Source organism: Rudaea sp., from assembly GCF_036560865.1.
Classification (GTDB): Bacteria; Pseudomonadota; Gammaproteobacteria; order Xanthomonadales; family Rhodanobacteraceae; genus Rudaea.
In genome coordinates, this window is record NZ_DATBQK010000088.1 from 1 (window position 1) to 57162 (window position 57162).

Genomic DNA, 57162 nt, shown 5'->3' on the forward strand with positions numbered 1-57162 from the left:
TTATAAGCAGTTGAAAGAAAAGGGCTTGGGCGTTACACTTGCCGCCCTTTTGCGCGAGATCGAGGCGCGCGACGTGCGCGACGCCGGACGTGCGGTGGCGCCGCTCAAGCCGGCGACGGATGCCGTATCGATCGATTCGACCGGGATGCCGATCGAGGTCGTCGTCGCCAAGGTATTGGATCTGGCACGCGAGCACGGGATGCGCTGAAGGAACTCGAGCTCGCTTTGCGCAATGTGCGGTTCGCTGCACTGGCGCAGGTTTTCTTGAAAAGTATTTGAGGGCGATCCTCGCGGATCGCGCTTCAACAGGTCCCGCCGCTCGCGCGGCGGGGAACAGCAACGGTGCTGCGGAATCTTCCCAGGCGCCATAACAGGTGGATCGCACTGCGTCGAAGCAGACGATCTTGGAATCAACTGGAACAATATGACTGAATCATTTGCCGAACTGTTTGAACAGAGCCAGACCCTGGCGAAATTGAAGCCCGGAACCATCGTCTCGGGCATCGTGGTGGAAATCCGCAACGACGTGGTCGTCGTCAACGCGGGGCTCAAGTCCGAAGGCATCGTGCCGATCGAGCAATTCTTCAACGAGCAGGGCGAACTGGAAGTTAAAGTCGGCGACGAGGTGAAGGTAGCCCTCGACGCCATCGAAGACGGCTTCGGCGAAACCCGCCTGTCGCGCGAAAAGGCCAAGCGTTCCATGGTATGGGACGAACTGGAAGAAGCGCAGAAGGCCAACGCCACCGTGACCGGCCGCGTATCGGGCAAGGTCAAGGGCGGCTTTACCGTGGACATCAAGGATGTGCGCGCGTTCCTGCCCGGATCACTTGTGGATGTGCGCCCGGTGCGCGATCCGGTGTTCATCGAAGGCAAGGATCTGGAATTCAAGATCATCAAGCTCGACCGCAAGCGCAACAACGTGGTGGTCTCGCGCCGCGCGGTGGTCGAGAGCGAGCACTCCGAGGAGCGCGAGCAGCTGCTCGATCGCCTGCAGGAAGGCGCAGTCATCAAGGGCGTGGTCAAGAACCTCACCGATTACGGCGCGTTCGTCGACCTCGGTGGTATCGACGGCCTGTTGCATATCACCGATATGGCGTGGAAGCGCGTGCGTCATCCGTCCGAAGTGGTCAACGTCGGCGATGAGCTCGAAGTGCGCGTGCTGCGCTTCGACCGCGAGCGCAACCGCGTCTCTCTGGGCCTGAAGCAGCTCGGCGAAGATCCCTGGGTCTCGATCGCGCGCCGCTACCCGACCGGTACGCGCCTGATCGGCAAGGTATCGAATGTGACCGACTACGGTTGCTTCGTCGAACTCGAACCCGGCGTCGAAGGTCTCGTGCACGTGTCGGAAATGGACTGGACCAACAAGAACGTCAACCCGGCGAAACTCGTCCAGGTCGGCGACGAAACCGAGGTCATGGTGCTCGACGTGGACGAAGAGCGTCGTCGTATCTCGCTCGGCATGAAGCAGACCCACGCCAATCCGTGGGAAGCGTTCGCGGCGATCCACAAGAAGAACGACAAGGTGTCCGGGCAGATCAAGTCGATCACCGATTTCGGCATCTTCATCGGTCTCGACGGCGGCATTGATGGTCTGGTGCATCTGTCCGACATCTCCTGGCAGGCGACCGGCGAAGATCTCGTGCGCCAGTTCAAGAAGGGCGACACGGTCGAAGCCGTGGTGCTTGCGGTCGATCCGGAGCGCGAGCGCATCTCGCTCGGCATCAAGCAGCTCGAGCAGGATCCGTTCGGCCAGTTCATGGCGGCGCATCCGCGTGGCAGCATCGTCAACGGCACCGTGAAGGAAGTCGACGCCAAGGGCGCGACGATCGATCTCGGCGAAGGCGTCGAGGGCTATCTGCGTGCGAACGACATCGCCAAGGAGCGCATCGAGGATGCTACCCAGCATCTCAAGGTCGGCGACAAGGTCGAGGCCAAGTACACCGGCATGGACCGCAAGGGCCGTCTGCTGCAATTGTCGATCCGCGCCAAGGACGACGAGGAATTGCAATCGGCGCTGGAGGAATACCAGTCCAATGCCGGCGGTACGACCAAGCTCGGTGCGTTGCTCAAGGAACAACTGAACAACAAGTCCGAGTAATCCAACTGCGTTTCGCTGCCCGGGCCGTTTCGGCCCGGGTCGCGACTCGTCGCGACTGGCCTTCTTTTACGGATTCACTACCCATGACCAAGTCGGAGTTGATCGAAGCCTTGGCCGGGCGTCAGAGCCATCTGGCGTTCAACGATGTGGAACTCGCCGTCAAGAACGCGCTCGAGCAGATGAGCCAGGCGCTGGCCCGCGGCGAGCGCATCGAAATTCGCGGCTTCGGCAGTTTTTCTCTGCATTTCCGCCCACCGCGCATGGGCCGCAACCCCAAGACCGGCACGCCTGTGGCGCTGCCCGGCAAATACGTGCCGCATTTCAAGCCCGGCAAGGAACTGCGTGAGCGCGTCAATGAGACTGTGCGCTAGTGTGTCGGTCCGCAAATAATCTTACGTGAAAGCTCAGTTCTATTCCCTTCTCCCGCTGGCGGGAGAAAGTGCCGAAGGCGGATGAGGGTGGCGCAGGCGAAGCACGCGCGCTCCATGTTGCGCCACCCTCACCCGGCCGCGCTACCGCGCCGACCTCTCCCTCCAGCCGGAGAGGTGAGCCGACAGGGCAAGTCACTACGCCTCGCCCTCTGCGCTCACCAATCTTTCGTCTGCGTCGTCTTGAGTATTCGGCGATAATCACAGACATCGGTTACCGGATTTCGGCATGCGCTTTGCAATGATCCTGCTGGTTTTCGTTTTCGCCGCGTTTGGCGCGCTGTTCGGCGCGCTCAACAGCGAAAACGTCGTCCTCGATTTCTATTACGCCGAAGTGCATTTGCCCAAGGGTGCGGCCTTGCTGGCCGCCTTGTTGCTGGGCTGGCTGCTCGGCGGCCTGCTGGTCTATATCGGCCTCGTTTTACGCCTGCGCCGGCGCGTGCAGGTGCAGACGCGCGAGCTGAAGCGTCTGCACGCCGCCGCCGATACCTCCAGCGCGACAGCACGCGGCGACGGCTGATGGCACTCTCGCAATGGCTGGTCACGATCGCGGCGATACTGCTGCCGATCGCCGCCGCGTCGGGCTGGTATCTGGGCCGGCGCGCCAGCGACCGCTCGCGTCGCGTGCGCGTGTCCGAGCTGTCGTCGAGCTATTTTCGCGGCCTGAATTATCTGCTCAACGAGCAGCCGGACAAGGCGATCGAAGTGTTCCTGCAACTCGCGGAGTTCAACCGCGACACGGTGGAAACGCATCTCGCGCTCGGCAACCTGTTCCGCCGCCGCGGCGAGGTCGATCGTGCGATCCGCGTGCACCAGCACCTGATCGCGCGGCCGAATCTCTCGGTCGAGGAAAAAACCGTCGCCATGCTCGAACTCGGCGAAGACTACATGCGCGCCGGTCTGCTTGACCGCGCCGAGACGCTGTTCAGCGATCTCGTCGCGATGCATGCGCAGGTGCCGTCCGCGCTGAAGCATCTGATCGGCATCTACCAGCACGAGAAGGACTGGAACGAGGCGATCGCGCACGCACGCCGCCTGGAGAAAATTAGCGACGAATCGCAGGGCGCGGTGATCGCGCAGTTCTATTGCGAACTCGCCGAGCAGTCGCGCAGCGCGAAGAATTTCACCGAGGCGCACTCGTATCTCGAGCAGGCGTTCGAGAGCCAGCCGGAAAGCGTGCGCGCGCATATCGTGCTTGGCCACCTGGAATTGCAGCAGGGCGACCTGAAAGCTGCGGCGATTGCATTCGAGCGCGTCGCCACGCTCGATGTCGACTACGTGCCGGAGATCCTGCCGCAGCTTCTCGATTGCTATGCGCGCATGGGCCAGATGCAGCGCGCGGAGAAATTCCTGCTCGACATCATGGACCGTTCGCGCGGTGTCGCGCCGGTGATTGCACTGGCGAAATTGTTCGCCAGCACGCGCGGCGAACCGATCGCGATCGAATTCCTCACGCGCCAGCTGCGCCAGCGGCCGTCCGTGCGCGGCCTGATGACCCTGATCGTGACCGACCTGCACAAGTCCAAGGGCGAGGCGCGCGAAAACCTGCTCGTGCTGCAGGACCTTGCGCGGCGCCTACTCGAAGGCCAGTCGGCGTATCGCTGCACGCGCTGCGGCTTCGGCGCCAAATCGCATCATTGGCAATGCCCGAGTTGCAAGACCTGGGGCTCGGTGCGGCCGATCCACGGCGTGCCGGGCGAGTAGGCGTGCAGCCGCTGGATTGGTGGTCGCACCCCTCCGATCCGCGCTGGTGGGGAAGCGTACTGGCCATATTTTTTCTGTCCGCATCGGTCACGTGGTCGAGCATTCGCTACGCGCATCGACATCACCTGATCGATCAGCCCGGTCGCCGGCGCTCGCATGAGCGGCCGACGCCGCGCGGCGGCGGCATTGGCATCGTGATTGCGGCGCTCGTGGCGATTTTTCTGTCGGCCTGGCTGTTACCTGACGCTGGGGTGTTTCATTTCCCGCTGACCTTTGGTGTGGCTCTCGCGCTGGTTGCGGCAGTGGGTTGGGTCGACGATCACCGCAGCCTGTCGGCGCGCAGTCGGTTGCTGGTACAGGTTGCAGCCGTGGTCATCCTGCTTTCTCCATTTGTGTCGTATTTCGCTTCGCCCGCGAGCGACTTGCTGATGCTGGAAATCGTGCTGCTCGCGGGCATCATCGCCGGCGGATTGCTTTGGTCGATCAATTTGCACAATTTCATGGATGGGATCGACGGCCTGCTTGCATGCCAGGCCATTTTCGTCTTTCTGTGCCTGGCGACGTTGTCGGCTGGCCGACCTCACGCTTGGCAACTGCTGCTGCTCGCCGCTGCAGTCGCAGGTTTCCTGCCGTTCAATTTTCCGCGCGCGCGGGTTTTCATGGGCGATGTCGGCAGCGGTGCGCTGGGTCTGCTGATCGGCGTGGTCGTGCTCGTATCGTGGCCCCCGCTTTTGCTGGCAGGTGCGATCGCCTGTTCGGGTTTCGTTACCGACGCGACCTGCACCTTGCTTTCGCGCATGCTGCGCGGGCGCCGCTGGTATAGTGCGCACCGCGAACACCTTTACCAGTGGCTGGCACGCAGCGGTTTTTCGCATGCGGGCGTCGTCGCGCTGTACATGGGCTGGAACTTGTTGATCGTAACGCCGGTCTTGATTCTTGCCGATCACGGCGACGGCATGATCGCTCCAGTGCACGCTGGAGGACTTGCCTGGGTTGTCGCCGTCTACGCGCTTGCGGTTGGGCTGTGGATATTCGGCAAACGCTGGTGCATCCAGAAAATGAAAAGTGCGGCAAAAGCAAAACTGCGGCAAAATTAAAAAATACAGAATGAAAATATTCCAGCCATGCGCCCGCGCAGCCTGATCGCCGCGATCCACCCGCGCCTCGCCGTCGTGCTGCACGATCTGGCGATGGTATGGCTCGCATGGATCGCGACCAACCTGATGCGTTACAGCTTCGCGCCAAACCTGCCGCCGCCTTTCTGGTTCTCGCCGGAAACCGGCATCGTCGTTCTTGTCCAGGGGCTCGTACTGTGGTGGACCGGTCTGTACAAGGGCTTGTGGCGCTTCGCGAGTCTGCCGGATCTGTGGAACATCCTGCGCGCTGGCGTGCTCGGTGCGCTTGGCATCGCCGTCGCGCTGTTTCTCTACAACCGCCTCGACACGGTTCCGCGCGGCGTGCTTGTCGTCTATCCCGCGCTGCTCGTGGTGTTTCTCGGCGTGCCGCGGCTGGTTTACCGCTATTGGAAGGACAGTCGTTTCGACCTCGCGCGAGGTATACCGGCCAAACGCGTACTCGTGCTCGGCGCGGGCCGTGCGGGGGAAACCCTGATCCGCGAGCTTGCCCATGAGAATCGCTATCGTCCGGTGGGCATGCTGGACGACAACACCGCATTGCGCGGGGCGAAAGTACATGGCGTGCCCGTACTCGGCACGCTCGAACAATTGCCCGACCGCGCGCGCGAAGTCGCCGCGGAAATGCTGCTGATCGCGATGCCCTCGGCGAGCAACGCGCAAATGCAGCGCGTGGTCGAGTTGTGCGAGGCGACGAATATCGCGTTCCGCACCGTGCCGCGGTTGCAGGATGTCGTCGCCGGCCGTATGGGCTTCAATCAATTGAAAGAGGTCGCGATCGAGGATCTGCTCGGCCGCGATCCGGTGCAGCTCGACTGGACGGCGATCCGCACCGGGCTTTCCGGCGCACGCGTGCTGGTCACCGGCGGCGGCGGCTCGATCGGCGCGGAACTTTGCCGTCAGGTTGCGCGGCTCGGGGTCGAGTCGCTGTCCGTGCTCGAATTGTCCGAGTATAATTTGTATAAAATTGAACAGGAGCTGACGCAGGAGTTCCCCGACCTCCTGTTCAACGCCGTGCTTGGTGACTGCGGCGACGCCGCCGTGTGCGAGCGCGTGTTCGGCCAGGCGCGCCCGCAAATCGTGTTTCATGCCGCCGCGTTCAAGCATGTACCGCTGTTGCAGACTCAGGTGCGCGAGGCGTTCCGCAACAATGTGCTCGGCACGCAGACCGCGGCACAGGCCGCCGATCGCTTCGGCGTCGGCAGCTTCGTGCTGATCTCGACCGACAAGGCGGTCAATCCGACCAGCGTGATGGGCGCGTGCAAGCGCGCTGCGGAAATTTTCTGCCAGAACTTCGCGGCGAAATCCTCGACGCGTTTCATCACGGTGCGTTTCGGCAACGTTCTCGATTCCGCCGGCAGCGTGGTGCCGCTGTTCCGCGAGCAGATCCGCAACGGCGGGCCGGTGACGGTGACGCATCCGCAGATCTCGCGCTACTTCATGACCATTCCCGAAGCCTGCCAATTGATTCTGCAGGCCAGCGTGCTCGGGCAGGGTGGCGAGATTTTCGCGCTCGACATGGGCGAGCCGGTCAGGATCGCCTACCTTGCCGAGCAGATGATCCGCCTCGCCAACAAAGTGCCGGGGCGCGATGTGCACATTGTATACACGGGCCTGCGTCCTGGAGAAAAACTGTTCGAGGAACTGTTCCATTCGCAGGAAAGCTATCGCAGCACGAGTCACGCGAAGATTTTCCTCGCCCAGCCGCGCGGCATGTCGTGGGAGCTGCTCAATGCGCAATTGACCAAGGCTGCGCAGGCGGTGCGCGAATACGACGAGGAAACCCTGCGTCGCTGCCTCACCAGTCTGCTGCCCGAATTCGCCGCGCGCGATGACGGTGACGCCGAAGTCGTGCCGATCGCGCGCAATCAGGCATAACATCAGAGCCTTCGCCGCAAAGGGCGCGAAGAACGCAAAATAAAGATTTTCTTTGCGTCTTTTGCGTGCTTTGCGGCGATAATCTCGCAGCTGGTGGTCATCCGATACTCAAGGAATAACAATGACGAAACCGCTGCGCAAGGTCGTGTTCCCCGTGGCCGGACTCGGCACGCGTTTTCTGCCGGCGACCAAGGTCGTGGCCAAGGAAATGCTGCCGGTGCTGGACAAGCCGCTGATCCAGTACGCGGTCGACGAAGCCGTCGATGCGGGCGCCGACACGCTGATTTTCGTCACCAATCGCTACAAGCACGCGATCGCGGATTACTTCGACAAAGCCTACGAACTCGAAAGCAAGCTGTCGAAGTCGGGCAAGGAGGATCTGCTTGCGCTCGTCCGCGGCACGTTGCCGAAAAATGTACGCTGCGTTTTCGTCACTCAACCCGAGGCGCTTGGTCTGGGCCACGCGGTGCTATGCGCCAAACCCGTGGTCGGCGACGAGCCGTTCGGCGTCATCCTCGCCGACGACCTGATCTGGAACAAGGGAGCCGGTGCGCTGCGCCAGATGGCCAAGTTGGCGGACAAGGAAAATGCCGGCGTCATCGCCGTGGAGGAAGTGCCGCACGACCAGACCGACAAGTACGGCATCGTCGACGCGAGCCCGATTTCGGATCGCGCGGCGAAGATCAAGCTCGTCGTCGAGAAGCCCAAACCGGCGGTCGCCCCGTCCAATCTCGCCATCGTCGGCCGCTATGTGCTGCCGGGGCGGATTTTTTCGCTGCTGGAAAATACCAAACCCGGCGCCGGCGGCGAGATTCAATTGACCGACGCGATCGAAGCCCTGCTGCACGAACATCCGGTGCTCGCCTACCGTTTCGAAGGTACACGCTTCGACTGCGGCAACAAGCTCGGCCTGGTCAAGGCGACCCTGCACATGGCGATGCAGGATCCAAAGCTGGCGCAGGCGACGCGGGAGTTTATTCGGGAATCGGGATTTGGGCGGGACTCGGGACTCGGGACTCGGGACTCGTAAGAGCAGGCAAACCGTCTGGTGGAATGGGCGGTCCAATTGCACGCTTTACGGTATATGCGCAGGATTAACTGATGAACGATAGAGCCGAAGGCGGCCGTGATGCCCGAGTCCCGAGTCCCGAACCTCGAGTCCCGCGGGACCTCAGCTACATCCTCAATCATCTCGGCGAAGATCGCGAAAGCTATCGCGGCGCGGTGTCGCCGCCGATTTTCCAGAGTTCGATCTTCGCCTTCCCCGATGTCGCCGCGATGCGCGAGAGTTTTCGCGACGAGTTCAGGCGCACGACCTACACGCGCGGCAACAACCCCACCGTAGAAATCCTGCGCAAGAAAGTCGCCGCGCTCGAAGGTGCCGAGGATTGCCTGATGTTCGGCAGCGGCGCCGCTGCGATCGCCGCCGCGGCGATGGCGAGCGTCGGCGCGGGCGATCATGTCATCTGCGTTGCGCGGCCGTATTCGTGGACACGCGCGGTACTGCGCGACCTGCTCGGCCGCTTCGGCGTGACCACCAGCTTCATCGATGGCACCGAAGTCGGCAACTTCGCGCAGGCGATCAAGGCGCAGACCAAACTCATCGTGCTCGAAAGTCCGAATTCGATGACCTACGAATTGCAGGATCTTGCCGCGGTCGCGCAGCTTGCCAAGGCGCACGGCATCCGCACGCTCTGCGACAACAGCTATGCCACGCCGCTGAACCAGTCGCCGCTCGGGCTCGGCATCGACATGGTGGCGCATTCGGCGACGAAGTACTTGAACGGCCACAGCGATGTCGTGGCCGGCGCACTGTGCGCGAGCGAGGCGATCATCCGCCAGGTTTTCAAAGGCCCGTACATGACCTGTGGCGCGATTCTTTCGCCGCACGATGCCTGGCTGATGATCCGCGGCCTGCGCACCCTGCAGATCCGCATGCAGCGCATCGCGCAGACCACGCGCGAGGTGATCGCGTTTCTGCACGATCAGGGAAAAGTAGAAAAGATATACTTTCCGCACGATGCCTCGCATCCGCAGTTCGGTCTGGCACAGGCGCAGATGCAGGGCGCGAGTGGTCTGTTGACGATCGCGCTGCGCGTGGATGATGTGGCCGGCGTCGAGCGCTTCTGCAACGCGCTCAAGCGCTTCCTGATGACAGTGTCGTGGGGTGGCTACGAATCGCTGATGTTTCCTGTCTGCGTCGTTTATCCGTCGAATGCGCCGCTGCATCCGCCGGCCGGTGGTGCATCGCTCAATCTCGTGCGCCTGTCGATCGGCCTGGAAGAACCCGATGTCCTGATCGCCGACCTGCAACAGGCATTGGCAACGATTTGAGCCGTGCTCGCTTGCGTGTGGTTTCGCGTCGGTGCCCGCGCAAGACTCGGCGAACAGCTGTTCTGGCAAGCCGCCGCTGCAGGCGAGTTATACTTTGCGCGTGGTCGGTGACCACGGCTCCTGCGGCAAGAGGCCGCTGCGTCTTGCCTCGTCGTACAGCCAGCGGAGATACTGCCGATGCGTTGGATTTGCCTGTTCGCCCTGTCGCTGCTGAGTGCGTGTGCGACGATGCAGAAACCGGTTGCGGAAAACTCTGCGCGAGTCGCGATGCAGACGCTGCCCGTATACACGGGCTGGGCCGCAATCAGCGGCGGTGGGCCGCAGGCGCGAGCAAACAATACCGACTGGCATATGCAGAACGATCTGCATTTGCAACTCGGCAACCGTGTTCCGCTGCATTGGCGGGATGGTGCGAACAGCGGCTATTCCCTGGAGCTGACGCGCCGAAACTACCCTGAGCGCGGCTTGATCGTGCTGCAATTGGACGTGATTGAAGACGCAACTGGCAAATCACTCGCCTACGCATGGGCGGATTCCAACGCCGGTGCAATTGGTCTCAATCTTGGCTGGCTGCAGGTGGGCCTGCAGGCGGAGACCCCGGTTCCGGGACCAAAAAAATAGCAAGCCCAATTCGCAGCAAGCAAACACAATCCGAACACTCGCAGTTTTCGTTTGCTCTATCCTCGGCAGTCGGGGCAATCGTTCACCAGGAGCAGCACATGACCACCAAACTCGAAAAAGTTGCTTACACCGCGCATGCCACAGCCACCGGCGGCCGCGATGGCCGCGCCAGGAGTTCCGACGGGCGCATCGATGTCGTGCTCAAGCCGCCGAAGGAAATGGGCGGCACGGGCGAGGGCGTCAATCCCGAGCAACTGTTCGCGGTGGGTTACGCGGCCTGTTTTATCGGTGCGGTGAAATACGCCGGCACGCTTGCCAAGGTGGCCGTACCCGCGGATACGTCGATCGAAAGCGCGGTCAGCATCGGGCCGATCCCGAACGGCTTCGGCATTGCGGTCGAACTCAAGGTTTCGATACCCGGCGTGGATCGTGCCGTGGCGCAGTCGCTGGTCGACAAGGCGCACAGCGAGATTTGCCCGTACTCGAACGCCACGCGCGGCAACGTCGAGGTCAACGTCGTACTGGTTTGATCGCGGTCGCGGCCGCACGCGCTGCGCTTTCGGGAGTTGGATCGTGGAACATCTTTACGACTATCTGATCATCGGTGCCGGCATGACCGGCGACGCGGCGGCCAAAGCAATCCGCGCAGGCGATCCGGCGGCGCGCATTGGCATGGTCGGTGACGAGGCGCAGGCCCCGTACGAACGCCCGCCGTTGTCCAAGGCGCTGTGGAAGGGCGACAAGACGCCGGAGGCGATCGATCTGGGCACGGCAAGGAGCGGCGCGGAATTGCATCTGGGCCGGCATGCCGAATCAATCGATCGCGACGACCGCAGCGTGCGTGACGACCACGGTGACATTTACCGCTATCGTCGCCTGCTTCTCGCCACGGGCGCCACGCCGCGGCGCTTGCCCTTCGCCGGCGAGCGCGTGATCCATTTCCGCACGCTCGACGATTACCTTGCGCTGCGCCGTTACGCGGTCGCCGGCGCGCATATCGCGGTGGTCGGCGGCGGCTTTATCGGCAGCGAACTCGCCGCGTCGCTGGCGAGCAACGGCTGCAAGGTCACGATGCTGTTTCCTGGCGAGGCGATCGGTGCCGGGCGTTATCCGCGTGCACTCGCGAATTTCATCAGCGACTACTTCCGCGAACGTGGCGTCGAGTTGCGGTCCGGTGCGAAAGTCGTCGGTGGCAAGGCGGACGATTCCAGCGTCGAGCTGACGCTGTCGGACAACACGACGCTACGTGTCGATGCGGTCGTTGCCGGCCTTGGTGTCACGCCAAACACTGCTCTCGCCGAGCAAGCCGGACTGAAAACGGACAACGGCATCGTCGTCGACGAGCGCTTGCGCAGCAGCGATTTCGATATCTGGGCGGCCGGCGATGTCGCCAATTTCCACAATGTCGCCCTGGATCAGCGCATGCGCGTGGAACACGAGAACGCGGCGATCAGCATGGGCCATCATGCCGGTCGCGTCATGACCGGCGCCGACGAGGCGTATACCACGCTGCCATTCTTCTACTCCGATCTGTTCGATCTCGGCTACGAAGCCGTCGGCCTGCTCGACGATCGCCTCGACGTGGTCGAGCAGTGGACGCAGCCGTTTCGCGAAGGCGTTGTCTATTACCTCGACGATGGCCGCGTGCGCGGCGTGCTGCTGTGGAACGTGTGGGGTCAGGTCGATGCCGCGCGCGAGCTGATCGCCGAACGCGGGCCGTTCGATATCGAGAATGTGCGCGGGCGATTGCCGAAGCTGGTTTAGTCCCGGGCAGATCCCGCTTCCGTCAATAAAGCGGATCGAAAAAACGATCGCTGCGCGGCAGATACCAGCGATCGGCATCGAGCGAGTAGGCAACGCTCCATGCGCGGCCGACGATGCTGTCGCGCGGCACGGAGCCGAAGTAGCGTGAGTCCCCGCTATTGTCGCGGCTGTCGCCGAGCATGAAGTATTTTCCCGACGGCACGGTCAGCGGACCGAACGAGCGCATCGCATAACGATCCGGCAGCACCATGATCGGATGCGATTTGCCGACGAGATTTTCGCTGAGATAATAGCGCTGCTGGCTGCGCGTCAGGCTGGGCAACTCAGCATCCGCGCGCTCGCTTGTTGGCACGTACTTCATCTCGGCGCCGTTGACGAGCAGATGTTCGTCGATCATTTGGATGGTGTCGCCCGGCACGCCGATCACGCGCTTGACCAGGGTCATGTCGTCCTTGGGCGATGGAAAGATCACGATATCGCCGCGCTGCGGATCGCTGCCTTGGGTCAAACGATGTGTCGTGAAGGGCACGCGCAGCCCGTACGCCGATTTGTCGACGAGGATGCGATCGCCTTCGACGATGGTCGGGTTCATCGAACCACTCGGTACGTACATCCAGTCCGCCACGGCCGAGCGGAACACCGCCATCAAGGCGAAGAACAGCAGCAGGGATTTGTATTCGGCCAGGAGACGAGCGAGACGCGAGTGCAGGGTCATTGGCAGTAGTCCGGTTCGTGCAGACGAGACACAGACTGCCGCAGGCGGCGGTTGGTTCCGGTGGCGCTCAGCCCATGCAGAACGCGCTCAATTTGTTGCCGTCCAGATCACGGAAATAGCCGGCGTAGAAGCCTTCGCCGCGCGGCCCTGCGGGGCCTTCGTCGGTACCGCCCAGTTCCAGCGCTTTCTTGTAGAACGCGTCGACCCTTTCCTTGCTGTCCATGGCCAGCGCGACCATCACGCCATTGCCGACCGTTGCCGGCTTGCCGTCGTGCGGCAGGGTGACGCTGAGCGAAGGCTGGCCAGGCGAAACGCTCCAAGCGACAAACTTGTCGTTGCCCATCCAGCGTTTTGCGCCGATCGTGCCAAGCAGTGCGTCGTAGAATGCCGAGGAGCGTGGTAAATCCTTGGTACCGAGGGTGACGTAGCCGATCATGGAACTCTCCTGTGTGATTGAGGTTTTGTAGGTTGGGTTAGCCGAGTAGCGGCGTAACCCAACGAGACCGCGAATGACGGGTTACGCGCCTGCGGCGCTAACCCATCCTACTCATCATGCGGCGCGTGGCTCCACCCGGCGTAGGATTTCCTTGCGCGTCGGCAGAGTCTTGAGATCGCAAGTCGCCTGCAAGTTCAGCCACGACACGGCATCGCCGCCGAAGTAGCGTGCAAGACGCTCCGCCGTGTCGGCGCTGATCCCGCGCCGCTCGTTGACGATTTCATGGATGCGAGTAGCCGGCACGCTCAACGCGACAGCCAAGGCATTGGCGCTCATATCCAGCGGAGCCAGGAAATCCTCGCGCAGGATTTCGCCAGGGTGCACAGGGCGCATGCGGTTGACGGGAAGGTTCATGTCACGACTCTCTCAATGGTAATTCACGATTTCGACGTTTGTCGGCCCGGCTGTTGTCCATACAAAGCACAAGCGCCATTGCCGGTTGATGCGGATATTGTGCTGGCCAACGCGATCGTGCTTCAACGCTTCGAGCTGGTTGCCCGGCGGTGAGCGCAGAAACTCCAGCGTATTTGCCGCATCGAGTTCCGTCAGCTTGCGCATTGCAGCTTCCTTGATCGCACGGAATCGTCGTGGATCGCCACCCTCGAACAGCGCTTGCGTGTCCTTGCAGCGGAAGCCGAGTATCATTTGACGATAAAATTACGTTTGGCGTAATACGTCAAACGAAACATCCTACAAAATGTAGGCTGGGCTGAGAGCAGCGATGCCCAGCATGACAGCGTCTCGAATTGCTGGGTTTCACTGCGTTCAACCCAGCCTACGCACTAATCCATCTGAAAAATTCAGAGTGCCTCAAACACCCCCGCCGCGCCCATCCCGGTGCCGATGCACATCGTCACCATGCCGTATTTTTGTTTGCGCCGGCGCAGGCCGTTGACCAAGGTCGCGATGCGCACGGCGCCGGTCGCGCCAAGCGGGTGGCCGAGGGCGATTGCGCCGCCGAGCGGGTTGACCTTGTCGGGGTTGAGGCCGAGATCCCTGATCACCGCAAGCGCTTGCGCTGCGAACGCTTCGTTGAGTTCGATCCAGTCCAGATCGTCCTGCTTGATGCCAGTCTGCTTGAGTGCTTTCGGAATCGCGGCCTTGGGGCCGATGCCCATGATTTCGGGCGGCACGCCAGCGACGGCGAAGCCGACAAAGCGGGCCAGCGGTGTGAGGTTGTAATCCTTGATCGCCTGTTCGCTGGCGAGCAGCACGGCGCCGGCGCCGTCGGACATCTGCGAGGAATTGCCGGCGGTGACGCTGCCGCCCGCGCGGAACACGGTTTTCAATTTCGCCAGCGCGTCGAGCGTGGTGCCGGCGCGCGGACCTTCGTCGTTCTTGACGATGCGCATGTCGTCCACAGTCCCACGCGTGGCCAGATTCGGATAGTGATCGGCCAGTGTGTATGGCGCGATCTCGTCGGCGAATTCACCTGCGGCGATCGCAGCCAGCGCCTTGGCGTGGCTGGCGACAGCGAATGCATCCTGCTGCTCGCGCGTGACCTGCCATTGCTCGGCGACCTTCTCGGCGGTGATGCCCATGCCGTAGGCGATGCCGATATGTTCGTTGTCGTAGATGGCCGGATTGAACACCGGGTGATAACCCATCATCGGCACCATGCTCATGCTCTCGGTGCCGCCGCCGATCATGAGATCGGCCTCGCCGAGACGAATGCGGTCGGCAGCCATTGCCACGGCCTGCAGGCCCGACGAACAGAAGCGGTTGACGGTCACAGCGGCGACGACGTTGGGCAGACCTGCCAGCAACACGGCGATGCGCGCCACGTTCATGCCTTGCTCGGCCTCGGGCATCGCGCAGCCGATCACAGCGTCGTCTATGCGCGCTTTGTCGATTTGTGGAAATTTGGACAATGCGGCATCGATGGCGAAAGCCAGCATATCGTCCGGGCGCGTGTTGCGGAACACCCCACGCGGGGCCTTGCCGACTGGAGTGCGCACGGCGGCGACGATGTAGGCGTCCTGGATTTGTTTGGTCATGGTGTGTGTCCGGTAGTGTGCTTATTTGGGAGACGGTGCGGATAGACGATGAGACGGGAGACGGGAGACGGGAGACGGGAGACGGGAAAAACGAGGTTACTACTGCTTGCGCGCTCTTCCGTCTGTTTGTCTGTTCGTCTGTTCGTCTCTCCGTCTCTCCGTCTACCCGTTTCGTCAATTCCGAAGCGGTTTGCCCGTCTTCAACGTAAACGCAATGCGCTCCTGCGTCTTCGGCATTTGCGCGAGCGCAACGAAGTGTTTGCGTTCAAGGTCGAGCAGCCATGGTTCGTCGACGGTCGAGCCGCGTTCGATCTGGCCGCCGCAAAGTGTGTCGGCGATGCGGCTGGCGATTTCCATGTCGTGCGGCGAGATAAAGCGGCCTTCGAGCATGTTGACGAGGCTGGCTTTCAGCGTCGCCGTGCCGACATCGCCGGCGACGATGATCTGGCGGTTTGGCAGTGGCGGCCGGTAACCGGACTCGGCCAGCGCGTTCGCTTCGTTCTTGGCGACGTAGAGCAATTCGTCGGCGTGGAATACGACCACGTCGTTGGGACGCAGCAGGCCCAGCTCCTTGGCTTCGAGCGCGCTCGCGGAGACTTTCGCCATCGCCACGGTTTCAAAACAGCTCTTCAACTGGGTGAACACATCGCCGCCGACAGCATTCTGTGCCGCTCGGATCGCGATTTCCTTCAGTCCGCCGCCCGCTGGCAGCAGGCCGACGCCTGCTTCGACCAAGCCGATATAGCTTTCCAGCGCCGCGACCGTGCGCGCGCAGTGCATCTGCATTTCACAGCCGCCGCCAAGCGCCAGGCCGCGCACTGCGGCGACCACCGGCACCAGCGAGAACTTGACGCGCATGCTGGTCTGCTGGAAACGATTGACGAAGGCTTCGAACTCGTCGATCTTGCCGGCCTGCAGCACGGCCATCGCGCCGGCCAGATCGGCGCCCGCGCTGAACGGCTCGGAATCCTGCCAGATAACCATGCCCTTGAAACCGCGTTCGGCCTCGTCGATCGCGCGATGCACCGCATCGATAATGCCGGAGCCGATCGTGTGCATCTTGGTCTTGAACGACAGCACTGCGATGCCATCGCCGCCGTGCCAGAGGCGTGCGTCGTCGGTTTCGAACACGGTCGTACCCTTGTCGACCTTGCTACCGAGCACGGTTTGCGGGAACACCTGACGCTGGTAAACCGGCTGCGTCGAGCGCGGCAGATATTTGTTCTCGCTAGGCGAATACGAACCGTCCGCGTTGTGTACACCGGTACGTGCAAGATCGACGGCCCACGCGGGCAATGGCGCGGTGCTCATGGTCTTGCCGGCGGCGATATCCTCGTTGATCCACTGCGCCACCTGCGCCCAACCAGCGGCCTGCCAGGTCTCGAACGGACCGAGTTGCCAGCCGTAGCCCCAGCGCATGGCGAAATCGACGTCGCGCGCACTCGTGGCGATGTCGGCGAGGTGAAACGCGGCATAGTGGAAAAGGTCGCGATGTATACTCCAGAGGAACTGCGCCTGCGGATCGGCGCTCGCGCGCAGCTTGGCGAATTTCTCGGCCGGCGATTTGAGTTTCAGGATCGCGCCGACCTCGTCGCTTACCTTGCCAGTGGGCAGTACGTAGTCGGCCTTGGCCGGATCGAGCACCAAGATGTCCTTGCCGACCTTGCGGAAGAAACCCGCGCCGGTTTTCTGGCCGAGCGCACCCTTGGCAATCAGCGCCTGGATCACGTCCGGGGCTTTGAAGTAGCTGTGCCACGGGTCGTCGGCCAGCGTATCGTCCATGGTCTTGATCACGTGGCCCATCGTGTCGAGGCCGACCACGTCGGCAGTACGGTAGGTGGCGCTCTTCGGATGGCCGATGGCCGGACCGGTCAGCGCATCGACGACATCGAAACCGAGCTTGAACTGATCGGTATGGTGCATCGTCGCCAGCATCGAGAACACGCCGACGCGATTGCCGATAAAGTTCGGTGTATCGCGAGCGATGACCACACCCTTGCCGAGCGTGGTCGTGAGGAAGGCTTCCAAGCCGGCGAGCACGTCGGGCGAGGTCTTAGCGCACGGGATCAGTTCGACCAGATGCATGTAGCGCGGCGGGTTGAAGAAGTGCACACCGCAGAACCGCTCATGCAAATCCACTGAAAGAACATCTGCTAACACATTGATACTCAAACCAGAAGTGTTGCTCGCCAACACCGCATTCTGGTTCACGAACGGGGCGACTTTGGCATAGAGATCGCGTTTCCAGTCGAGCCGCTCGGCGATCGCCTCGATGATCAGGTCGCAGCCCTTGAGCAGATCCAGATTCTGATCGTAGTTCGCGGGCACGATTGCACCGGCGCGCGACTTGTCCGCGAACGGCGCGGGCGAGAGTTTTTTCAGGTTGTCGATCGCCTTGAGCACGATGCCGTTTGGATCGCCATCTTTCGCGGCAAGATCGAACAACACGGTGTCGACATCGGCATTGACCAGATGCGCCGCGATCTGCGCGCCCATGACACCGGCGCCGAGCACGGCGGCTTTGCGGATACGGAGGGGAGAACTGCTCATACAAGACCTCGTGGTAAACAATTTTGAAAGGGCCGCCTTGATCCGGCGACCGTGAAGGATTGCAAGAACTACTCCGCGCGCAAACCGGCGGCGGCGAATTTGATCAGGTGGTCGACGGCGATGTCGCGATGCTGCTCGGGCGTGACTCCGCGGCGTTTGATCACACCGAAGTCGGCCATCGCATAGGTGAGCGCGCCGCTGACGATATCCAGGCGCCAGTAGAGTTCCTGCTTGTCCAGATGCGGCAGCAGTTCGCCGAATGCGGATGCGAATTGTCTGAGCACGTGGCCGTAGTGATCGTGCAGGAACTGGCGCAGGCGCTCGTTGTGTTCGGCATACGCCCTCGCGAGCACGCGCACGAAAGCCGCACCGCCATGATCGTCGCCGCTCAGCGCCAGCGCCGGACGCACGAACGCGGCGAGAACCGATTCAAGGGTGAGGCTGGAGCGCGTGCGCGCGGCACTGAGTGCCTGCAAGCGTTGTGCGTTCAATTCGTCGAGACGGCGACGGAACACCTCGTTGATGAGGTTTTCCTTCGAGCCGAAGTGATAGTTCACCGCAGCCAGGTTCACATGCGCGGCCGACGTCACCTGGCGCAGCGATGCGCCGGCGAAACCGTGCCGCGCGAACAGCACTTCGGCCGCGCCGAGAATGCGCTGCTTGGTGGAAAACAATTCCGGGCTCAAGATGCCGACCCCCGATTCGTGCTCTTGCGCGTGCAGGCCACCTGTCGGCATGGAGCCGATTCGTGGCGGTGAGCGAGTGTCAAACGATTGTTTGAATCTTAGTCTCTTTGCTGCGCGCCGGTCAATCGTAGCGCATCGAATCGGCGCAATGCGGCGAGAGTTCGTCGTTTGACCGGAACACCGGCCGACTTGGGGCTGCCGGTGAGGCTGCGGGTGCGCGCAATAATCGCCACAAAGCACTTAAATTATCCGCTGGAATCCTTTAGAATCATGACGGTTTTGTCCGCCGACTTGCGGACAGCCGTATTCGGCAATTCCCGGCATGGAGCCGGGGCGCCGTTTACCCCCGACCGCCCTGACAACAATATCCGGAGTAATCAGCAATGGCGCTGGAGCGCACCCTTTCCATTATCAAACCCGATGCGGTCGCCAAGAACGTCATCGGCGAAATTTATTCCCGTTTCGAGAAGGCCGGCCTCAAGGTCGTCGCCGCAAAACTGAAACAGTTGTCGCGCGCGGAAGCCGAAGGTTTTTACGCGGTGCACAGGGAACGTCCGTTCTTCAAACCGCTGGTCGATTTCATGATCTCCGGCCCGGTGATGATCCAGGCTCTCGAAGGCGAGGGCGCGATCCTCAAGAATCGCGATCTGATGGGCGCCACCGATCCGAAGAAAGCCGCGCCCGGAACGATCCGCGGCGACTTTGCACAATCGATCGACGCCAATGCCGTGCATGGATCGGATGCGGTGGAAACTGCACAAGTGGAAATTGCGTACTTTTTTGCCGGTAGCGAAATTCATTCGCGTTGAGCGAGTGGACGCGAGCGATAACGACGTGACCAGCGCAAAAGCAAATCTGCTCGACTACGACCGCCAAGGTCTGCGCGACCTGTTCGCACAGCTCGGTGAGAAACCGTATCGCGCGGAACAGGTGATGAAGTGGATCTATCACCGTCACGTCACCGACTTCGCGCAGATGACCGATGTCGGCGCTGCGTTGCGTGACAAGCTCGAAGCGGCGGTCGAAATCGTGCCGCCGAAAACCCTGTTCGAGAAACAGGCCGCCGACGCCACCTACAAATGGCTGCTCGGCATGGATGGCAGCAACGCGATCGAGGCGGTGTTCATTCCGGAAGCGACGCGCGGCACCTTGTGCGTGTCCTCGCAGATCGGCTGCGGCCTGAACTGCCAGTTCTGCTCGACCGGCACGCAGGGTTTCAACCGCAACCTGTCGACCGCGGAAATCATTGGCCAGGTCTGGGTTGCGGCGAAGCATCTGGGCAATGTGCCGCATCACCAGCGCAAGCTCACCAACGTGGTCATGATGGGCATGGGCGAACCCCTGCTCAACTTCGACAACGTGGTACGCGCGATGAGCCTGATGCGCGACGATCTGGGTTTCGGCCTGGCCAACAAGCGCGTCACCCTGTCGACCGCGGGCCTCGTGCCGATGATCGACAAGCTTTCCGAATCGAGCGATGTTTCGCTCGCGGTGTCGCTGCATGCGCCGAATGACGAATTGCGCACGGAACTCGTTCCGCTAAACAGGAAATATCCGATCGCGGAACTGCTGGCGGCGTGCCAGCGCTACGCCGCGCGTCGGCCGCGCACGACGATCACATTCGAGTATACGATGCTCAAAGGTATAAACGATCTGCCGCAGCACGCGCGCGAGTTGATCAAGCTCATGCGCAAGCTGCCGAGCAAGGTCAACCTGATTCCGTTCAATACCTTCACCGGTACGCGCTTCGAGCGCTCCGACGAAACGACGATCCGCAGCTTCCAGAAAACCCTGCTCGACGCCGGCGTGCTGACGATGGTGCGGCGTACGCGCGGCGACGATATCGATGCGGCCTGCGGTCAATTGAAGGGGCAGGTGGTAGATCGCACGCGGCGCAACGCGGAATTCCAGCGCCGCATCGAGCTTGGAGCGCGCAATGCAGCGTAGGTTTGCATTACGCAACTCGTTTGCGCCGTTGGCTGGCGCACTGCTTTGCGCGGTCCTCTCGGCATGTACGACGCAGAGCGGACCGGCGCTGAAGGAGAATCACACCAAGCAAGACACGGCGCGGCCGTTTATCCAGCTCGGCCAGAAGTACATGGAGATGGGCAAGCTGGAAATCGCCAAGGAAAATCTGCTCAAGGCGTTGACTTACGATCCGCAGAGCGTTGACGCGCACACCGTGCTGGCCACGCTTTACGACCGCGTGGGCGATCACCAGGCGGCGGAGGAAAATTTCCGCATTGCCGCCGAACTGGCGCCCAAGGCCGGCGGCGCGAACAGCAACTACGGTCTGTACCTGTGCAAGCTTGGCAAGTTCGCCGAGTCGCGCAAGTACTTCGATATCGCGCTGGCCGACGGTTTCTACAATGACCGGGGTACCGTCTACACCAATGCCGGCACCTGCCAGTTGCTCGGCAAGGGCCCGCTTGATCAGGCCGAGTCGGACTTCCGCCACGCGCTCGAAATCAATCCGGGCAATTCGCAGGCGCTGTTTCAACTCGCCAGTGTGCTCTATCAAAAGAACGATTTCTTCAAGGCCCGCGCGTTCATTCAGCGCTTCGATGCGCTGGGCCAGCCCAACCCGGATGCGCTGCTTCTGGCCCGCAATATCGAAACCAAGCTCGGCCATGCCGATGCCGCCCATGACTATGCGCAGCGCCTGCGCAATCAATTTCCCGACTCGGAACAGGCGCACACGCTGGATTCCGCAACGCCGTCTTCGTGAATGAAATGAAACACAACGACAAACCCGCAAGTCTGAAAACCGGCAAAGACGCTCCCGCAGATCGGCAGCAAGCCGAGCGCGACGAGGTTGGACAATTGACGTTCTTCACCGAAGTGGCGTCTGCGCGCGCCGCCACGGTGGCGCATGCCGAGTTGAACGCGGCAGCCAAATCCGCTGCCGTCGAAGAGACCTCGGCGCCCGCAGTGATGGAGTGGCGTCTGCCCACGGTGCAGGGTGCAGCAGCTGACGCCGCCGTCGTCGAATCGACCAGCACCACCGATTCGCCGTCGGCGCCGGTAAAGCGCGTGCGCGTGGGCGAATCGCTCGGCCAACGTCTGACCGCGGCACGCGAAGTGCGCGGCTGGAGTTGCGAAGACGTCGCCGGCAAGCTGCATCTACCGTCGCAGGTCGTGCGCCTCATGGAATCCGAACAATACGAGCGCATCGGCCACGGTGTTTATCTGCGCGGCTATCTGACGAGCTACGCGCGTCTGGTCGAGGTGCCCGTGGCGGTGGTCGACAGCGTACTGCGCCAGCACGCGAGCACGCCGGAACTCGTCGCCTCGGGTCGTATTTCGCATTCACGTTATCTGATCGACCGTTATTCCGGATCGGCTCTTTACGTGGTCTTGACCGGCCTGATCGTCGTGCCCTTCGTCATGTTCGCGATGAACATGGGCAGCGATGTCGGCGCGCGCCTCACGCCGCTCGACGTATCGACTCCGGCCCCGGCGCAGACGAATGCGGCTACGGCCGATGCGGGCAAGAGCGCGGCGGCGGGCGAAGTCGCGTCGGCGTCGACTGCGAAGCCCGACCTGCAATCGCCGCTGCCCGCAGCGGCAGACGCGGCAAGAAGCGACTCGCCGTTGATGGCCTCGTTGACGCCGTTTTCGAATCCGCCTGCAGCGCAAGCCGAAGCGCCGCAATCGTTGCCGATGGCGGTCGGCCAGGTGCGTTTGAGTTTGAATGAACCGAGCTGGGTGGAAATCGTCGACGCCGACGGCAGACGTCTGGAGTACGCGACGCTGCCGGCCGGCACGGTGAAGACCTACGCCTCGGACAAGCCGCTCGACGTGCGCCTGGGCAATACCAGCGGTGCCACGCTGGAGGTCGACGGCGCGGTGCAGGACATTGCGCCGTACAACCACGGCAACGTCGCCCATTTCAAGTTGCTTGCCGCCGGCAAAACGATTTCCCATGTCGATTAGGGGCGTACCGGCAATCGTCTCCTCGACACAGCGCGGCCAGCAGCAACGGGTGGCAACCCATACCGAGGCCTGAACGGCAGGGCGGGCCGGCACGCACGGTCGCAGGCGTTCCTGCTAACCTACGCGACCCGACCGCGGCGGTTTGCGGCGCCCGCGCCATTGCCGCATGCGCTGGCTCGCGTGCAACCCCACAGTAACGAATTCTTGAGGTAGTTTCGACGATGGCATTCGAGGTATTGGACGAACACGAACAGGGCGAACAGGTACAGAAGTGGCTGCGTGAAAACGCCGCCTCGATCCTGATCGGCATTGGCCTGGGTCTGTTGCTGTTGTTCGGCTGGCAGCAGTGGCGCACGCATCGTGCGCAGCGCCACATGGATGCCGCCGTGCAGTACGACGCGCTCAGCGCCGATGTGACGAAGAAGGATTACGATGCGGCCAAGGCGATCGCGGCCAGGCTCAAATCCGATTTCGCCGACACGCCCTACGCCGTGCTCGCGGCGATGCGCGAAGCCGACATCGCCACCGAACGCGGCGATACGGAAGCGGCCCACAACGCGCTCGACTGGGCCTGGCAGCATGCAGGTATTGATGCGTTGAAAGCGGTCGCCGGACTGAATCTGGTGCGCGTTGAGATCGCGCAGACCAAGGCGCAGGACGCGCTCGACCTGCTCGACAAGCTGCCCAAGGGCGGCTTCGACGCAACCGCAGCCGAGTTGCGCGGCGACGCGCTGGTCGCGCTCGGGCACAAGGACGACGCGCGCGCCGCCTACACCGATGCACTGACCCATCTCGATCAGAACGCGCCGAACCGCAGTTTTGTGGAAATGAAGCTCAACGACCTGCCCGCGACTGCGGTGGCCAGCGTGGAGAAGAAAGGCTCATGAGCAAGCTCGACACGACACGCCGCACGCGCGCCGCGCAGGCACTGCGCGCACTGGCCCTGGTCGCGCTGGTTGCCGCGATGACCGGTTGTGCCACGATCAAGGGCTGGTTCAACGATACCAAGAAGGAAAACATCGAGCCGCCAACCAAGCTCGCCGAGAACTTCGCGCCCAGCATCAATGTGCAGAAAGTCTGGAGCGAACGCATCGGCAAGGGCGCTGAGAAAACCGGCGCGCGCCTGCGTCCAGCCTACGCCGACGGCAAGCTTTACGCCGCCAGCACGACGGGCGTGGTCGAGGCCTTCGACGCAACCAATGGCCATAGCTTGTGGAGCAAGAGTCTCGGCAAGCGCGGCGGCTTCATCTGGCATCACGGCGGCAATTCCGTGCGCTGGGCCGGCGGTCCGAGCGTCGATGGCGATCTGCTCGTGGTCGGCTCGCTCGAAGGCGGCGTGCAGGCATTCGCGGCGGCCGATGGCGCCGAGCGCTGGACCGCGCAGCTGTCCTCGGAAATTATCGCCGCACCCGCGATCGGCAGCAGCATGGTGATCGTGCGCACGCACGACGGCCATATCGTCGGTCTCGACCGCGCCAACGGCGCGCGCAAATGGACCTACGACCGCGCGACCGTGCCGCTGCTGAGCCTGCGCGGCGACAGCGCACCGCTGCTGATCAACGACATCGTCTACTCGGGTCAGGACAACGGCAAGGTCGTGGCGTTGCGTGCCAGCGATGGCGCGATACTCTGGGAACAGACGCTTTCGCCCGGCGAAGGCCGCACCGAAATCGATCGCCTGCAGGACGTCGACGGCCAGATCGTGTTCGACGACAACGTCGTCTACGCATCGGGCTATCGCGGTCAGACCGTCGCCCTGATCGCGCAAACCGGTCGCCCGATCTGGACGCGCGAGTTGTCCAGTTTCGGCGGCGTGGCGGTTTCGGCCAGCCAGATCTATCTGGCGGACAACGATTCCAACGTCGTCGCGCTGGATCTGCACAGCGGCAGTTCGGAATGGAAGCAGGACGGACTCAAGTACCGCTGGCTCAGCGAGCCTGCCGTGCAGGGCGACACGGTCGTCTTCGGCGACCTCGAAGGCTGGGTGCATTGGCTGTCGATCGGCGACGGCAAACTCGTCGGTCGCGAACGCCTGTCGAAGGACCCGATCCAGTCCGCGCCGGTCGTGGTCGGCGACATGGTCTACGTCGAGGATATCTACGGCACGATCGGCGCCTATCGCGTCGGCAAGTAACGCCGGCGTTCGCCGGTGGCATTGAAGGGGACGAGTACGCATGTTGCCGGTCGTCGCACTGGTCGGTCGCCCGAATGTGGGCAAATCGACCCTGTTCAACGTGCTCACGCGCACGCGCGACGCGCTGGTTGCGGACCTGCCGGGGCTCACGCGCGACCGCCATTACGGCATCTGCCATCTCGGCGAGCGTGAATTCGTCGTCGTCGATACCGGCGGACTGACCGGCGACAAGGAAGGCATCGGCGCGCTCACCGCACGCCAGGCCGAAATGGCAATCAGCGAAGCCGATATCGTCGCGCTCGTGGTCGACGCGCGCGAAGGTGCGCTGCCGCAGGATCGCAATGTGCTCGCCGCGCTGCGCCGCCGGGACAAGCCGCTGCTGCTCATCGTCAACAAGGTCGACGGCGTCGATGAGAACCACGCGCAGGCGGAGTTCGCCGCGTTCGGTTTCGCCGATCCGATTCTGACCTCGTCCGCGCACTCGCGCGGCGTGCCGGCGCTGCTCGAAGCGATCGCCGCGCGTCTGCCGCCGGTCGATCCGGATGCGATCGCCGCTGCCGACGCCGCCGACGAGGGCATCCGCGTGGCGATTGTCGGCCGGCCGAATGTGGGCAAGTCGACTCTGGTCAATCGTCTGCTCGGCGAGGAGCGCGTGGTCGTCTCCGAGATCGCCGGTACCACGCGCGATTCGATCCGCGTGCTGCTCGAACGCGACGGCAAGCGCTATACGCTGATCGATACAGCCGGCATTCGTCGGCGTGCGCGCGTCGAGGAGGCGGTCGAGAAATTCAGCGTGATCAAGACCCTGCAATCTATCGCCGCGGCGCATGTCGCCGTGCTGCTGCTGGATGCGAAAGAGGGCGTCTCCGAACAGGACGCAACCCTGATCGGTCATGTGCTGGATGCCGGCCGTGCGCTGGTGATCGCGGTCAACAAATGGGATGGCCTGAGCACCTACGAGCGCGAACAGTGCAGAAGTTCACTTTCGCGCAAACTGGATTTTGTCTCCTTTTCCACACCGCTGTTCATCTCGGCTCTGCATGGTTCCGGCATCGCCGAACTCATGCGTGCGATCGGGCGCGCGCACAAGTCGGCGACGCGCGAATTCGGGTCGTCCGAGTTGACCAAGGCGCTGGAAAAGGCCTACGAGAGTTACCAGCCGCCGCTGGTGCGCGGTCACGCGCCGAAATTGCGCTTTGCCCATCCGGGCGGCAGCAACCCGCCCACCATCGTGATTCACGGCAGCCGCACCCGGCATATCGCCGACGGCTATCGCCGCTATCTGGAAAATTTCTTCCGCAAACGCTTCAAGCTCGAAGGCACGCCGATCCGCATCGCGTTCAAGGAGAGCGAAAATCCGTTCGCTGGGCGCAAGAACGAGTTGACCGAGAAGCAGGTCAAGAAACGCAAGCGGCTTGTGCGCAACGCGAAGAAGCGATAGACGCAGCGCGCGTCCTTATCTGCAAGCACATTCAATCGATACATTGAAATGGCTGCTGTCGACCAATTCAATCACGCCGGAGTTACTGCCGCGATTCTCGCCGGTGGCGAGGGCAGGCGCGTCGATGGCCACGACAAGGGCCTGTTGCCCCTGGCGGGCAAACCACTGATCGCACACGTGGCTGCTGCACTACATGGGCAGGTCGGCACGATTGTGATCTGCACCAGTCGACACGAGGGTGACTACGCAGTATTTGGTCAGGTTGTGCCCGATGCAACAACCGGTTTTCGCGGCCCGCTCGCCGGCATCGCGAATGCGCTCGCCCATTGCGCGACGCCGTGGCTGCTCACGGTACCTGTCGATGGGCCGAACCTTCTTGCCGAACTCGTACGGCGGTTGCACGCGGCGGCGCTGACGGCAAAAACCGACGCAGCCGTCGCATACGACGGAGCGCGCCGCCAGCCATTGTTTGCGCTGTATCGCCGCGCGTTGGCAGCAAGCGCAGCCGAGGCACTGGCGCAAGACTTGCCGGTCTGGCGCTGGCACGAAGCAATCGGTGCCGCGCAGGCGGATTTCTCCGACGTACCGCAGGCCTTTGCAAATCTGAATACACTGGGCGAATTCCGCGACTGGGAACGACGGCATGCAAGTTGACGCGCCCGCATTTCCGACTGGGTTGGGACTCACCGAAGCGCAATCCCGCATTGTGGAAATTGCGGCAAAGTATAAATTAGGTACGGAATCGATCCTGCTGCAATCGGCGCTCGGACGCGTGCTCGCGCGCGATGTGATCGCGCCCTTCGACGTGCCCGGCTTCGTCAATTCGGCGATGGACGGCTATGCGGTGCGCGGCGCCGATTTGCCGGCGCAAGGGGATACGCGCCTGCGCCTGATCGGCAGTGTGCTTGCCGGTGGCGCGGCGGCGCCGGAGGTGTTGCCCGGAACCTGCGTGCGCATCACGACCGGTGCGCCGCTGCCAAACGGCGCGGACACCGTGGTGATGAAGGAAAATACGCAGATCTTGGCGCAAACCGATGGCGACACGGTGGTAATCGCGGCAGGTACGCTAAACGGTGCGAATGTACGTCCGGCCGGAGAGGACTACGCCGCAGGCGATTTCGCGTTGGCGCGCGGCAACGTGCTCACGCCCGCGCGACTTGGCGCGCTCGCGTCGTTCGGCCAGACGCAGGTCGAGGTCGTGCGTCGAACACGCGCCGTGCTGCTGACGACCGGCGACGAACTCGTCGCGCCCGGATCGCCGCTCGGTTTCGGCGGCATTTACGATTCCAACCGCTACAGCCTCGGCGCGCTGATCGAACAGCATGGCGCGCAGCTGTTGCGCCACGAGCGTCTACGCGACGATCCCGCGCTGCTGCGCGAGGCCTTGCTGCGCGCGGGCGAGGATGCGGATGTCGTGATCAGCAGTGGCGGCGTCTCGGCGGGCGAGGCGGACTACCTGCCGCGCCTGCTGGCTGAGGTGGGGAAAGTATATTTCTGGAAAGTGCGCATCAAACCCGGCCTGCCGTTTCTCTGCGGCAGTGCCGGATCGGCGCTGGTATTCGCACTGCCGGGCAATCCCGTCTCCGGCATTGCCACGTTTCTGACCCTGGTCAGGCCTGCACTCGACGCGCTAAGCGATCGGCATGTACAGGCGCCGCAGTTGCGCGCACGCCTTGCGCTCGCGCTACAGAAGCGCCATGCACGCACTGAATTCATGCGCGCGAACCTGCACTGCGACGAGTCCGGCACGCTGCACGCGACGCCGTTGCGGAAACAGGGCTCGGGCATGCTGCGCGGCGTTGCCGAGGCGGACGCGCTGATCGTGTTGCCCGAACTGGCGGGGGAATATGCGGTGGGGGCGATCGTCGATGTGCTGCCGCTGCCCGGCTGGCCTTGAACGGGAATGCTACAGTTCGCATATGAGTGCCGTGCAGCAGCAAAATATATCGCCTGTGCTGGAATTCACGCCGCTTGACGCGCAGCGTGCGCAGGCGCACGGCGCCTTGCTGCTCGACGTGCGCGAAGACGATGAACGCGCGGCCGGCATGCCTGCGGGCGCGCTCGGCCTGCCGCTCGGCGAGATCGAAGCGCGCATCGCGGCGATCGAACCCGATCGTCAGCGCGAAATCCTCGCGCTCTGCGGTAGTGGCCGGCGTTCGTTGCGCGCTGCGGAAACGCTGCGCGCGCTCGGCTATGCGCATGCCGTTTCCGTCGCCGGCGGATTCAAGCGCTGGAACGAGGAAGGTCTGCCACTCGCTGAGGGTGGCTTCGATGCCGATGCGCTGGATCGCTACTCGCGACACCTGCTGCTGCCCGAAGTCGGCGCCGCGGGGCAGGGCAAGCTCGCGCGCGCGCGCGTTGCGCTGATCGGCGTCGGCGGACTCGGCTCGCCGGCAGGGTTCTATCTCACCGCGGCCGGTGTCGGGTCGATCACCCTGATCGACGACGATGTCGTGGAAAAGTCCAATCTGCAGCGGCAGATACTGCACACGGATGCGCGCATCGGCATGGCGAAAACCGAATCCGCGCGCGTCGCGCTGGCGGCCCTGAACCCGCAGGTCCATGTGCGCACGCAGAAGACGCGGTTGCTTGCCGCGAACGTCGAACAACTGATCCGCGATCACGACGTGGTGATCGACGGTGCGGACAATTTCCCTACCCGATATCTGCTCAGCGCTGCGTGTCTGCGCCTCAAGATTCCGCTGGTATATGGCGCGGTGCATCGCTTCACCGGCCAGGTGAGCGTGTTCGATGCGCGTCGCGACGATTCGCCATGCTATCGCTGCCTGTTTCCCGAACCACCTGCCGCCGAAGACGCCCCCAATTGTGCCGAAGCCGGCGTGCTCGGCGTATTGCCGGGGATTATCGGGCTGCTGCAGGCCAGCGAGGCGATCAAACTGATTCTTGGCATCGGCGCGCCGCTGGTCGGGCGCCTGCTGTGCTTCGATGCCTTGGCTGCGACATTCCGCGAGCTACGTCTGTCGCGCGACCCGCACTGCCCGGGCTGCGGCGCGGACGTGCAATTCAGGGGTTACGAGGATATCGCGAGGATTTGCGCCTCCGCATAGTCGGCAGGCACCATTGCGTATACCGCCGCGGTCAACAGCGTGCCGTTGAGCACAAGGCGATTGCGCGCGATGCCTTCAAGAGGTGCGCCGACCTTTTCCGCGACACGCCGGCTTGCCCGGTTGTCGACGGCAGCGATTATTTCGATGCGCGTAAGTCCGAGCACGCCGAAGGCAAAACCGATTGCGAGTCGCGTTGCTTGTGTCGCCACGCCGCGCGCCTGGCAGGATTCACGCACCCAGTAGCCGACGTTGGCGAAGTTGTGTTCGAGGTTGCGTTGATTGACGCCGATGCCGCCGAGGTAGTCGCCACTTACCGTATCGACGATCGCAAAGTCGTAGCGCTGGCCCGCGTCCCAGGCGCCGATGCAGTTATCGATCCAGGCCGTGCCATCGTTTTCGCCGTACGCGGAAATGCACCAGCCCTGCCAGCGCCCAACCGTGCGCACCGACTCGCGCACGGCTTCGACGAGGTACCGCATGTCGTCGCTGCGGAATTTGCGAATGCGAATGCCGCCCGCTTCGCGTTCCGTTGGAACGGCCGTAACGACTGACTCAGTCATGCTTGCCGTCACGATCTTCGAACGCGAAGCTCAGCCATGCTGCTTCTGCGCCGCCTCGAATGCGGCGAGCTGCGCGGGCGTGGCTTCCTGCTGATGCTTGGCCTTCCACTGCGCGAACGGCTCGCCGTAGACATGCTCGCGCGCGGCATCCTTGCTCAGATTCAAGCCTTTCGCCGCAGCGGCATCGCGATACCAGTCGGCCAGACAGTTGCGGCAGAAGCCGGCGAGGATCATCAGGTCGATGTTCTGCACATCGGCGCGCTTTTCGTTGAGATGCTGCAACAGCCGCCGGAATGCGGCGGCTTCGAGTTCGGTGGTTTGGTCGCTCATGCGGGATCCTGATCGTTCGACAACATGATAAATCCACGGCCGCGCGCGCGTCAGAGCGACGCATTGAGCCGCGCCGCTGCAACAGTGATAATGCGCGACCTCACCGGGCGGGCGAATGAGCGCGAAAATACTGGATGGCAAGCGAATCGCGGAGCGGCTGCTCGACGATCTGCGCGCGCAAGTCAAGCTGCGCCAGCTGCAGGGATTGAGCGTGCCCGGGCTCGCGGTCGTGCTGGTCGGCAACGATGCGGCTTCGGCGGTGTATGTGCGCAACAAGCGCCGCGCGTGCACGCATGCCGGTTTTCATTCGCGCGACTACGATCTGCCGATGTCGACGACGCAGGCCGAACTTGTCGCCCTGATCGATACGCTCAATACCGACGCGCAGATCCACGGCATCCTCGTTCAGCTGCCGCTGCCCGCGCATATCGATGCCGATGTCATCGTCAATCGCATCGATCCGCACAAGGACGTCGACGGCTTTCATCCGGAAAACATTGGCCGCCTCGCGCTGCGCCAGCGCGGCCTGCGGCCGTGCACCTCCAAAGGCGTGATGAACCTGCTGGCGCATACCGACCGGCCAGTACGTGGGCAGACCGCCGTCGTGGTCGGGGTTTCCAACCATGTCGGCCGGCCGCTGGCCTTCGAGCTGTTGCTGGCCGGCTGCACGACGATCTGCTGCCACCGATTCACCCGCGATTTGCCGCAAGTCGTCGCGTCGGGCGATATCGTCGCGGTCGCCGTCGGCCAGCCGGGCATGGTGAAAGGGGCGTGGATCAAACCCGGCGCGGTGGTGATCGATGTCGGCATCAATCGCCTCACCGACGGCCGCCTGACCGGCGATGTGGAATTCGCCGCCGCGGCCGAGCGCGCGTCCTGGATCACCCCGGTACCGGGCGGGGTCGGGCCGATGACGGTGGCGACCCTGATGCAGAACACGCTGGAGGCAGCACAATCGTTCTCCGCCAATGCCCGTTGAGCGCATCCACCAAGTTCAACTGAATCGGCGATAACGCGCGTTGCTGCAGCGCTCGGGGCATCGCGGTGCTTGCGCTAAAATGAATAGTTGCCCTTCGCCCACTGCGATGAAAATGCCGATTTCCCTTTCCCGCCTGCGTTTTGCCCTGTTGCTGTGCGTCTGCCTGACGGCGGCATGCGGCAGCGTGATGCGCAAGGCCACGCGACAGTTCAGCGACAATCTCACCACGGCAATCCTCAACGAGGACGATACCGGGCTTGTGCGCGACGGCGTGCCTTCCTATCTGCTGCTGATCGACGGCTTGATCGAGGGCGATCCGCAGAATCCGGACATCCTGCTGGCCGGCGCGAAACTCTACGGGGCCTATGCGGGCGGTTTCGTCGACGACAACGAGCGCGCGCAGCGCCTCGCCGGGCGCGCATACAGCTACGCGCGGCGCGCGTTGTGCCTGCGCGAGAAGCCATTGTGCGATGCGCTCGATGGGTCATTCGATGCGTTTGCCAGCGCGCTCAAGCAGGCCGACGCGAAGGACATCGCGACGATCTACGGTTTTGCCTCGGCATGGGCCGGAAAAATCCAGGTCAACAGCGGCGACTGGAATGCGATCGCAGACTTGCCCAAGTTGCAGGCGCTGCTACAGCGCGCCAACGAAATCGACGAGCACTACGACAACGGCGGTGCGGCGCTGTATCTGGGCGTTATCAACTCGATCCGACCCGCATCGCTCGGCGGCAAACCTGAGGAAGGGAAGGCGTATTTCGACAAGGCGCTTGAACTTTCCGGCGGCCGCAACCAGATGGTGCGTGTGCTGTACGCGCAGTTTTACGCGCGCCTGGTGTTCGATCAGACCCTGCACGACAAGCTGCTCAACGAAGTACTCGCCGCCGATCCGGTGGCGCCGAAGCTGACCTTGATCAATACGCTGGCCAAGCGCAAGGCGAAGGCGCTGCTCGAATCGGGCAAGGATTATTTTTGAGGCGTGCCATGAATTTCAGAATGCTTGTGCCGACGATTGCGCTATTTGCTTTCTCCGCAAGCGCGAACGCTACGGTTGAAATTTGGAACTGGGCTGTCGTCACGAAAGACGCGGATAACCTCATCGCCGGGTATGGGGCATCGATTTTCCAAATCGAAGGCGCGAAACGCTCGGGACCATTGCATCTGCAAGGAAATATTTCGGGCAAGTTGAATTTCACAATTGATGGTGTGCATGTCCGCGGAACACTCACACCGGAAAACTATCACAGTAAATCCATTGAAATGGAAGGCGAGATTACGCGCGAGAAAACCAGCGGCGAATTCCAATGTTTGGAGACCGTACGCATGACCAATGGCATTCACTATGTCGTTCTCGATCGGGCTCCCAAGACCTGTGAATCCTAGAAGCTTTTTTTTGGAAAATTAGAAAATGAAAAAAACAATATTCCTGGTACTCGCGCTTAGCGCGATGTTCGGACAAGCTGACGCGGCATCGGTCTTCAAGATCGCTACGGTCGCGCCTGACGGTACGGCATGGATGCGCGAGATGCGCGCCGCCGCCGAGACGATCAAGCAGCGCAGCGCCGATCGCGTCGAAATCAAGTACTACCCGGGCGGCGTCATGGGCGACGACGCGACCGTGCTGCGCAAGATCAAGATCGGCCAGCTGCAGGGCGCCGTGTTCACCGGCGGCCAAGCCGCGTCGATCACCCAGGATGCAAACGTGTACGGCCAGCCGTTCCAGTTCCGCACTCTGGATGAAGTCGACAAGGTGCGCGCCAAGATCGACCCGTTGCTCAAGGCCAGTTTCGAGAAGGCCGGTTTCGTCGCGCCGGGCATTTCCGGCGGCGGCTTCGCCTACCTCATGAGCGTGAAGGAAATCCACGGCAAGGACGATCTGAAATCCGCAAAAGTCTGGATCCCGCAGGGCGACCGCATCGCCGAAGCCGCGTTCAAGGCGGCCGGTGTCACACCGATTCCGCTTTCGCTCGCCGATGTGTATACAAGTTTACAGACGGGTTTGATCGATACGGTGGAAAACACCACCTCGGGCGCGATCGCGTTCCAGTGGCATACCAAGGTCAAGCACATGGTCGATCTGCCGCTGATGTATGTGGTCGGCGTGCTCGCGATCGACAAGAAGGCGTTCGATGCGCTCAGCGCGGATGATCAGAAAGCGGTCAACGAGGAAATCGGTGCGGCCTTCGCGCGGCTGGAGAAAATCAACCGCGACGACAATGCGCAGGCGCGCGACGTGTTGCAGAAGCAGGGCATCAAGATCGACGTGCCGACTGCCGACGAGCGCAAAGCCTGGGAAGAAATCGGCGCCGCCGCGCGCAGGGATTTGGCCGGTGCGGGCGGCGTTTCAGTGGAACTCTCAACCGCGGCGAACAAGGCGCTCGACGCAGCGCGGGGGAAATGACAGCCTACAGGCTGTCATTCCGGCAGGGATTGCCGGGATCCAGAAGCCATGGATGGCAGTCGTTCCCGTGATTCGCGTCCGTGCAATCTGGATGACCAGCTGCGCTGTTGAGAGCCCGGCATTCCCTGCTGGAATGACGATCTACCTCTCGTGAGTCCCGTTAGGTCATGAGCGAACCCTTATCGTCGATGCGACCGGTTGCGAAGATCGCCGCATGGCTGCAGCGCTTCGAAGAATGGCTGCTGGCCTTTCTGGTCCTTATCCTGGTGATCCTCGCCGGCGCGCAGATTTTCCTGCGCAACATATTCGGCGGCGGCATTTCCTGGGCCGATCCGTTCTTGCGCACGCTCGTGGTGTGGACGGCGATGCTCGGCGCGCTCGCTGCGGTGCGCGACGACAAACATATTGCCGTCGATGTGCTGCAGCGCTTTCTTCCCGCGGGCGCGCAACGCATCGCGCGCATCGTGACCTTGTTGTTTACCGCGGCGATCTGTGCGGCGATGGCCTGGTACAGCATTGGTCTGGTCAGCATCGACTTTGCCGAGTCATCGAGTGCGGCGGCGGCCGGCGCCATCAAGGCGATTCCGAGCTGGGTGCTCGAAAGTATACTGCCCATCGGCTTCGCGCTGATGGCGCTGCGTTTTGTCCTGCGCGCGTTCGCCGCACCCGCACATCCGCCCGAATTGCTGCACGATCCGGGCGCGCCGTCGGCCAAGGATGAGCAGCCGTGATCTGGCTGATTTCGGGCGCCTTGCTCCTGCTCGCGGCGCTCGGTGCGCCGCTGTTCGCGTTGATCGCAGCGATCGCCTTGTTCGGCTTCAACGCCTCGGGTCAACCCGGGACGGCGGTGGCGATCGAATTTTATCGACTCTCCGACATGCCTGCGCTGATCGCGATTCCGCTGTTCACGCTCGCCGGTTATCTATTGGCGGAAAGCCAGGCGCCGCGTCGGCTCGTGCGTCTGACCAATGCGCTGTTCGGCTGGTTGCCGGGCGGATTGGCCATCGTCTCGATCTGCGCCTGCGCATTCTTTACCGCCTTCACCGGCGCGACCGGAGTGACTCTCGTCGCGCTCGGCGCCGTGCTTTATCCGGCGCTGCGCCACGCGCATTACGACGAGCGCTTCTCGCTTGGCCTGCTCACCGCATCGGGCAGTCTGGGTCTGTTGCTCGCGCCGTCGATGCCGCTGATCCTGTACGGCGTAGTCGCGCAGCAATTCCACACCACACCACCGGTCGCGATCGATGCCCTGTTCAAGGCGGGTCTGCTGCCGAGTTTGCTGATGATCGTGCTGCTCTCGCTGTACAGCGCATGGCAGGCACGCGATGTGCCACGTCCGCCGCCGATCGCAGCCGGCGAGGTCTGGGCCGCGATCAAGGATGCCGCCTGGGAGCTGCCGCTGCCGTTCGTGATCCTGATCGGCATCTACGCGCATTTTCTCGCACCGTCCGAAGCGGCCGCGGCGACCACGTTGTACGTGCTGATCGTCACCGTGCTGATCCGGCGCGAAATCAAGTTCGTCGAACTGCCGCGCGTGATCCGCGAGGCGATGCTGCTGGTCGGCGCAATCCTGATCGTGCTCGGATTTTCGCTCGCGCTGACCAACTGGCTGATCGACGCCGACGTGCCGGAAGCGCTATTCGCCTGGCTGCAGGCCGGCATCGCGAGCAAGCTTGGATTTCTGCTCGTGCTCAACGCGTTCCTGCTCGTGTTCGGCATGCTGCTCGAGGGTTTTCCCGCGATCATTATCCTGGTACCGCTGGTGCTGCCGATCGCAATCCACTACGGCGTCGACCCCATCCATCTGGGCATCATCTTCCTCGCCAATCTGCAAATCGGCATCTTCCTGCCGCCCGCCGGCATGAACCTGTTTATCGCCAGCGCACGCTTCGGCCGGCCCGCAACGACCATCATCCGCGCCTGTCTGCCGTTCTACGCGATCCTGCTCGTGTGCGTGCTGATCATCACCTACTGGCCGGAGTTGTCGCTGGTGCTGGTTCGCTAAGGACGGGCCGGAGCTGGTGCTGGCGCACGCACCGGTGCCAGTTTCGGTGGACTGCGCAATCGCACGATGTAGTCGATCAGGTTTTCATCGACCGCGCCGCGACTCATGCGATCGATGAGAATTCCATCCATGATCTGTTGCCAGTCGGCGGGCCTGGGACCACTCCAGCGCGTGTCGTCGCCGTCGAGCACGATCTCGGCTTGCTGTTTGCCGAAGTAGATATCAATCTCGTCGCGTTTATCGCCACGTGCATGCACGACGTATTCGGCCGCCTGCGGTTGCACGCGCAAAAATACACCTTGATTCGGCGTGCGACACGATTCCGCTAAAGTCAGATCCGCGAGCGAGGGCAGGATATCGGTCTGCTGGAACTTGCCGGGTATGGCGCCGCGTGCGATCGGCAAATCTGTCGCGACGACAAACGGCGTGCGCGCCAGGGCGCTGTCGCCGAAACGCGCTACCTCGCTCGCTAGCAGCGGCGTCATGCTGCGATGATCGCCAGTGACCATCAGAATCCCGTTGCGGAAAAAGCCGCGCTTTGCCAGTTCGTCGTAAAACATGCCGATCTGCTTGTCGGCGTAGCGGAACACGCCGGCCTCGTCTGGTTGATCGGTTTCCGGATTGATGAAGGGTGGATGGGTGCTGACTGTCATCAGCAGCGAAAAAAAAGGTCCGCTGTCGCTGCGGTGATCGAGCCATTGCAAGAAACGCAGGTACAGCGCCTTGTCCTCGGCCGCGTTGAAGTGGCGCCGTTTCCAACCGTTGTAGAACGGCGCTTCGGCACCTTCCCATGAGTCGAATTTCAGGCTCTTCATCCACACCAGCTGGCCGAGAAACCCAAGCTCGCCGGTCGTGAAAAAGTGTACTTTGTAACCAGCGCCGTGCAGCGTATCAGGCAGCGCGCCTCGCGGCTTATCGAAACCGGCGAACGCATCAGCGCTCCGATAGCGGCCTATGGCAGGTATGGGCGCGCGGCCGGTGACGATCGATATCAGCCCGCCGTCGGTAGTGAATCCGTTCGCGATGAAGTCGGGGAAATAGGTGTGTTCACGCGCGATCGCGTCCAGATGCGGAGTGAGGTCGCGAAAGCCGCCGAACAACTGGCTGTGATGCATCGACAGCGACTCGACCGCGATCACGATAAAGTTCGGATGCTGTCCGGCACCGGGAGTGCAGACCGGCGCGGGTGGCGCGTACTCATGCGCGATCTTTTCCGCGAATTCTTTGCTGTAGGGCGTGTCGACGCCAAGATCGAGATTCGCTGCAGCGAGGTTTTGAAGCAGCTCATAGTGGATATATTTCATCGTCGCCGGTTGCCAGCGGCCGAGCAGGGCGAACAGCGCAGCGGCGACGAGGCAGAACGCGGCGAGACGAGGCCGCCGCGGGCGCGGCAGCAGGGCGAGTATCAGCACGACGCTGCCGATCAGCGCGACCAGCAAGGCCAGCTTGCCCGCCGTGGTCTCAAGAAACACGCCGCCGAATTGCACGATCGCGCTCAGTTCCTTGCCGAACTTGATCAGGTCGAACAGATACAGGCGCTGGGTCAGCGTCTTGGTGACCGTCACGTCGACGGCGTAGAGGCAAACCAGGATCGCGCTGAGCAGCAGCCATGGCAGTTGCAGCCAATAACGCCGCGTGAAAAACGTCAGGCTGACGAATGCCAGCAGCAACGCCAGCAGAGTCGCGTCCTGCTGCATCGCCGTGGCGCCCATGCACAGCGGACACTCGGCCAGGCCATTGGTAATTTCGAACAGCACCGTGCCGCGCAGCAGCATCAGGGCGAGGAAAAGAGCGACGATCGTGGCGGCGCCGATAACACCCGCGCGGCGCCGCGCGTTGCGGCCGGAACGTGGTTGCGTCGGCATCAACGGGTGCGGCGGTTGCGGCTTGCGGTTGCGAACATGCAAAAAACTCATGCGCGAATTAATCCGAACTTTTCGTTGCTGGCGCCTTCTGGCGCGCGATGCGATCCAGCAGAACACCGTCCATGATTTGTTGCCAGTTGGCCGGCTTCGGTCCGAGCCAATGGCTGCTATCGCCATCGAGGACCACTTCGCCCTGTTGATCGTCGAAAAACACGTCGATCTCATCGCGCTTGTCGCCACGGGCATGCAGGGAATAGGTTGGTGGCACTGGGTCCTCGCGCAGGAACACTCCCTGGCTGGGCAAGCGACACGCGGACGTCTGGATCAAGTCGGCCAACGACGGCAGGATATCCGTCTGTTGAAATGCTCCGTGCACCTCACCGCGAGCGAGCGCTAGATCGGTTGCGACGACCAGCGGCGTACGCGCGAGTGCCGTGTCGCCGAAACGCTTCATCTCGGCCGCCATGATCGGGGTCATGCTGCGATGGTCGCCGGTAATCAGCAGAATGCCGTTGCGGAAAAAGTCGCGCTTTTCCAATTCGGAATAAAACATTCCAATTTGTTCATCGGCATATTGAAAGGCTCCTTCTTCGCTTGGCGTGTCGGAGCGGGGGTCGATGAACGGCGGATGCGTGCTCACGGTCAACAGGAACGACATGAAGGGTTGCGTCTGATCGCGCTGCTCCAACCACTGCAGGAAACGCAGATACAAAGCCTTGTCTTCTGCGGCGTTGAAGTGACGCCGCTTCCAGCCGTTGTAGAACGGCGCTTCAGCGCCTTCCCATGAGTCGAATTGCAGATTCTTCAGCCACCGATCCTTGTTGAGAAATCCGAGGTCGCCCGTCGTGAAAAAATGCGTGGTGTAACCCGATGCGCGCAGCAAGTCCGGCATTGAGCCATGCGGTTCGGAGTACTCCAAAAACGTGTCGGCGCTTTGATAGCGTCCCATTACCGGGACGTGGCCGGTCAGTATCGCTATCAGCCCGCCTTCGGTGGTGAAACCGTTTGCGATAAAGTCCGGGAAGTAAGTGTGGCTTCGCGCGATTGCGTCCAGGCGCGGGGTGAGATTGCGAAACCCGCCAAACAGCAGACTATGGTGCAGGGAGAGCGATTCGACCGCGAGAATGATGATGTTCGGATGCTGCGCTTGTCCGGCAGTGCAGACAGGCGCAGGCGGCGAATATTCCCGCGCTATCTTTGCAGTGAACTCCTTGCTGTAAGGCGCGTAGACACCGAGATCGAGATTCGCCGCGGCCAGGTTCTGCAGCAATTCGTAGTGGATGTACTTCATCGTCGCCGGTTGCCAGCGGCCGAGCAGGGCAAACATAGCGGCGGCAACGAGCCCGAACGCTGCGAGGCGAGGCCGCCGCGGACGCGGCAGCAGGGCAAGTATCAGAATGACGCTGCCGATCAGCGCGACCAGCAGCGCCAGCTTGCCCGCCGTGGTCGCGAGAAATACGCCGCCGAATTGCACAATCGCGCTCAGTTCCTTGCCGAACTTGATCAGGTCGAACAGATACAGGCGCTGGGTCAGCGTCTTGGTGACCGTCACATCGACGGCGTACAGGCAAACCAGGATTGCGCTGAGCAGCAGCCACGGCAGTTGGAGCCAGTAGCGCTGCGTGAAAAACGTCAGGCTGACGAATGCCAGCAGCAACGCCAGCAGGGTCGTGTCCTGCTGCATCGCCGTGGCGCCCATGCACAGCGGGCACTCGGCCAGGCCATTGGTGATTTCGAACAGCACCGCGCCGCGCAGCAGCATCAGGACGATGAAAAGAGCGACGATTGTGGTGGCGCCGATCACGCCCGCGCGGCGCCGCACGTTGCGACCGGAACGAAGTTGCGTCGGCATCAGCGGGGGCGGCTGTTGCGGCTTGCGTCTGCGAACATGCAAAAACTCATGCGGGAATGAATCCGAATCCGTATAATAACGGGTTTATTCGCTCAGGCTTTCCCCCAAAGCATGCGTATTCTGACCGAAGCTCTGACCTTCGACGACGTCTCGCTCGTTCCCGCCTACTCGAACGTGTTGCCGCGCGACGTGAATCTTGCCACGCGTCTGACGCGCGATATCCGCCTGAACATTCCGATCCTGTCCGCCGCGATGGACACGGTCACCGAAGCGCGCCTGGCAATCACGATGGCGCAATGTGGCGGCATCGGCATCATCCACAAGAACATGTCGATCGAGCAGCAGGCGGCCGAAGTGCGCCTGGTGAAGAAGTTCGAAGCCGGCGTGATCCGCGATCCGATCACGGTGCGGCCGGATCTGTCGATCCGCGAAGTCATGCAGATCGTGCGCGCGCACAATATTTCCGGCGTACCCGTGGTCGACGGCAGCAAGCTCGTCGGCATCGTCACCAGCCGAGATTTGCGCTTCGAGAAGAAACTGGACGATCCGGTGGCGAACATCATGACGCGCCAGGACAAGCTCGTCACCGTGAAGGAAGGCGCCAGCGAAGACGAAGTCGTGCAACTGCTGCATCGTCACCGCATCGAGAAGGTGCTGGTCGTCAACGAGGCCTTCCAGCTGCGCGGCCTGATCACGGTCAAGGATATCCAGAAGGCACACGACAATCCGAACGCGGCCAAGGACCAACATGAGCGCCTGCGTGTCGGCGCGGCGGTCGTCACCGGCGGCGACACCGAGGAACGCGTCGGCGCGCTCGTCGAAGCCGGCGTCGATGTCATCATCATCGACACCGCGCACGGCCACTCGCAAGGGGTGCTCGATCGCGTGCGCTGGGTGAAAAAGTCCTTTCCGCAGATGCAGGTGATCGGCGGCAATATCGTCACCGGCGATGCGGCCAAGGCGTTGATCGACGCGGGTGCGGACGCGGTCAAGGTCGGCGTCGGGCCGGGATCGATCTGCACCACACGCGTGGTCGCCGGAGTCGGCGTGCCGCAGATTTCGGCGGTGGCGATGGTCGCGGAGGCAATCAAGGATTCGGGCGCTTGCTTGATCGCCGACGGCGGCATCCGCTATTCGGGCGATATCGCCAAGGCGCTGACCGCGGGCGCGGACTGCGTGATGATCGGCGGCATGTTCGCCGGCACCGAGGAAGCGCCCGGAGAAGTCGAGCTGTATCAGGGGCGCAGCTACAAGAGTTACCGTGGAATGGGCTCGCTCGGCGCGATGCAGAAAGGCTCGAAAGACCGCTATTTCCAGGACGATGCCGATCCGGACAAACTCGTGCCCGAAGGCATCGAAGGCCGCGTGCCATATCGCGGACCGCTGCGCAGCATCATCCATCAGCTCAGCGGTGGTCTGCGTTCGGCGATGGGCTACGTCGGCTGCGCCACGATCGACGAGATGCACAGCAAACCGCATTTCGTGCGCATCACCAGCGCCGGCATCCGTGAATCGCATGTGCACGATGTGGCGATTACCAAGGAAGCACCGAATTATCGGATGGATTAGACGGGTAGACGAAGAGTCGGGCAGACGCAGCGGCGAATGCACGGGGTCGATCCGTGACGACCAATTCCTTGGCGTTCCATCTCCTCGATTTCCCGTCTCCTCGTCTGCCCGATTTATGACCAACATCCACACCGACAAAATTCTGATCCTCGATTTCGGCGCGCAGTACACGCAGCTGATCGCGCGGCGTATTCGCGAGATCGGCGTCTACTGCGAGATCTGGGCCTGGGATCACGATCCCGCCGAGATTGCGAAGTTTGCGCCCAAGGGCATCATTCTTTCCGGTGGCCCGGAATCGACCACGCTCGACGACGCGCCGGACGCGCCGCAGCAGGTGTTCGACGGCGGCTTGCCGCTGCTGGGCATCTGCTACGGCATGCACACCATGGCCAAGCAGCTCGGCGGCAAAACCGAGGCTGAGTACACACGCGAATTCGGACATGCCACGCTGATGGTCACAGGGCGTTCTGCGCTGTTTGACGGATTGTCAGCAAGGGCTGAGGGCCGAGGGCTGAGGGCCGAAGATCAGGAGCAAGGTGACTCAGGTGGGTTGGCGTCCGACTCTCAGCCCTCAGCCCTTGGTCCTGCTTTCTCAGTGTGGATGTCGCACGGCGATCGCGTCACCGCGATCCCACCGGGTTTCGTCGTCACGGCATCGACATCCGACCTGCCGATCGCGGCGATGGTCGACGAAGCGCGCCGCTGGTATGGCGTGCAGTTCCATCCCGAAGTCACGCATACACAGCACGGCGGGGAAATCCTGCGCCGCTTTGTCGTCGACGTCTGTGGCTGCAAGACACTGTGGACGTCGGCCAATATCGTCGAAGACGCGGTGGCGCGCATCCGCGAGCAGGTGGGCTCCGGCCGGGTGCTGCTCGGCCTTTCGGGCGGCGTCGATTCTTCGGTGGTCGCCGCGTTGCTCAAGCGCGCGATCGGCGATCAGTTGACCTGCGTCTTCGTCGATACCGGCCTGTTGCGCTGGCACGAAGGCGATCAGGTGATGGCGACCGTGGCCGAGCACATGGGTGTGCATGTGATCCGCGTGAATGCGGCCGAGCGCTATTTTGCCGCACTCGCCGGAGTCGACGATCCCGAAGCGAAGCGCAAGATCATTGGTCGCTTGTTTATCGAGATCTTCGACGAGGAATCGACCAAGCTCGAAGGCGTCCGCTGGCTCGCTCAGGGCACCATCTATCCCGATGTGATCGAATCCGCCGGCAGCAAGACCGGCAAGGCGCATGTGATCAAGTCGCATCACAATGTCGGCGGTCTGCCCGAGGGCATGCGCTTTGAATTGATCGAGCCGCTGCGCGAACTGTTCAAGGACGAAGTGCGCCGCATCGGTGTCGAACTTGGCTTGCCGCGCGCGATGGTCTACCGCCATCCGTTCCCCGGCCCGGGACTCGGTGTGCGCGTGCTCGGCGAGGTGAAGCCGGAATACGTGGAACTGCTGCAGCGCGCCGACGATATCTTCATCGGCGAGCTGCGCGCGGCCGGTTTGTACGACAAGGTCAGCCAGGCGTTCGCCGTGTTTCTGCCAGTCAAGTCAGTCGGCGTGGTCGGCGACGCGCGTGCCTACGAATGGGTCGTCGCGCTTCGTGCGGTGGAGACGATCGACTTCATGACCGCGCATTGGGCGCATCTGCCGTACGAATTTTTGGCGAAAGTTTCAAATAGAATAATCAATGAATTACGCGGTATTTCTCGTGTAGTTTACGATATCAGTGGCAAGCCCCCGGCGACGATCGAATGGGAATGAACGCGCACGAAAACGGAGTCCGAGCATGAAAGCTGTCGGCTATTTCAAATCCTTGCCTATCGATCAGTCCGATGCGCTGGTCGATATCGAATTGCCCGAGCCCGCGCCGGGCGACTTCGACCTCTTGGTCGAGGTCAAGGCCGTATCGGTCAATCCCGTCGACACCAAGGTGCGCATGCGTGCCGCGTCGGTCGATGGCCAGGCGCGCGTACTCGGCTGGGACGCGACCGGTGTCGTGCGTGCGGTCGGCAACAAAGTCAGCCTGTTCGGGCCGGGCGATCGCGTCTGGTACGCAGGCGATGTCAATCGCGCAGGCAGCAACAGCGAGTTGCAACTGGTCGACGAGCGTCTCGTTGGGCGCATGCCGGTAAGCCTCGACTTTGCCGCGGCTGCTGCCTTGCCGCTGACCGCGATCACGGCTTGGGAACTGCTGTTCGACCGGCTCAAGGTGCAGACGGCCGATCCGACTCGTGACAACAAATTGCTGGTCATCGGCGCCGCGGGTGGCGTCGGTTCGATCCTGGTGCAGTTGGCGCGACAGCTCACGAGCTGGACAGTGATCGGCACAGCTTCGCGCCCCGAAAGCCGCGACTGGATCCTCGCACAGGGCGCGCATTATGTGATCGATCACGGCAAACCGCTTGCAACGGAATTGGTCAGTGCGGGACTGGGACAGGTCACGGCCGTGATCGGCCTGACTCACACCGACGATTATCTGGCGCAGATCGTCGAGGTGCTGGAACCCGAGGGTCAGCTCGCGTTGATCGACGATCCAAAAGCGCTCGATGTGCTGCCGTTCAAACGCAAGTCGCTGTCGGTGCACTGGGAATCCATGTTCACGCGCTCGACATTTGCAACGACGAATCGCATCCGTCAGCACGACGTGCTGTGTCAAGTGGCAACCCTGATCGATCGCGGCGTGCTGCGCTCCACCGCGGCCGAGCAGTTTGGCCGCATCAATGCCGCAAATCTCAAGCGCGCGCATGCGCTGCTGGAGAGCGGTCGTGCGCGCGGCAAGATCGTGCTGGAAGGGTTCTGAGTCATGGCCTTTTCTGCACACTGATCGGATCAAGATGACAACCACGCCTCTCGAAGCGCAGCAGCCGATGACGTTCAGCGCCGACGATGAGCGCCATATGCGCCGCGCGCTCGAACTCGCCGCGCATGCGCGCGACGCGCACGAGGAAGTGCCGGTCGGTGCGGTGCTGGTGCGCGATGGTGCGGTCATCGGCGAGGGCTGGAATCGCGGCATTTCCGACTGCGATGCGAGTGCGCATGCCGAGATCGTCGCGTTGCGCGATGCCGGAACCCGCGAACGGAATTATCGTCTGCCCGGATCGACGCTATACGTCACCTTGGAGCCTTGCGCGATGTGTGCCGGGGCGATCGTGCATGCGCGCATCTCACGCGTTGTGATTGCCGCCGATGATCCGAAAACCGGTGCGGCAGGCAGCGTGTTCGATACCCTGATCTCGCCGCTGCACAACCATCGCGTGGATGTCGCACGTGGTTTGCTAGCGGCGCAGGCCGGCGAGATGCTGCGCGATTTTTTCCGACTGCGGCGCAGCTGAGGCCGCGCGATCGCGTCAGGCGTGTTTGCGGATGAACTCGCGCACGTCGGGATAGACGCTCTCGCGCCAGCGGCGGCCGCTGAAGATGCCGTAGTGGCCCGCGCCTTTCACGGTCAGATGTTTCTTGTTCGTGCTTTTTATACCTTTGCACAAATCATGCGCGACTTCGGTCTGGCCGAGGCCGGAGATGTCGTCGAGTTCGCCCTCGATCGTGAACAGCGCGGTGCGCTTGATGTCCTGCGGCTTGACCAGCTTGCCTTGCACCTTCCACGTGCCGCGCGGCAGCGCATGCTCCTGGAACACGGTTTTCACCGTGTCGAGGTAGTACTCCGCGGGCATGTCGAGCACAGCGTTGTATTCGTCGTAGAACTCGCGATGCGCCTCGGCATCGTCGAGATCGCCGCGCAACAGGTCCTCGTAAAAATCGTAGTGCGACTGGAAATGCCGGCTCGGGTTCATCGCGACGAAACCGGCGTGCTGCAGGAAACCGGGGTAGACGCGGCGGCCTGCGCCGGGATAGTTCGTCGGCACATCGTTGATCACATTGGTCTGGAACCACGAAATCGGCTGCGTGGTGGCCAGATCGTTGACCTTGGTCGGACTTTTGCGCGTATCGATCGGGCCGCCCATCATGGTCATCGTGCGCGGCGTGACCTCGCCGGCCGAAGCCATCAGCGCGATCGCCGCGAGCACGGGCACGGTCGGCTGGCACACCGAAATCACATGCAGATGCTCGGCGCCGATATGGCGGATGAACTCCTGGATGTAGGCGACGTAATCGTCGAGGTGAAACGGGCCCTTGTCGGCCGGCACCATGCGCGCGTCTATCCAGTCGGTGATGTAGACCTTGTGATCCTGCAGCAGGGTGCGCACGGTATCGCGCAGCAGGGTGGAGTGGTGGCCGGACAAAGGCGCGACGACCAGCACGGCCGGGTCCTGCTTCAGTTTCTTGAGCGTTGTCAGTTCGTCGCTGTAGCGCTTGAAGCGGGTCAGATTGCAGAACGGTTTGGCCAAGGCGACCTGCTCGACGATCGGCACCTCGCTGTCGTGCGCGCGCACCGAGCGGATATTGAACGCGGGTTTTTCGTAGTCCTTGCCCAGGCGGTAAAGCAGCTCGTAGTTCGCCGCCATGCGGTGCGCACCGGGCAGCCGCGACAGCCAGCTGTCCTTGGATGAAAACATGCGCACGCCACTTTCCGACCAGGTGATGAGCGGATTGAGCAGGGTACGATTGAATTCGTGCAGCTGATACAGCATGGGTAGGGCCGATGTGAGGACGCGCTATCCTATGCCCCATTGCGCTGCACCGCAACAAAGAAGGTCACGATGACTGCATCCCGGAAAATATACGATCGCACGTACTTCGACCGCTGGTATCGCGATCCGCGCCATGCGGTGAACTCACGCAGCCTGCTCGAACGCAAAGCCGCGCTCGCGATTGCGGTGGCCGAATACTATCTCGGCCGCCAAGTGCGCAACGTGCTCGACGTCGGCTGCGGCGAGGGCACTTGGCGCGCGTCGCTTAAAAAATGGCGGCCGGCGATCGACTATCTGGGCATAGACAGCAGCGAATATGCGATCGCGCGCTACGGTCGCACGCGCAACCTGCGTCTGGCCAATTTCGGCCAGCTCGACGAATTGCGCCTCGCCGCGGGCTTCGATCTGATCGTCTGTTCCGACGTGATCCACTATCTGCACGCAGCCGAGCTGCGCCGAGGCCTCTCGGGCATCGCCGCGATGCTCGACGGCGTGGCCTTCCTTGAATTATTCACGTCGCGCGATGCGCCAGACGGCGACAAGCGCGGCTTCATCGCGCGCTCGCCAAAATGGTATTTATCCACCTTTACGCAGGCTGGACTGACTGCGTGCGGATCGCATTGCTATCTTGGGCCGCGACTCAATACGTCGGTCGCGGCGTTGGAAATTTTGCCAAGCTTCAAAAAATAGCCCTCGCTGCAGCGAAAGCCGCTTTCGTTAAATTGGGGCGAGAGCTGGATCCCGGCTTTCGCCGGGATGACGAGCTTTTAGGCCTTGCGCGCATCCCGGTCGCCGCGCCACTGACGCTGCTTGTTGGCTGCGGCGTGCGGCTTGGCGTGCGCCTTCGCCGGGGCGTGCGGGCGGCGTGCATGGTTCTGATTGCGCGGCGCAGGCCGGTGAGAGCCGTGATTGCCGCCGCCGGAGCCATCCATCTGCAAGGGCTGGTTCGGCTCGAATCCTGCGACGGTTTCGATCGCGATATCCTGCTTGAGCATGCGCCGGATATCGCGCAGCAGACCCGATTCCTCGCGAGCGACCAGCGACACCGCGAGACCTTGCGCCCCCGCGCGGCCGGTGCGACCGATGCGATGCACGTAATCCTGCGCGACCATCGGCAGATCGAAGTTGATCACCACCGGCAGCTGGTCGATGTCGAGACCGCGCGCGGCGATATCGGTGGCGACGAGGACGGTGATCTTGCCGCTCTTGAACTCTTTCAACGCCTTCGTGCGCGCGCCCTGGCTCTTGTTGCCGTGGATCGCACTCGTGCGCAAGCCGGATTTCTCCAGGAACACGGCAAGCTTGTCCGCGCCATGCTTGGTGCGGCTGAACACCAGCGTCTGCCGGCGGCTGTCAGCAGCCATCAGGTGCAGGAGCAGATCGCGCTTGCGCGCGGCATCGACCGGATGCACGAGATGCGTCACGCCTGCAGCGATGCTGTTGCGCGCGGCGACTTGGATCTCCGCCGGATCGCGCATGAACTGAGCGGCAAGTTGCTTGATTTCGTCGGCGAAGGTGGCCGAGAACAGCAGGGTCTGGCGATTCTGCTTCGGCAGCACGCCGAGGATGCGCCGGATCGCGGGCAGGAAGCCCATGTCGAGCATGCGATCGGCTTCGTCGAGCACGAGGATTTCGATGCCGGACAGATCCGCCGTGCGGCGTTCCAGATGATCGATCAGGCGGCCGGGCGTGGCAACGATGATATCGACGCCGCGGCGCAGTGAGTCGAGCTGCGGAGCCATGCCGACGCCGCCGAAGATCACTGCGCTTTGAATGCGCAGATACTTGGCATAGCCGCGAATACTGTCGTGCACCTGCGCGGCGAGTTCGCGTGTGGGCGTGAGGATCAGCGCGCGCGGCTTGCGCCTGGCGCCGTTGGTTGCTGGGCCGTTGGGGGCGGTGCCGTTTGGAAACAGGCGCTGCAGCAGCGGCAGCGCGAACGCGGCTGTCTTGCCGGTGCCGGTTTGTGCGCCGGCAAGCAGATCGCGGCCGGACAGCACGACCGGAATCGCGGCGTCCTGGATTGGCGTGGGCGTGTCGTAGCCGTGTTCGGCCAGCGCGCGCAGCAGGGCGGGCGCAAGCCCGAGAGTGTCAAATGACATTTGGAAAACTCCTTAGGTGTTCCGCGCGCAAGCACGCGGGTTCCTGATCGTTGTTCGACCAGAAACTTCATAAACCCGGAGCGTTCCCGATAAACCGCGCCGCAGGCAAAAAGACGATGCCGCGCCGGGAATTATGGCGTGGATCGAGGGGCGTCGTAACCGAGTGGTGCAGACCGATGCCGCGAGTGGAACTCGCGAATCAGATCGACCGTAAGGGAAAAACGGAGGGGCGACGCGGTGAAACTTCGTTGAGTATACTGCAAAACCGCTGTGCTGTGTGAACCGATCGGGAATTCCTGCTGTAGCATCTGCCGAAAACATCGGGAGCTGACCATGCTGAGCGAACTGCGTGCGTTGAATTCCGTCCAGCGCAAGACCGTGCTGGCGAGCTTTCTCGGCTGGACCCTGGATTCGTTCGACTACTTCGTGCTGATCTACGCGGTCAAGGCGATCGCCGGCGATTTCCATGTCGGTCGCGAAGACGTCGCGCTCGCGATCACCCTGACCCTTGCCGCGCGTCCGTTTGGCGCCTACGTGTTCGGACGCCTCGCCGATCGCTGCGGCCGGCGGCCGATCCTGATGCTCGACATCCTGCTGTTTTCGGTGTTCGAGCTCGCCTCGGCATTCGCGCCGTCGCTCACGGCCCTGCTGATCCTGCGCACACTGTTCGGTTTCGCGATGGGTGGCGAATGGGGGCTGGGCGCATCGTTGACGATGGAGATCATTCCGGAAAAATCGCGCGGCGTCGTTTCGGGCCTGCTGCAGGAAGGCTATGCGGTCGGCAGCCTGCTCGCAGCGCTTTTGTTCGGATTGTTGTTCGATCGTATTGGCTGGCGCGGAATGTTCATCGTCGGCTTCGTGCCCGCGCTGCTGGTCGTCTATATCCGTGCGCACGTGCCCGAATCGCCGGTGTGGGAACAGGTGCAGAAGAAACCCGCGGCGGAACGCAGCGGCATGGTGGCGATGCGCGGTCTGTGGGGACGCGCGTTCTACATGGTCGTGCTGATGACGGCATTCACCTTTTTCAGCCACGGCACGCAGGATCTGTATCCGACGTTTCTGCAGGTCGAACACGGATTCGACGCCGGCCTGACCAGCAAGCTCGGCCAGTTCGGCCAGGTCGGCGCGATCCTCGGCGGCTTGACGATCGGCGCGCTGTCGCAGCGCATCGGACGCAAGCGCGCCATCATCCTGGCCGCGCTGCTCGCATTTCCGGTTCTGAAACTTTGGGCGTTCAGCGACAGCGCCCTCTGGCTCGCTCTCGGTGCGTTCGCCATGCAGTTCTCGGTGCAGGGTGCGTGGGGCGTGATTCCGGTCCACTTGAACGAACTCTCACCCGATTCGGTGCGTGGCACGTTGCCGGGTCTGACCTATCAGATCGGCAATTTCATTTCCTCGATCGTGCCGTGGTTGCTGGCCTTGCTCGCCGAGCACAATGGCAAGCAATACGGATTCACCATGGCGGTATTCATCGCCGCCGTCGTCATCGTGCTGATCGCGATTACCGCATTCGGGCCCGAGGCGAAGGGCGTGCGATTCGGCGATGCGCCGTTGAAAGGGGCGCCTGCTGCGAATTCCTAGCGGGCGATATCACAGCGGCACGCGTCTTGCGTCGCTGTAGTGCTGGTCCCAGTAGGGATTGCTGAGATAGTCGAGGCGCACCGTGCCGCCCTCGTTGGGCGCGTGCACGAAACGATCCTGGCCGACATAGATGCCGATGTGGCTGACGCCGCTGCCGGAGGTGTGGAAGAACACCAGGTCGCCGCCCTGTAGGCGGTCGCGGCGCACGTCGGCGAGATCGACCGCGTAGATATCCTGCACGGTGCGCGGCAACGGGATTCCTGCGACTTCGCGGAACACGAAGACGATCAGCCCGCTGCAGTCGAAACCGCTCTGCGGCGTATTGCCGCCCCAACGATATGGGGTGCCGACCAGACCGATCGCGCGGAACAGGATGTCGTTTGGCCCGACCTCGCCCTTGTGCGCTGGCAGCGGCGTGTAGCCTGGTGGCACAGGCTTTGGCCGCGATCCGCTGCACGCGGCGAGCGTGGCGAGGACAAGGATCGGAACAAGGCGAAGGCAACGGCGCATCGGCGCGAACGTTCGGGTAATCCGCTCGCGCTGTCAATGCGCTGCCAATGCGCTGCCGCGCCGCGGGTTGAGTGCGAAGATCACAACGCCGTCGCGCTGGTATACTTTCGCGCCGCAAACGTGACCAATGGGAATCCAGATGAAAGCAGAGAAAGACAAAGTTGTAGCGTTCCATTACCACCTCGCCGATGACGCGGGCGCTGCGCTGGATTCCTCGCGCGCCAGCGAACCGCTGACGATTCTGTTCGGTCACGGCGCGATCATCCCCGGACTCGAACAGGCGCTGAGCGGGCACGAGGCAGGCGATCGCTTCAATGTCAGCGTGCCGCCCGCAGAAGGCTATGGCGAACGCAGCGAAAATCTGACCCAGCGTGTCCCGAAAAAATATTTCCGCGATGCCGCGCGTCTGCAACCGGGGATGACCACGGTGTTGAGCACACAGGAGGGCCAGCGCCCGGTGCAGGTGCTCAAGGTCGGGTCGAGCGTGGTCGATGTCGATCTCAATCATCCGATGGCTGGCAAGACCTTGCACTTCGATATCGAAATCGTCGATGTGCGCGAGGCATCGTCCGAAGAGCTGGCGCACGGGCATGTGCACGGACCTGAAGGACATCATCACTGACGAATAGTTTTTTGCTCGTCATTCCAGCGGAAGCTGGAATCCAGCTTTCGGCATTCGCATTTGCCTGGAGAGCTGGATGACCAGCTTCGCTGTTGTAAAGCGCCTCCGGCCTTCGCCGGAGTGACGGTCTGAGCTTTTTGCACTCGCGGAGAAAATCATGGTGCGTTGGGTTGCTGCGGTCCTGACTCTCGTTGCGTTGCTTTCGGCATGCGACGGCAGGGAATATTCCCGCGGGCATCGCCCTCATCTGGCAAAGGGCGACGATTACGACCTTATCATCCGCCACGGCAGCGTCTATGACGGCAGCGGCGCCGCAGCGTTGCAAACGGATGTCGGTGTGCGCGGCGAACATATCGCAGCAATCGGCGACCTGTCGAAAGCGCACGCGGTGCGCGAAGTCGAGGCCAAGGGCCTAGCTGTCGCGCCCGGGTTCATCAACATGCTGTCGTGGGCGCCGGATTCGCTGTTCATCGACGGCCGCTCGATGTCGGATATCAAGCAGGGCGTCACCCTCGAAGTCTTCGGCGAAGGCGAATCGCTCGGGCCGCTGACGTCGCAAATGCGTGAAACGGCACTCAAGAATCAGGGCGATCTGAAGTACCCCATTCAGTGGCTCGGCTTCGGCGAAGGGCTCGACGCGCTGGTCAGGCATGGCATTTCGCCGAATATCGCATCGTTCGTCGGGGCGACCACGCTGCGCATCCACGAAATAGGTTATGTCGATCGCGCGCCGACGGCGGACGAACTCGCGCGCATGCAGGAACTGACGCGCCAGGCGATGCGCGAAGGCGCGGTCGGCGTTGGTTCGGCGCTGATTTACGCGCCGGCGTTCTACGCGAAAACCGATGAGCTCATTGCCATCGCCAAGGCCGCGGGCGAATCCGGCGGCGGTTATATCTCGCACATCCGCAGTGAGGGCAATCGCTTGCTGCAAAGCGTCGACGAACTGATCCGCATCGCGAGCGAGGCGCACGTGCATGGCGAGTTCTATCACTTCAAGGCGGCCGGCGAGCAAAACTGGTCCAAGCAAGCGCAGGCGATTGCGATGATCGAGCACGCACGCAGCCACGGTCTGGATATTTCCGCAAATATGTACACGTATACCGCCGGCGCCACCGGTCTCGATGCGGCGATGCCGCCGTGGGTGCAGGAAGGTGGGCTCGACGCATGGATCGAACGCCTGCGCGATCCGAAAATCAGAGCGCGTGTGATCCGCGAGATGCAGACGCCGACCGACGCCTGGGAAAACCTGTTTCTTGCGGCAGGCAAGCCCGAGAACGTGCTGCTGGTCGCGTTCAAGAATCCCGCGCTTAAACCGTTGACCGGCAAGACGCTGGCCGAAATCGCCAAGGCGCGCGGCAAGTCTCCCGCAGAGACCGCGATCGATCTGGTTGTCGAGGATCACAGTCGCGTCGGCACCGTATACTTTTTGATGTCGGAGGAAAACGTCAGGCAGGCGATCGCGTTGCCGTGGATGTCGTTCGATTCCGACGAAGGCTCGTTCGCGCCGGAAGGCGCGTTCCTGCTGTCGCAACCGCATCCGCGCGCCTACGGCAATTTCGCACGCCTGCTCGGCAAGTACGTACGCGAAGAACACGTGACCACGCTCGAAGACGCGATTCGCCGCCTAACCTCGCTGCCCGCGCACAACCTGAAATTGCACGAGCGCGGCGAACTGAAAACCGGCTATTTCGCGGATATCGTGATCTTCGATCCGGCGACGATCGCCGACCACGCGACCTACGCCGAACCACAGCAGTACGCCACCGGCGTGCGCGACGTATTCGTCAACGGTACGCAGGTGCTCAAGGACGGCGAGCATACCGGCGCGAAGCCCGGCCAGTTCGTGCATGGGCCGGGCTACGTAGCGAACATGAAATAGTGGCTGCTTCGCGCAAATCCGATGTGTTGATTCTCGGCGGCGGCGTGATCGGCCTCGCCTGCGCGCACTATCTGCTCAAGGCCGGTCGCAACGTCACCATCATCGAACAGAATACGCTGGCCAGCGGATCCTCGCACGGCAACTGCGGCACGATCACGCCGAGCCATGCGCCGCCGCTTGCGCAACCGGGCATGATAGCCAAGGCGCTCAAGTGGATGTTGACGCCCGATGCACCGTTCCGCGTCGCACCGCGGCTGGATTTGCCGCTGTTCGAATGGATGCTGCAGTTTGCTCGGCACTGCAACTGGCGCGACTACGAGCGCATTGCCGCGGCCAAGGCGCCGCTGCTGTTGCGTTCGCGCCAGCTGATCGGTGAGCTGGTGCAGGCGGAAAATCTCGATTGCGAATTCGCGCAAAGCGGCACGCTGTATGTGCATCGCGACGCGGCTGCATTCGAGCAGGCGAGCGGTATGCCGAAGATGCTGGCCGAACTAGGCATCGTGATGCAGGTGATCGACGCCGCGCGCTGCCGCGAGATGGAGCCTGCGCTGAACGACAGCATCGTCGGGGGCTATTTCAATCCGGGCGACGCGCGCTTGCGCCCGGATCGCTATGCAGCCGAGCTTGCGCGTGTGGTCGAGGCAAAAGGCGGGGAAATAATCGAGTCCACCAGGATTGACGGCTTCCGCATCGAGCACGACCGCATTGGCGCGGTACTGACCGACCACGGCGAATTCAATGCACAGGACATTGTGTTCGCGCTCGGCGCCTGGTCGCCGCAACTCGGACGCAAGCTCGGCCTGCGCATCCCGATTCAGCCCGGCAAAGGCTATTCGATCACCTATACGCGTCCGCCGCGCGCTCCGCGGATTCCGCTGACCTTGCGGGAGCGCAGCGTTTGCGTGACGGCGTGGGATTCCGGTTATCGCCTCGGCAGCACGATGGAATTCGCCGGCTACGACGCTTCGCTCAATCGCGCGCGCCTCGATGCCTTGAAGCGCGGCGCCGCGGAATATCTGATCGAGGCCGAGGGCCCGCAGGTTGTCGAGGAGTGGTACGGCTGGCGGCCGATGACCTACGACGATCTGCCGATCCTCGGTCGCGCCGCAAACCTGAAAAACCTGATGCTCGCCACCGGACACGGCATGCTCGGCGTTACCCTGTCGGCAGTGACCGGCGAGATGATCGCCCAGCTATTGAGCGGCCGCGAAAGCGTGCTCGATCCCGCGCCGTTCAGTCCGGCACGATTCGGCATCTGAGGCAGGCATACAGAATGGATATTTATACTTTGTATCGCGGCACCGCGCCGCTATTCGTTTCGCTGCCGCACGATGGCACGGCGGTGCCGGACGATATCTCCCCACGTCTGACACCCGCCGCGTGCCGCGTGCCGGATACGGATTGGCACGTCTCTCGCCTGTACGCGTTTGCGCGCGAGCTGGGCGCGTCGATGATCGTGCCGAAGTACTCGCGTTACGTGGTCGATCTGAACCGGTCGCCCGACGATGTGTCGCTTTACCCGGGGCAGAATACGACGGGCTTGTGCCCGCGTGTGGCTTTTACCGGCGAGCCGATCTACTTGCCTGGCGAAGAGCCCGCGGCGGAAGAAATCACCCAGCGCGTCGAGCAATATTGGCGGCCGTATCACACCGCGCTCGCAGGGGAAGTCGAGCGGATCAGGCAGCAGCACGGTCGCGTCGTGTTGTGGGAAGGGCATTCGATCCGCAGCGTGTTGCCGTTCCTGTTCGACGGGCGTCTGCCTGATTTCAATCTCGGCACCGCGGCTGGTGCGAGTTGTTCGCCGCCGTTGCAGCGGCGGCTCGAATCGGTGCTGGAATCGCAGAAGCAGTATACGTTTGCCGTGAACGGGCGCTTCAAAGGCGGCTATATCACGCGCCACTACGGCGGCCCCACGCACGGCGTCGAAGCCGTGCAGCTCGAACTTGCGCAATGCAATTACATGGATGAGGACTCGTTTGCGTATGCCGCCGAGCGCGCGGCGCCGACGCAGGCATTGATCCGGATGTTGCTTGAACAGACACTCGACGTTTGAAGCGAGGCGGACGATACCAGCCCCGATTGAGCTTCATACCTCCAGCGACGCCAGGTCGCCCTTGGTCTCCAACCACTCCTTGCGATCGGCCGCGCGTTTTTTCGACAACAGCATGTCCATGAGTTTGCTGGTGCCGTCGTCGCCGGCTTCAATATCGCCAATCGTGAGCTGGACCAGGCGGCGCGTGTCGGGATCGATGGTCGATTCGCGCAATTGCGACGGATTCATTTCGCCGAGGCCCTTGAAACGCGTGACGTTGACCGCGCCCTTGATTTTTTCACGCTCGATTCTTTCCAGCATCGCATCGCGCTCGGCTTCATCGAGGCAATAGAACACCTGCTTGCCGACATCGACGCGAAACAGCGGCGGCATCGCGACGAAGACATGACCTTCGCGCACCAGAGTCGGGAAGTGTTTCAGGAATAGTGCGGACAGCAGGGTCGCGATATGCAGGCCGTCGGAGTCTGCGTCGGCGAGGATCACGACCTTGCCGTAGCGCAGGCCGGAGATATCGTCCTTGCCGGGATCGCAACCGATCGCAACCGCGAGGTCGTGCACTTCCTGCGAGGCGAGCACGCTGCCCGATTCGACTTCCCAGGTGTTGAGGATCTTGCCGCGCAATGGCAGGATCGCCTGGAAATCCTTGTCGCGCGCCTGCTTGGCGCTGCCGCCGGCGGAGTCGCCTTCGACGAGAAACAATTCGGTGCGGGTCAGATCGCTCGATGCGCAATCGGCGAGCTTGCCGGGCAGGGCGGGGCCTTGGGTGATCTTCTTGCGCACGATCTGCTTTTCGGTTTTCAAACGCAAAGTGGCGCGCTCGATCGCGAGCTGGGCGATCTTCTCACCGAGTTCCGTGTGCTGATTCAAGTACAGCGAGAAGCCGTCGTGCACCGCGTTCTGCACAAAGCCAGCGGCGTCGCGCGAGGACAGGCGCTCCTTGGTCTGTCCGGAAAATTGCGGCTCCTGCATCTTCAGCGAAAGCACGAAACTCAGGCGATCCCACACATCCTCGGGCGCAAGCTTGACCCCGCGCGGCAACAGATTGCGGATATCGCAGAATTCGCGCAGCGCATCGGTGAGGCCGGTGCGCAAGCCGTTCACATGCGTGCCGCCCTGCGCGGTCGGAATGAGATTGACGTAGCTTTCCTGGGTAAGCTCGCCGTCCGGCAACCAGGCGAGGGCGAAATCGATTGTGTGGCTGTCGCGCTTGAGCGATCCCTGATACAGGTCGCTGGGCAGATACTCGTTCGCGCCCAGCATGCTGCGCAAATAGTCGCGCAGGCCGTCCTCGTAGTACCACTCGTCCTTCTCGCCGCTCGCCGCGTCGGTCAGGCGCACAGTCAGGCCTGCGCACAGCACGGCTTTCGCGCGTAGGACATGCTTCAACCGGGGCAGGGAAATTTTTGGCGAATCGAAGTATTTCGGATCCGGCCAGAAGCGCAGCGTGGTGCCGGTCTGTTTCTTCGGCACGGTACCGACCACCGACAGATTGCTCGAGCGATCGCCGTTCTTGAAATTCATGCGATACACCTGCGCATCACGGCGGATCGCGACTTCCACGCGCGACGACAGCGCGTTGACCACCGATACACCGACGCCATGCAACCCGCCGGAAAACTGGTAATTGCGGTTGGAGAACTTGCCGCCCGCGTGCAGGCGCGTGAGGATCAGTTCGACGCCGGGAATGCCTTCCTCAGGATGAATATCCACGGGCATGCCGCGACCGTCGTCGCTGACTTCGACCGAGCCATCGGTGTGCACGATCACGTCGATCGTCTTGGCGTGCCCCGCGAGTGCCTCGTCGACCGAGTTGTCGACCACTTCCTGGATCAGGTGATTCGGACGTGAGGTGTCGGTGTACATGCCCGGCCTGCGCTTGACCGGTTCCAGGCCGGACAGCACTTCGATATCGGCGGCGTTGTATCTACTGCTCATCCCACTCCCTTCACATTCTCTGGACAACCTGAGCGCCGCGCAGTGTGGAGACAGCGCGTGCGCCAATCAAGCCCCGCGTTCGGCGGCGCTGGGCCGGCGGCACACGGACCAAGGTCCGCCATTGTCTGCGAAACTTTACAAGCCGGCACGGGTTTTTGCGTCAATGGTTGCGCGTATGGCGTTGCCTCGCAAAAGTTGGGTATCGCGTTAACATGCCAGCCTCTCGCCGGTGCATGCGGATCTGCACGCGTGGCTCAACCAACAATGCGCGGCGGCGGGGCCGGTCACGATAGGCGAACTGCCAAAATTCGAGGCGCCGGATGAGACCCTGCGCGAGGTCGAACGCGTTCGCGAAGAATGGGCGCGGCGCGGATAGGTGATGGCTTCGCAGCGCGGCAGGATGCTGGTTTCACGCTGGCGGGGCCCCTGCCGGTTGAAGACGTGCTCAATCGCGCTTGCGCAGGACCACGGTCGCGAAGCGCGCTTCTGCGGGATCGTGCTGCTGGCCGTAGTCCCAGATACTCGACTCGACGTCCAGCTGCGCGGTGGCACCAAGTTCGATCAGTTCGCAGGGGTTGTAGGGCCGGATCGTTTCTTCGGTGGTGAATTCTTCGCGTAGCTTGCCGTCCGCTGCGAATACGCGATATCGACGCTCGATCCGATTACTCCCGTCGGCGTTCACCGTGATGCGCTTGTGCCGTTCGAGCATGCTGTCGCCGTGTGCGCGGCGATAGTCCTGACGGAATTCGGCGAACGTCGCCACCGGCCGCGGAACGAACGCGTCGAGTACGAGGCAACCGCCCGGCTCCAGCGACGCCGCGATGCGCTGCACCGCTGCGGTCGCAAGCGCCGCGTCGTGCAGATACGTGATCAGCGAATAGGGCAGCAGAATGACGCGAAACGGTCCGCGCAAGGCCGGCGCGGCGATATCCATCTGCACGACCTTGGGCACAATATCTTTTCCTGCATCTTTGCGCAGGCGCGCGAGCATCGGCAACGAGCGATCGGCGCCAACCGCATCGATGCCGGCGCGCAGGAGCTCGATCAGGATGCGTCCGGTGCCGCAACCCAGTTCGAGCACACGATTGCCGACGTCGCATTCACGCTGGCACAGCGCGCGGTACCAGCCGATGTCGTCGAACGGCATGCTCTGACCCATGTCGCTCGCGTAGATGTCGGCGATCGCGTCGTAGGACCATGTGCCAAGGTTCGCCGTACTCATTGGTCGCGTGCGCTGATCAGCGTGGCGGCAACAACTGCTGGTACAGCGCATATTGGCGCGCGGCGATCGCATCCCAAGTATGCGTCTCCAGGCGCTCATCGTCGGCGGATTCGAGCGCGTGTCG

At 62.5% G+C, this 57162-nt stretch carries 55 protein-coding genes (1 of these 55 only partly in view); 38 read left to right on the forward strand and 17 right to left on the reverse strand.

Annotated elements, in window-relative coordinates:
- The 12 genes from VIE67_RS09020 to VIE67_RS09075 all read left to right on the forward strand — a co-directional run.
- A partial coding sequence (locus VIE67_RS09020) for a (d)CMP kinase (protein WP_332025389.1) occupies positions 1–208 on the forward strand: 208 nt, incomplete at its 5' end.
- Between the two features lie 216 nt (positions 209–424).
- Entirely contained in the window at positions 425–2098 is a 1674-nt protein-coding gene (gene rpsA / locus VIE67_RS09025; RefSeq protein WP_332025391.1) for a 30S ribosomal protein S1, read from the forward strand.
- An 83-nt stretch (positions 2099–2181) separates the two neighbouring features.
- Positions 2182–2469: an integration host factor subunit beta gene (locus tag VIE67_RS09030; RefSeq protein ID WP_332025393.1), complete on the forward strand. Its 288-nt coding sequence runs from the start codon at positions 2182–2184 to the stop codon at positions 2467–2469.
- Between the two features lie 286 nt (positions 2470–2755).
- Positions 2756–3046 carry a lipopolysaccharide assembly protein LapA domain-containing protein gene (locus tag VIE67_RS09035; RefSeq protein WP_332025395.1) on the forward strand — a complete coding sequence of 97 codons (291 nt, stop codon included), beginning with the start codon at positions 2756–2758 and terminating at the stop codon, positions 3044–3046.
- Positions 3043–4230, forward strand: coding sequence for a lipopolysaccharide assembly protein LapB (gene lapB / locus VIE67_RS09040; protein ID WP_414707332.1), 1188 nt, complete (start codon positions 3043–3045; stop codon positions 4228–4230). The genes VIE67_RS09035 and lapB overlap by 4 nt, the downstream gene beginning before the upstream one ends.
- Positions 4170–5327: a glycosyltransferase family 4 protein gene (locus VIE67_RS09045; RefSeq protein ID WP_332025399.1), complete on the forward strand. Its 1158-nt coding sequence runs from the start codon at positions 4170–4172 to the stop codon at positions 5325–5327. Before lapB ends, VIE67_RS09045 begins: the two co-directional genes overlap by 61 nt.
- Positions 5328–5354: 27 nt before the next feature.
- Positions 5355–7241, forward strand: coding sequence for a polysaccharide biosynthesis protein (locus VIE67_RS09050; RefSeq protein WP_332025401.1), 1887 nt, complete (start codon positions 5355–5357; stop codon positions 7239–7241).
- 121 nt (positions 7242–7362) lie between these two features.
- A complete protein-coding gene (galU, locus tag VIE67_RS09055) occupies positions 7363–8271 on the forward strand; it encodes a UTP--glucose-1-phosphate uridylyltransferase GalU (protein ID WP_332025403.1) in 909 nt (302 codons plus the stop codon).
- 71 nt (positions 8272–8342) lie between these two features.
- Positions 8343–9575: a trans-sulfuration enzyme family protein gene (locus tag VIE67_RS09060; protein ID WP_332025405.1), complete on the forward strand. Its 1233-nt coding sequence runs from the start codon at positions 8343–8345 to the stop codon at positions 9573–9575.
- A 267-nt stretch (positions 9576–9842) separates the two neighbouring features.
- Positions 9843–10196, forward strand: a complete 354-nt coding sequence (locus VIE67_RS09065; RefSeq protein ID WP_332025407.1) for a hypothetical protein — start codon at positions 9843–9845, stop codon at positions 10194–10196.
- Between the two features lie 98 nt (positions 10197–10294).
- Positions 10295–10726: an organic hydroperoxide resistance protein gene (locus tag VIE67_RS09070; RefSeq protein WP_332025409.1), complete on the forward strand. Its 432-nt coding sequence runs from the start codon at positions 10295–10297 to the stop codon at positions 10724–10726.
- Positions 10727–10769: 43 nt separating this feature from the next.
- Entirely contained in the window at positions 10770–11960 is a 1191-nt protein-coding gene (locus VIE67_RS09075; RefSeq protein ID WP_332025411.1) for an NAD(P)/FAD-dependent oxidoreductase, read from the forward strand.
- 22 nt (positions 11961–11982) lie between these two features.
- Here the strand turns inward: VIE67_RS09075 and lepB are convergent, their stop codons facing one another.
- The 7 genes from lepB to VIE67_RS09110 all read right to left on the reverse strand — a co-directional run bounded on the left by lepB (position 11983) and on the right by VIE67_RS09110 (position 18407).
- A complete protein-coding gene (gene lepB / locus VIE67_RS09080; protein WP_332025413.1) occupies positions 11983–12675 on the reverse strand; it encodes a signal peptidase I in 693 nt (230 codons plus the stop codon).
- Positions 12676–12742: 67 nt separating this feature from the next.
- Positions 12743–13111 (reverse strand): VOC family protein, encoded by a 369-nt coding sequence (locus tag VIE67_RS09085; protein WP_332025414.1) that lies wholly within the window; start codon positions 13109–13111, stop codon positions 12743–12745.
- A gap of 114 nt (positions 13112–13225) precedes the next feature.
- Positions 13226–13525, reverse strand: a complete 300-nt coding sequence (locus VIE67_RS09090) for a HigA family addiction module antitoxin (RefSeq protein ID WP_332025416.1) — start codon at positions 13523–13525, stop codon at positions 13226–13228.
- 12 nt (positions 13526–13537) lie between these two features.
- The gene (locus VIE67_RS09095; RefSeq protein ID WP_332025418.1) at positions 13538–13816 is read right to left on the reverse strand and encodes a type II toxin-antitoxin system RelE/ParE family toxin; all 279 of its coding nucleotides are present in this window, start codon (positions 13814–13816) and stop codon (positions 13538–13540) included.
- Between the two features lie 155 nt (positions 13817–13971).
- The gene (locus tag VIE67_RS09100; RefSeq protein WP_332025420.1) at positions 13972–15168 is read right to left on the reverse strand and encodes an acetyl-CoA C-acyltransferase; all 1197 of its coding nucleotides are present in this window, start codon (positions 15166–15168) and stop codon (positions 13972–13974) included.
- A gap of 174 nt (positions 15169–15342) precedes the next feature.
- A complete protein-coding gene (locus VIE67_RS09105; RefSeq protein WP_332025422.1) occupies positions 15343–17718 on the reverse strand; it encodes a 3-hydroxyacyl-CoA dehydrogenase/enoyl-CoA hydratase family protein in 2376 nt (791 codons plus the stop codon).
- Between the two features lie 68 nt (positions 17719–17786).
- A complete protein-coding gene (locus VIE67_RS09110; protein WP_414707333.1) occupies positions 17787–18407 on the reverse strand; it encodes a TetR/AcrR family transcriptional regulator in 621 nt (206 codons plus the stop codon).
- Positions 18408–18787: 380 nt separating this feature from the next.
- Here VIE67_RS09110 and ndk point away from each other — a divergent pair, with 380 nt between their 5' ends.
- The 10 genes from ndk (at position 18788) to moeB (ending at position 28983) form a co-directional block, all read left to right on the forward strand.
- Positions 18788–19213 (forward strand): nucleoside-diphosphate kinase, encoded by a 426-nt coding sequence (ndk, locus tag VIE67_RS09115; RefSeq protein ID WP_332025426.1) that lies wholly within the window; start codon positions 18788–18790, stop codon positions 19211–19213.
- A gap of 25 nt (positions 19214–19238) precedes the next feature.
- On the forward strand, positions 19239–20351 hold the full coding sequence (gene rlmN, locus VIE67_RS09120) for a dual-specificity RNA methyltransferase RlmN (RefSeq protein WP_332025428.1): 1113 nt from the start codon (positions 19239–19241) through the stop codon (positions 20349–20351).
- Positions 20341–21132: a type IV pilus biogenesis/stability protein PilW gene (pilW, locus tag VIE67_RS09125; RefSeq protein ID WP_332025430.1), complete on the forward strand. Its 792-nt coding sequence runs from the start codon at positions 20341–20343 to the stop codon at positions 21130–21132. The genes rlmN and pilW overlap by 11 nt, the downstream gene beginning before the upstream one ends.
- A 5-nt stretch (positions 21133–21137) precedes the next feature.
- Positions 21138–22340 (forward strand): helix-turn-helix domain-containing protein, encoded by a 1203-nt coding sequence (locus VIE67_RS09130; protein ID WP_332025496.1) that lies wholly within the window; start codon positions 21138–21140, stop codon positions 22338–22340.
- A 221-nt stretch (positions 22341–22561) separates the two neighbouring features.
- Positions 22562–23227: a YfgM family protein gene (locus VIE67_RS09135; protein ID WP_332025432.1), complete on the forward strand. Its 666-nt coding sequence runs from the start codon at positions 22562–22564 to the stop codon at positions 23225–23227.
- Positions 23224–24474 carry an outer membrane protein assembly factor BamB gene (gene bamB / locus VIE67_RS09140; protein ID WP_332025433.1) on the forward strand — a complete coding sequence of 417 codons (1251 nt, stop codon included), beginning with the start codon at positions 23224–23226 and terminating at the stop codon, positions 24472–24474. The genes VIE67_RS09135 and bamB overlap by 4 nt, the downstream gene beginning before the upstream one ends.
- 40 nt (positions 24475–24514) lie before the next feature.
- A complete protein-coding gene (gene der / locus VIE67_RS09145; RefSeq protein ID WP_332025435.1) occupies positions 24515–25915 on the forward strand; it encodes a ribosome biogenesis GTPase Der in 1401 nt (466 codons plus the stop codon).
- A gap of 48 nt (positions 25916–25963) precedes the next feature.
- Positions 25964–26569 carry a molybdenum cofactor guanylyltransferase MobA gene (mobA, locus tag VIE67_RS09150; RefSeq protein WP_332025437.1) on the forward strand — a complete coding sequence of 202 codons (606 nt, stop codon included), beginning with the start codon at positions 25964–25966 and terminating at the stop codon, positions 26567–26569.
- On the forward strand, positions 26559–27812 hold the full coding sequence (locus VIE67_RS09155) for a molybdopterin molybdotransferase MoeA (protein ID WP_332025439.1): 1254 nt from the start codon (positions 26559–26561) through the stop codon (positions 27810–27812). The genes mobA and VIE67_RS09155 overlap by 11 nt, the downstream gene beginning before the upstream one ends.
- A 22-nt stretch (positions 27813–27834) precedes the next feature.
- A complete protein-coding gene (moeB, locus tag VIE67_RS09160; protein WP_414707328.1) occupies positions 27835–28983 on the forward strand; it encodes a molybdopterin-synthase adenylyltransferase MoeB in 1149 nt (382 codons plus the stop codon).
- Here the strand turns inward: moeB and VIE67_RS09165 are convergent.
- Both VIE67_RS09165 and VIE67_RS09170 read right to left on the reverse strand, forming a co-directional pair.
- Positions 28947–29543: a GNAT family N-acetyltransferase gene (locus VIE67_RS09165; protein WP_332025444.1), complete on the reverse strand. Its 597-nt coding sequence runs from the start codon at positions 29541–29543 to the stop codon at positions 28947–28949. The two genes, moeB and VIE67_RS09165, sit on opposite strands and share 37 nt — an antisense overlap.
- A gap of 30 nt (positions 29544–29573) precedes the next feature.
- Positions 29574–29873, reverse strand: a complete 300-nt coding sequence (locus VIE67_RS09170; RefSeq protein ID WP_332025446.1) for a DUF1244 domain-containing protein — start codon at positions 29871–29873, stop codon at positions 29574–29576.
- Positions 29874–29988: 115 nt separating this feature from the next.
- Here VIE67_RS09170 and folD point away from each other — a divergent pair, with 115 nt between their 5' ends.
- From folD to VIE67_RS09200, 6 genes are all read left to right on the forward strand, one after another.
- Positions 29989–30852, forward strand: a complete 864-nt coding sequence (gene folD / locus VIE67_RS09175) for a bifunctional methylenetetrahydrofolate dehydrogenase/methenyltetrahydrofolate cyclohydrolase FolD (protein WP_332025447.1) — start codon at positions 29989–29991, stop codon at positions 30850–30852.
- Between the two features lie 112 nt (positions 30853–30964).
- Entirely contained in the window at positions 30965–31828 is an 864-nt protein-coding gene (locus tag VIE67_RS09180) for a TRAP transporter TatT component family protein (protein ID WP_332025449.1), read from the forward strand.
- A gap of 8 nt (positions 31829–31836) precedes the next feature.
- Complete coding sequence (locus tag VIE67_RS09185) at positions 31837–32235, forward strand: hypothetical protein (protein ID WP_332025451.1); 399 nt, start codon at positions 31837–31839, stop codon at positions 32233–32235.
- Between the two features lie 25 nt (positions 32236–32260).
- Positions 32261–33253 (forward strand): TRAP transporter substrate-binding protein, encoded by a 993-nt coding sequence (locus tag VIE67_RS09190; RefSeq protein ID WP_332025453.1) that lies wholly within the window; start codon positions 32261–32263, stop codon positions 33251–33253.
- 167 nt (positions 33254–33420) lie between these two features.
- A complete protein-coding gene (locus VIE67_RS09195) occupies positions 33421–33984 on the forward strand; it encodes a TRAP transporter small permease (protein WP_332025454.1) in 564 nt (187 codons plus the stop codon).
- Positions 33981–35258: a TRAP transporter large permease gene (locus VIE67_RS09200; RefSeq protein WP_332025456.1), complete on the forward strand. Its 1278-nt coding sequence runs from the start codon at positions 33981–33983 to the stop codon at positions 35256–35258. Before VIE67_RS09195 ends, VIE67_RS09200 begins: the two co-directional genes overlap by 4 nt.
- On the opposite strand, the gene VIE67_RS09205 is transcribed toward VIE67_RS09200, so the two are convergent.
- Together VIE67_RS09205 and VIE67_RS09210 are read right to left on the reverse strand one after the other, a co-directional pair.
- A complete protein-coding gene (locus VIE67_RS09205; RefSeq protein WP_332025458.1) occupies positions 35255–37174 on the reverse strand; it encodes an LTA synthase family protein in 1920 nt (639 codons plus the stop codon). The two genes, VIE67_RS09200 and VIE67_RS09205, sit on opposite strands and share 4 nt — an antisense overlap.
- Positions 37175–37181: 7 nt before the next feature.
- Positions 37182–38975: an LTA synthase family protein gene (locus VIE67_RS09210; RefSeq protein ID WP_332025460.1), complete on the reverse strand. Its 1794-nt coding sequence runs from the start codon at positions 38973–38975 to the stop codon at positions 37182–37184.
- Between the two features lie 111 nt (positions 38976–39086).
- On the opposite strand from VIE67_RS09210, the gene guaB reads away from it, so the two are divergent.
- The 4 genes from guaB (at position 39087) to tadA (ending at position 43874) form a co-directional block, all read left to right on the forward strand.
- Positions 39087–40544, forward strand: coding sequence for an IMP dehydrogenase (gene guaB / locus VIE67_RS09215; protein WP_332025462.1), 1458 nt, complete (start codon positions 39087–39089; stop codon positions 40542–40544).
- A gap of 115 nt (positions 40545–40659) precedes the next feature.
- Entirely contained in the window at positions 40660–42303 is a 1644-nt protein-coding gene (gene guaA, locus VIE67_RS09220; RefSeq protein WP_332025464.1) for a glutamine-hydrolyzing GMP synthase, read from the forward strand.
- A 25-nt stretch (positions 42304–42328) separates the two neighbouring features.
- The gene (locus tag VIE67_RS09225; RefSeq protein WP_332025466.1) at positions 42329–43342 is read left to right on the forward strand and encodes a zinc-binding alcohol dehydrogenase family protein; all 1014 of its coding nucleotides are present in this window, start codon (positions 42329–42331) and stop codon (positions 43340–43342) included.
- A gap of 34 nt (positions 43343–43376) precedes the next feature.
- Positions 43377–43874 carry a tRNA adenosine(34) deaminase TadA gene (gene tadA, locus VIE67_RS09230; protein WP_414707331.1) on the forward strand — a complete coding sequence of 166 codons (498 nt, stop codon included), beginning with the start codon at positions 43377–43379 and terminating at the stop codon, positions 43872–43874.
- Between the two features lie 15 nt (positions 43875–43889).
- Here tadA and VIE67_RS09235 read toward each other — a convergent pair whose 3' ends face one another.
- A complete protein-coding gene (locus VIE67_RS09235; RefSeq protein WP_332025468.1) occupies positions 43890–45131 on the reverse strand; it encodes a polyhydroxyalkanoate depolymerase in 1242 nt (413 codons plus the stop codon).
- Between the two features lie 69 nt (positions 45132–45200).
- Here VIE67_RS09235 and VIE67_RS09240 point away from each other — a divergent pair, with 69 nt between their 5' ends.
- Positions 45201–45821, forward strand: a complete 621-nt coding sequence (locus VIE67_RS09240; protein WP_332025470.1) for a class I SAM-dependent DNA methyltransferase — start codon at positions 45201–45203, stop codon at positions 45819–45821.
- Positions 45822–45898: 77 nt separating this feature from the next.
- Here VIE67_RS09240 and VIE67_RS09245 read toward each other — a convergent pair whose 3' ends face one another.
- On the reverse strand, positions 45899–47233 hold the full coding sequence (locus tag VIE67_RS09245) for a DEAD/DEAH box helicase (protein ID WP_332025472.1): 1335 nt from the start codon (positions 47231–47233) through the stop codon (positions 45899–45901).
- A gap of 333 nt (positions 47234–47566) precedes the next feature.
- On the opposite strand from VIE67_RS09245, the gene VIE67_RS09250 reads away from it, so the two are divergent.
- Positions 47567–48814: an MFS transporter gene (locus tag VIE67_RS09250; RefSeq protein ID WP_332025474.1), complete on the forward strand. Its 1248-nt coding sequence runs from the start codon at positions 47567–47569 to the stop codon at positions 48812–48814.
- Between the two features lie 9 nt (positions 48815–48823).
- On the opposite strand, the gene VIE67_RS09255 is transcribed toward VIE67_RS09250, so the two are convergent.
- Positions 48824–49324, reverse strand: a complete 501-nt coding sequence (locus VIE67_RS09255; RefSeq protein ID WP_332025476.1) for a C40 family peptidase — start codon at positions 49322–49324, stop codon at positions 48824–48826.
- Positions 49325–49463: 139 nt separating this feature from the next.
- On the opposite strand from VIE67_RS09255, the gene VIE67_RS09260 reads away from it, so the two are divergent.
- The 4 genes from VIE67_RS09260 (at position 49464) to hutG (ending at position 53881) form a co-directional block, all read left to right on the forward strand.
- Positions 49464–49946 (forward strand): FKBP-type peptidyl-prolyl cis-trans isomerase, encoded by a 483-nt coding sequence (locus VIE67_RS09260; protein ID WP_332025478.1) that lies wholly within the window; start codon positions 49464–49466, stop codon positions 49944–49946.
- Between the two features lie 157 nt (positions 49947–50103).
- Positions 50104–51828, forward strand: a complete 1725-nt coding sequence (locus VIE67_RS09265) for an N-acyl-D-amino-acid deacylase family protein (RefSeq protein WP_332025480.1) — start codon at positions 50104–50106, stop codon at positions 51826–51828.
- Positions 51828–53087: an NAD(P)/FAD-dependent oxidoreductase gene (locus VIE67_RS09270; RefSeq protein WP_332025482.1), complete on the forward strand. Its 1260-nt coding sequence runs from the start codon at positions 51828–51830 to the stop codon at positions 53085–53087. The genes VIE67_RS09265 and VIE67_RS09270 overlap by 1 nt, the downstream gene beginning before the upstream one ends.
- A 14-nt stretch (positions 53088–53101) precedes the next feature.
- Entirely contained in the window at positions 53102–53881 is a 780-nt protein-coding gene (gene hutG, locus VIE67_RS09275) for an N-formylglutamate deformylase (RefSeq protein WP_332025484.1), read from the forward strand.
- 33 nt (positions 53882–53914) lie between these two features.
- Here the strand turns inward: hutG and parE are convergent, their stop codons facing one another.
- The 3 genes from parE to VIE67_RS09290 form a co-directional block, all read right to left on the reverse strand.
- Positions 53915–55816, reverse strand: coding sequence for a DNA topoisomerase IV subunit B (gene parE / locus VIE67_RS09280; RefSeq protein WP_332025486.1), 1902 nt, complete (start codon positions 55814–55816; stop codon positions 53915–53917).
- Positions 55817–56261: 445 nt separating this feature from the next.
- Positions 56262–57038: a class I SAM-dependent DNA methyltransferase gene (locus VIE67_RS09285; RefSeq protein ID WP_332025488.1), complete on the reverse strand. Its 777-nt coding sequence runs from the start codon at positions 57036–57038 to the stop codon at positions 56262–56264.
- A 16-nt stretch (positions 57039–57054) separates the two neighbouring features.
- Positions 57055–57162, reverse strand: the 3' end of a protein-coding gene (locus tag VIE67_RS09290) for a glycosyltransferase (RefSeq protein ID WP_332025490.1). It continues 2097 nt past the right edge of the window; the window shows 108 of its 2205 coding nt (coding positions 2098–2205); its start codon lies beyond the right edge, outside the window; its stop codon occupies positions 57055–57057.

Excerpts from the sequence above, each read along its gene's own strand:
- mobA (WP_332025437.1), top strand. The coding sequence starts at position 25,964 with ATGGCTGCTGTCGACCAATTCAATCACGCCGGAGTTACTGCCGCGATT.
- VIE67_RS09105 (WP_332025422.1), bottom strand. The coding sequence starts at position 17,718 with ATGAGCAGTTCTCCCCTCCGTATCCGCAAAGCCGCCGTGCTCGGCGCC.
- VIE67_RS09260 (WP_332025478.1), top strand. The coding sequence starts at position 49,464 with ATGAAAGCAGAGAAAGACAAAGTTGTAGCGTTCCATTACCACCTCGCC.
- VIE67_RS09245 (WP_332025472.1), bottom strand. The coding sequence starts at position 47,233 with ATGTCATTTGACACTCTCGGGCTTGCGCCCGCCCTGCTGCGCGCGCTG.
- VIE67_RS09240 (WP_332025470.1), top strand. The coding sequence starts at position 45,201 with ATGACTGCATCCCGGAAAATATACGATCGCACGTACTTCGACCGCTGG.
- VIE67_RS09190 (WP_332025453.1), top strand. The coding sequence starts at position 32,261 with ATGAAAAAAACAATATTCCTGGTACTCGCGCTTAGCGCGATGTTCGGA.
- VIE67_RS09235 (WP_332025468.1), bottom strand. The coding sequence starts at position 45,131 with ATGCTGTATCAGCTGCACGAATTCAATCGTACCCTGCTCAATCCGCTC.
- VIE67_RS09065 (WP_332025407.1), top strand. The coding sequence starts at position 9,843 with ATGCAGACGCTGCCCGTATACACGGGCTGGGCCGCAATCAGCGGCGGT.
- guaA (WP_332025464.1), top strand. The coding sequence starts at position 40,660 with ATGACCAACATCCACACCGACAAAATTCTGATCCTCGATTTCGGCGCG.
- rpsA (WP_332025391.1), top strand. The coding sequence starts at position 425 with ATGACTGAATCATTTGCCGAACTGTTTGAACAGAGCCAGACCCTGGCG.
- VIE67_RS09100 (WP_332025420.1), bottom strand. The coding sequence starts at position 15,168 with ATGACCAAACAAATCCAGGACGCCTACATCGTCGCCGCCGTGCGCACT.
- VIE67_RS09180 (WP_332025449.1), top strand. The coding sequence starts at position 30,965 with ATGCCGATTTCCCTTTCCCGCCTGCGTTTTGCCCTGTTGCTGTGCGTC.
- VIE67_RS09060 (WP_332025405.1), top strand. The coding sequence starts at position 8,343 with ATGAACGATAGAGCCGAAGGCGGCCGTGATGCCCGAGTCCCGAGTCCC.
- VIE67_RS09170 (WP_332025446.1), bottom strand. The coding sequence starts at position 29,873 with ATGAGCGACCAAACCACCGAACTCGAAGCCGCCGCATTCCGGCGGCTG.
- ndk (WP_332025426.1), top strand. The coding sequence starts at position 18,788 with ATGGCGCTGGAGCGCACCCTTTCCATTATCAAACCCGATGCGGTCGCC.
- VIE67_RS09045 (WP_332025399.1), top strand. The coding sequence starts at position 4,170 with ATGCCCGAGTTGCAAGACCTGGGGCTCGGTGCGGCCGATCCACGGCGT.
- VIE67_RS09165 (WP_332025444.1), bottom strand. The coding sequence starts at position 29,543 with ATGACTGAGTCAGTCGTTACGGCCGTTCCAACGGAACGCGAAGCGGGC.
- VIE67_RS09250 (WP_332025474.1), top strand. The coding sequence starts at position 47,567 with ATGCTGAGCGAACTGCGTGCGTTGAATTCCGTCCAGCGCAAGACCGTG.
- parE (WP_332025486.1), bottom strand. The coding sequence starts at position 55,816 with ATGAGCAGTAGATACAACGCCGCCGATATCGAAGTGCTGTCCGGCCTG.
- VIE67_RS09210 (WP_332025460.1), bottom strand. The coding sequence starts at position 38,975 with ATGCCGACGCAACTTCGTTCCGGTCGCAACGTGCGGCGCCGCGCGGGC.
- VIE67_RS09155 (WP_332025439.1), top strand. The coding sequence starts at position 26,559 with ATGCAAGTTGACGCGCCCGCATTTCCGACTGGGTTGGGACTCACCGAA.
- VIE67_RS09265 (WP_332025480.1), top strand. The coding sequence starts at position 50,104 with ATGGTGCGTTGGGTTGCTGCGGTCCTGACTCTCGTTGCGTTGCTTTCG.
- VIE67_RS09095 (WP_332025418.1), bottom strand. The coding sequence starts at position 13,816 with ATGATACTCGGCTTCCGCTGCAAGGACACGCAAGCGCTGTTCGAGGGT.
- bamB (WP_332025433.1), top strand. The coding sequence starts at position 23,224 with ATGAGCAAGCTCGACACGACACGCCGCACGCGCGCCGCGCAGGCACTG.
- VIE67_RS09085 (WP_332025414.1), bottom strand. The coding sequence starts at position 13,111 with ATGATCGGCTACGTCACCCTCGGTACCAAGGATTTACCACGCTCCTCG.
- tadA (WP_414707331.1), top strand. The coding sequence starts at position 43,377 with ATGACAACCACGCCTCTCGAAGCGCAGCAGCCGATGACGTTCAGCGCC.
- pilW (WP_332025430.1), top strand. The coding sequence starts at position 20,341 with ATGCAGCGTAGGTTTGCATTACGCAACTCGTTTGCGCCGTTGGCTGGC.
- VIE67_RS09070 (WP_332025409.1), top strand. The coding sequence starts at position 10,295 with ATGACCACCAAACTCGAAAAAGTTGCTTACACCGCGCATGCCACAGCC.
- galU (WP_332025403.1), top strand. The coding sequence starts at position 7,363 with ATGACGAAACCGCTGCGCAAGGTCGTGTTCCCCGTGGCCGGACTCGGC.
- hutG (WP_332025484.1), top strand. The coding sequence starts at position 53,102 with ATGGATATTTATACTTTGTATCGCGGCACCGCGCCGCTATTCGTTTCG.
- VIE67_RS09130 (WP_332025496.1), top strand. The coding sequence starts at position 21,138 with ATGAAACACAACGACAAACCCGCAAGTCTGAAAACCGGCAAAGACGCT.
- VIE67_RS09135 (WP_332025432.1), top strand. The coding sequence starts at position 22,562 with ATGGCATTCGAGGTATTGGACGAACACGAACAGGGCGAACAGGTACAG.
- VIE67_RS09255 (WP_332025476.1), bottom strand. The coding sequence starts at position 49,324 with ATGCGCCGTTGCCTTCGCCTTGTTCCGATCCTTGTCCTCGCCACGCTC.
- VIE67_RS09050 (WP_332025401.1), top strand. The coding sequence starts at position 5,355 with ATGCGCCCGCGCAGCCTGATCGCCGCGATCCACCCGCGCCTCGCCGTC.
- VIE67_RS09035 (WP_332025395.1), top strand. The coding sequence starts at position 2,756 with ATGCGCTTTGCAATGATCCTGCTGGTTTTCGTTTTCGCCGCGTTTGGC.
- VIE67_RS09090 (WP_332025416.1), bottom strand. The coding sequence starts at position 13,525 with ATGAACCTTCCCGTCAACCGCATGCGCCCTGTGCACCCTGGCGAAATC.
- der (WP_332025435.1), top strand. The coding sequence starts at position 24,515 with ATGTTGCCGGTCGTCGCACTGGTCGGTCGCCCGAATGTGGGCAAATCG.
- VIE67_RS09185 (WP_332025451.1), top strand. The coding sequence starts at position 31,837 with ATGAATTTCAGAATGCTTGTGCCGACGATTGCGCTATTTGCTTTCTCC.
- VIE67_RS09285 (WP_332025488.1), bottom strand. The coding sequence starts at position 57,038 with ATGAGTACGGCGAACCTTGGCACATGGTCCTACGACGCGATCGCCGAC.
- VIE67_RS09195 (WP_332025454.1), top strand. The coding sequence starts at position 33,421 with ATGAGCGAACCCTTATCGTCGATGCGACCGGTTGCGAAGATCGCCGCA.
- lepB (WP_332025413.1), bottom strand. The coding sequence starts at position 12,675 with ATGACCCTGCACTCGCGTCTCGCTCGTCTCCTGGCCGAATACAAATCC.
- VIE67_RS09225 (WP_332025466.1), top strand. The coding sequence starts at position 42,329 with ATGAAAGCTGTCGGCTATTTCAAATCCTTGCCTATCGATCAGTCCGAT.
- guaB (WP_332025462.1), top strand. The coding sequence starts at position 39,087 with ATGCGTATTCTGACCGAAGCTCTGACCTTCGACGACGTCTCGCTCGTT.
- VIE67_RS09030 (WP_332025393.1), top strand. The coding sequence starts at position 2,182 with ATGACCAAGTCGGAGTTGATCGAAGCCTTGGCCGGGCGTCAGAGCCAT.
- VIE67_RS09205 (WP_332025458.1), bottom strand. The coding sequence starts at position 37,174 with ATGAGTTTTTTGCATGTTCGCAACCGCAAGCCGCAACCGCCGCACCCG.
- folD (WP_332025447.1), top strand. The coding sequence starts at position 29,989 with ATGAGCGCGAAAATACTGGATGGCAAGCGAATCGCGGAGCGGCTGCTC.
- moeB (WP_414707328.1), top strand. The coding sequence starts at position 27,835 with ATGAGTGCCGTGCAGCAGCAAAATATATCGCCTGTGCTGGAATTCACG.